Raw genomic sequence first — 56,558 nt, 5'->3', positions numbered from 1 at the left:
GCATCCCGATCCTCAAGCTGGGTGGCGCGCTGATCGTGACCATCCAGGTCGACATGCACGACCGTCTCGCGGTCGCTCTGGAGGAGGACCTCACGGCGATGATTTCGCGTACCGGCGCGCGGGGTGTGCTGATCGAAATATCGGCTCTGGAGATCGTCGATTCCTTCATCGGGCGCATGCTCGACAACATTGCATCGGTCTCGCGCGTCCTCGACGCGGAGACCGTTGTCGTCGGAATGCGCCCAGCCGTCGCCATCACGCTGGTCGAGCTGGGCCTGACGCTGTCCGGCATCAAGACGGCCCTGAACGTCGAGCGCGGCATGGCGATCATCCAGGCCCGGCTCGACGAGGAGGACGCCGATGGCCTGAGGAGCGCTCGTGGCCGTTACGAGGACTGAGCGTAAATCGATCCAGTCCGCGGACGATGTCGTGCGCGTTCGCCAGACCGTCCGCACCTTTGCGGTCGAGGCGGGGCTCGGCCTGGTCGATCAGACCAAGATCGTCACGGCGGCGAGCGAACTCGCCCGCAACACGTTGGACTACGGCGGCGGCGGCGAGGTTCGGATCGAGCTTCTGCAGGAGGGGCGCCGCCATGGCGTGCGCCTGACCTTCGAGGACGAGGGCCCCGGCATTCCCGACATCGGACTTGCCCTCACCGACCACTACACGACAGGGGGCGGCCTGGGCCTTGGCTTGAGCGGTGCCAAACGCCTCTCCAACGAGTTCCATCTCGAATCGACCGTCGGCATCGGAACACGCGTCGTCATCGCGCGCTGGAAGTGAACATGATCAGCGTCGCCGTCACCGAGGCAAGCCAGGTCGCCGAAGCGAGGCGCAGGGCAAGCGGCGTCGCGCTGTCGCTGGGGTTCGATGAAACGGCGGGCGGCCGCGTTGCCATCGTCGTCACCGAACTTGCGACCAACCTCGTCAAGTACGGGACCAACGGGGAGATCCTCATCGGGATCTTCGAGGACGAAACCGGCACGGGCGTTCAAATTCTGGCACTCGACCGTGGCACCGGGATTTCCGACGTCGCCGCAGTGCTGCGCGATGGCTTTTCCACCGGGGGCAGCCCCGGTACCGGCCTCGGTGCCGTCAGGCGCCAATCCCAGGCTTTCGATATCGCCGCGTGGCCGAGGCGTGGGCTGGCCGTGCTTGCGCGCATCGCCGGCACGGTGAGCAAGGGCTCATCCAATGCTCCCAATCCACTTCCCTTTTTCGGCGCCGTGGGCGTGCCCTTGCGCGGTGAGGCCGTGAATGGGGACGCCTACTGCATCCGTCCACACGGCAGGGGGTGGACCGTGCTGGTGGCCGATGGTCTCGGGCATGGACCTCAGGCCGCGCAGGCTTCGGACGCAGCCGTGCGCGTGTTTCGCGCGCACGATCACGAGCCGCCCGGGCGCATCCTCGAGGCGGTTCATGCTGGGCTCGGCCATACCCGCGGTGGAGCGGTGTCGGTGGCGCGCTACGACCCTGACCGCGAGACGCTGGTGTTCACCGGCATCGGCAACGTCGCGGGCGGCGTGATCACCGGTGGCGTGACCAAGCGCCTGGTTTCCCTGTCCGGAACCGCCGGTCTCGTCGCGCGCCGCATCCAGGAGTTCGAGTATCCCTTTACGCCGCAGAGCCTCTTCGTGATGTGCTCAGACGGCATCGGAACGAGTTGGTCCCTCGACAACTACCCCGGCCTGGCCGGCGCCCATCCGAGCCTCGTCGCGGGCGTGATCTACCGCGACTTCGCCCGAGGACGCGACGATGCCACCGTCGTGGTCGCCAAGGACCCGGAATCGTGAAGTGGCCTCTCGTGACGATGATGATCGCGCACGAGGATGACATCTTCACCGTGCGTCAGCGTGTCCGACGCGTGGCGGGCCAAGTCGGCTTCGGTGCGCCGGACCAGACCCGGATCGCCACCGCGGTTTCGGAGATCGCGCGCAACGCCCACGACTATGCCGGCGGTGGTCGGGTCGAGCTCGGGGTCGATGTCATCACCGGGCGTCAGGCGCTCGTCGTGCGCATCGTCGATCAGGGACCTGGCATCGCCGAACTCTCCGCGATCCTGGAGGGCAGGTATCGCTCGGCCACAGGCCTCGGCATCGGCATCACCGGCTCGCGCCGGCTCATGGACCGTTTTGACGTTCTCACCAAACCCGGTGCCGGTACGACGGTGACGTTGGGGAAGGTCATTCCCGCTGGGCGCTCTCCGCTGACCGGACCGGCGGTCGCCGCGTTGGCGGAGGCGATGCGGGGCTGGAGCGAAGGGCCACAAGCCGCGATGCGGGAGCAGAACCGCGAATTGCTCGCCAGCCTCGCGGACCTGTCCGAACGCGAGGAGGAAGCCCGGCGCCTGAACGCCGAGTTGGCGGAGACCAACCGGGGTGTGGTCGCGCTCTATGCCGAACTGGAGACCCAGGCTGGGCAGTTGCGCGAGGCCGGCGCGACCCTGGAAAGTCAGGTCTCGGAACGCACGATCGAACTCGCGCAGGCGAACGAACGGCTCAAGGCCGAAGCCGAGGAGCGCGAGCGCATGGGGGAGGACCTGCGCCAGTCCCAGAAGATGGAAGCCGTGGGGCAGCTCACCGGTGGCATCGCGCATGACTTCAACAATCTGCTCACCGGCATCGTTGGATCGCTCGACCTGATGCAGACCCGGATGCGGCAGGGCCGTACCGAGAACCTGCAGCGCTACATCGAGACGGCCATGGCCTCGGCCAATCGCGCCGCGGCTCTGACCCATCGGCTCCTCGCCTTCGCCCGTCGCCAGCCCCTCGACCCGAAGCCGACGGACGTGAACGCGCTGATCGGCGGCATGTCCGATCTCCTCCGTCGGACCACGAGCGAAGCCATCGAGTTGCGGGTCCTCTCGGAGCCTGCCCTCTGGCCGACCCTGTGCGACCCGCATCAGCTTGAGAACGCGATCCTGAACCTCGTCATCAACGCGCGCGATGCCATGCCCAACGGGGGCGTCCTGACCATCGCGACCACCAATGGGCGGCACGAGGCGAAGGACCCGGATCTGCGGAACTTGGGGCTGACATCGGAGTATGTCTGCATCAGCGTCTCCGACACGGGAACCGGCATGCCACCCGAGGTCGTGGCGCGGGCCTTCGACCCGTTCTTCACCACGAAGCCGCTTGGCCAGGGGACGGGCCTGGGCCTGTCGATGATCTACGGCTTTGCCCGTCAGTCCGAAGGGCAGGCGCACATCGAGAGTGTCGTGGGTCGCGGGACCACGGTCACCATTCGCCTTCCTCGTAACGCCGCGAGCCATGTCGAGGTGGCGCCTGCGACGGAGATCGGCGAGCTCCCGCGTGGAGCGGGCGAGACCGTACTGGTGGTCGAGGACGAGCAGACCGTGCGGGACCTCATCGTCGAGGTCCTCCATGACCTCGGCTACAAGACCCTTCAGGCCGGCGACGGACCCTCCGGACTACGGGTCATCCAGTCATCGGTGCAGATCGACCTTCTGGTCTCGGACGTGGGCTTGCCGGGCCTGAATGGACGGCAACTCGCGGATCAGGCGCGCGAAACCCGTCCCGACCTCAAGGTGCTGTTCATCACCGGCTATGCGGAAAGCGCGGCGACGCCTTCGGGTTTTCTCGACCCCGGCATGGCGATGATCACGAAGCCCTTCGCGGTGGATACACTCATGTCCCGCATCAGAGACATGATCGAAGGCAACGGCTCGTAACCGAGGCCGCCGGAATGCCGGCTGCACGATGTTTCCGTGAGATCGCGTCTCCCAGGAGCTGTCGCGGACCCGCCGCCCGTTTCGCGGCCTGGTCGAGCCCGGGGCGGACAATGGCGAGGATGTGGAGATCTGCGACGGGGATCGGTTAGCGCTCGGAGACCCGCGACAAGGCCCGTAGCCGCCGCTCCTCAGCGGAAGGGGACAGCTGAGTATCGGTTGAGGTGGGGGCGGCCCCGTCGTTCATGGCACGGCCCTCAGGCGGCCTGCGCGGCCGGCTCGAAGGCGAGCAGGGCATCGACGTGGAGGACGACGAGCAGTTTCGTGTCGAGGCGATGCACACCGAGCGCGAGACGGCGCCAGCGTGCGTCCAGGTTGGGCGGAACGGGCTCGAAGCTGTCGCGTGTGAGGCGCAGCACCTCGCCGACGCCGTCGACGATGAGGCCGAAGGTCTCGCCGCCCTGTTCCAGGCCCACCGCCATGCCGCTTTCCCCGGAGGTCGACGGCGCAAGGCCGAGCCGGCGGCGCAGGCAGAGCGCGGTGACCACCCGGCCCCGCAGGTTCAGCAGGCCCACCACTTCGGGCGGAGCGAGCGGGACCGGCGTGACCGAGGCCGGCTTGAAGACGTCGTGCACCCGGGCGATGGGCAGGCCGAACAGGGCCTCCCCCACCGTCACGGTCACGTAGTCATGCGTCGCGCCGGACATCGCCGGGGGCTGGTCTGGGTGCGTCATGGCCGGATTCCGTCGTTCAGGCCGCGAGGGCGATGGGGTCGGGCCTCGGCCCGGAGGTGGCGGGGAGCGGGCTCGTGCCGTCCGACAGCGACAGGACGTGCCCGACATCGACGAGGTCCGTGGCCCGCCCGCGCAGCACCAGCGTTCCCAGGATGCCGGGGCGGCGGGACGTGACCTCGACCTCGGACTCCTCGGAGACGATGTCGACGATGCCGTCGACCAGCAGGCCGGTCGGGCGCTCGCCGGCCGAGAACACCAGGAGGTCCTGACTTCCCGCCCGGCGGACCGCCATGCCGGCCTCCGCCGGGACGAGCCGCATGAGGCGGCCCCGGTACTGGAGCACCGGATTCTCGCCGAGCCACTCGATCCGCTCCGCCGCAACTGTCTCCAGCCGCGTGACCAGCGAGAGCGGTACCGCCCTGAGGTCGTTCCCGCTGCGGAAGACGAGGTAGCGCGCGGCCGTCCCGTCCGCCGCGGACCCGTCCGGCGTGGCGTCCACGTCCGCCTGGCGGGTCTCGGCCGATACCGTGGCGGCGACGCCGTTCGGGTCGACGATGAGCACCACGGTGCCGTCGCCCAGGATGGTGTTGCCGGCGAAGAGCGGGATGCTCCGGAGCTTGGCGGACATCGGCTTCACGACGATCTCCTCCGTGTGGAAGACCTCGTCCACGAGGATACCGAAGCGCTGGCGCCCGACCTCAGCCACCACCACGAAGGCATCGTCCGGCACCGGCGCGTCGAGCCCCAGCGCGCCGGCGAGCGGCACCACCGGCAGCAACCGGTCGCGCAGGCGCAGCACAGGGGCCCCGTTGATGCGCTCCACGGTCTGTGCGGACCGCGCCCCGACCCGCACCAGTTCGAGCACGGCCACCTGGGGCAGGGCGAAGCGGTCCGCTCCGGCCCTGACGATCAGGGCGGCCACGATGGCCAGGGTGAGCGGGATCTTGATGGTGAAGGTGGTGCCGCGCCCGGCCTCGGTGGCGATGTCGATGACGCCACCGATGGTCTCGATGTTGGATTTCACCACGTCCATGCCGACGCCACGTCCCGAGACCGCCGTGACGGCGGCGGCCGTGGAGAAGCCCGCATCGAAGATGAACTTCGCCACCTGGGCATCCGGCATGCGCTCGACCGCGTCTTGTGAGGCGAGGCCCCGCTCGACAGCCTTGCGACGGATGGCCATGAGATCGAGGCCCTTGCCGTCGTCGGCGATCTCGATCGTGATCGTACCGCCCTCGTGGTAGGCGGAGAGCCGGATGGTGCCGCGCGCCGGCTTGCCGGCGGCGATGCGCGCTTGCGTACCCTCGAGTCCGTGGTCGGCCGAGTTGCGCACCATGTGGGTGAGCGGGTCCTTGATGACCTCGAGGACCTGGCGGTCGAGCTCGGTCTCTGCGCCGCTCATCACGAGCTCGATCTGCTTGCCGAGTTCCGAGGACAGGTCGCGGACCACGCGGGGCAGTTTCTGCCAGGCGTTTCCGATGGGCTGCATGCGCGTCCGCATCACGCCGTCCTGCAGCTCGGCGGTGACCTGGCTCAGGCGCTGGAGCGGTACCTTGTAGGCGTCGTCCTCCGAGGTCCGGGCGATCTCGAGGAGCTGGTTGCGGGTCAGAACCAACTCGGACACCATCGTCATGAGGTGTTCGAGGGTATCGACGTTGACCCGGAGGGTCTGGGCCTTGGTCGCCCCCGGCTCGGTCTCCGGCGTCGCGGCGACGGGACCCGGTACCGGCGACGGAAGCGTGACGGCGTCAGGGCCCGATGCCGCCCAGAAGGCTGCCGCCAGTTCGTCGAGTGCCGCCGCCGGTTCGACCGAAGAGGACACAGGGACACGCTCGGCCGACGCGGACCAGCCCGCCGCGACCGCTTCCGCCCCGGTCATGGTGACCTGCCCCGTCGCCATCGATTCGAGGGCGTCGATCAGGTCGGCGTCCTCCCCGGGCGGCTCGGTACCCGCGACCGCGAGCGCATTCAGGATCTGCTTGAGCCGGTCGAGGGTGGCGAGCACCAGCGTCACCGCCTCCGACGTCGCCGGCAGCCCATCCCGGAACCTGTCCATCAGGGTCTCGGCGGCGTGTGCCAGGGCCTCCAGGCGGGGCAGACCGAGGAATCCGCAGGTGCCCTTGATGGTGTGCACCAGACGGAAGACGTTGCGCAGCACCGCCGCTTCGGTGGGATCGCGCTCGAACCGCACGAGCTCGGCGTCGACGGTGTCGAGGTGCTCGGCAGTCTCGGTCAGGAATTCGCGCAGAAGGTCGTCCATCGGTTCTCTCCTGGTCTCGGTGGCGGTCCGACTCAGGCCGCCATGCTGCGCGAGGCCTCGCGGACCTGACGGGTGGAGGCATCGACCTCGCGGGCGGAGGCGGCGATCAAGCCCACGTTCTGGCTGATCTCGGTGACGGCGCTCGTCATCGCCTGCATGTTGGCCGACATCTCCTGGGCCACCGCGGCCTGCTGCTCCACGGCGGTCGAGATGGAGGCCGAGATGTCGTTCACCTGCCCGATGGTCTCGCCGATGCCCGCGATGGCGGTGGCGGCCTCCTTGGCGGCCGACTGGGTGCCGGCGATCTGACTCCCGATGCTCTCGGTCGCCCTCGCCGTCTGGGCCGCCAGGCTCTTCACCTCGGCCGCGACGACCGCGAAGCCTCGGCCGGCTTCGCCGGCCCGCGCCGCCTCGATGGTGGCGTTCAGCGCCAGGAGGTTGGTCTGGCGAGCGATGTCGTCGATGAGTTCGATCACCTCGCCGATGGACTGGGCCGCCGTGGCGAGGCCGGCGACCACGGTCGAGGTGGCGTTCGCCTGCTCGACCGCGCGCCCGGTGATCTGCAGGGCGCGGCTGACCTGCTTGCTGATCTCGCCGACCGAGGCCGCAAGCTCCTCGGCCCCTGCGGCGACGTTCTGGGTGTTGCCGGAGGCCTGCTCGGCCGCGCTCGCGGCGCTCACCGCCTGTTCCGAGGCGCGTGAGACGGACGCTGCGACGCCGTCGAGGTCACTGTCGATGCCGCGCTGCAGCTCTGCCCGGCGCTGCCGCTCGACCACGGACGCGGTGATGTCGGTGGCGAACTTCACGACCTTCACCAGGCGGCCGGAGGCGTCCCGGACCGGGTTGTAGGTCGCCTGGATCCAGGCTTCACGGCCGCCCTTGGCGATGCGCTTGAACTCGGCCTGCTGAAAATCGCCGCGCCGCAGGGCCTCCCAGAAGGCGCGGTAGGCCGGCCGGTCTCGCTCGCCCGCGTCCACGAACAGTGCGTGGTGCTTGCCGCGCACCTCGTCGAGGCCGTAGCCGACGACCGCCAGAAAGTTGGCGTTGGCGGTGATGACCGTGCCGTCGAGGTTGAATTCGATGATGCCCTGTGAGCGGTCGAGGGCGTTCAGCTTGCCCTCGAAATCGGCGTTGCGCAGCTTCTGAGCGGTGATGTCGGTGGCGCACTTGAACACGCCATAGGGTTTGCCGTCGCGGCCGAAGAGCGGGTTGTAGCTCGCCTGAATCCAGACCTCACGCCCCCCCTTGCCGATCCGCTTGTACTCGGCGGCCTGGAACTCGCCCCGGCGCAGGGCCTCCCAGAACTGGCGGTAGGTGGCTCCGTCCCGCTCGGAGGGGTCCACGAACATGGCGTGGTTCTGGCCGCGGATCTCGTCGAGGCCGTACCCCAACGCATCGAGGAAGTTCTTGTTGGCGTTAACGACCTTGCCGCCGAGGTCGAACTCGATCAGCGCCTGGGACGTGTCGAGCGCGTTGAGCTTTGCCTTGAGTTCATAGCCCTTCCAGAACATCGCCATCCCCCATGCGACCGGCTCTCGGCCGTCGATGGGCAGACTAGGCGGCGCATCATAATGCTTGCGAAGCGGGATCCTCCAGACTCAGGGGTATTACAGGGAATTTGCGTCTAATTTTCTGTCATTTCGCCGTCACAAGAAATTTGGCTCTAATTTATGACGCAAAATCTTTCATTTGGCTATCGGATGACCATCCTTGCGGTCCTGAAAAGTTTGATGAGCCTGGTCCACAGTTTGGTTTTCTGAAGGTCCGGCGGACGACCGTCGCCAAACCGCCGCGCGGATCGACCTTGATCATCCAGAATTAGCGTGATTTGGCATCGGAATTATTGCCAACGAGCCCCTGCTTCATCGACACCTCGGGCCAGGATTGGCCGTGAAGACGGATGCGTCGGCGACATCCCGAACCGCCGGCCAATGATTCATCAGCGAATGCACCGATGTCATTCGGGGCCGCGGCGGGTGCCTCCGTGGAACGATCGCGCAAATTTGAAGCGATTGGTGCCATTTGGATAGTGCTCAGCCTTTTGATGGCAGATAAAAGCTCAAAATAAGAGCCGGCGGTCCCCTTAGAGAGTCGGATGCCCACACGAGCCCTGATGCGTCCGCAGAAGCCACCGGAAGGCGACGGAGTTCTCCGCGCGTTCTCGTCCCGCCACTTCCTCAAGCTCGTCGAGGATACGGGCAAGGTCGGGTTCTGGTCGGCGGACCTGCGCACCGAGCGTCTGGACGCATCGCCGGGCCTCTACCGCATCCTGGGGTTGGACCCGGCCTCCGGCGTGACCTTCGGATTCGGCCTGGACATGATCCACCCCGAGGACAAGCCGGCCCATGCGGACCAGATCGCGGTGTTGCGGAGCGGTCAGCCCATCAATCGCGAGTTTCGCATCATCCGCCCGGACCGGACCCAGCGTTGGATCCTGCACCACGCCGAGGTGATCATCGGGCAGGACGGTCAACCGAACCAGGGCATGGGGGTGGTGTTCGACGTGACGGCCCACCACGAGGCCACGAACGCCATGATGCAGCGGCACGACCGCCTCAATGCGCTGATCACGGCGACGGCCGCGGTGCTCTGGATCACCCAGGCCAACGGCGAGCCGTCCGACATGACCCAGTGGATGACCCTGACCGGACAGAGCTTCGACGAGATGCAGGGCCTCGGCTGGATGGACGCGATCCACCCCGAGGACCGCCCGCGGACGCACGCGGCCTGGATCACGGCCGTGGAGCATATGGCGACCTACAACACCGACTATCGCATCCTGTGCGCGGACGGGATCTACCGCTGGTTCAATTCGCGCGGGGCGCCGGTGCTGAACAAGGACGGCTCGGTGCGCGAGTGGATTGGCGTTTGCCTCAACGTTCCGGGTCGGACCCGCTTCGGCAGCTCCGGCATCGGGGCGTCGCCGGAATCACCCGTGCAGGCGAAGGACGCTACGGACCCGGTGGAGTCCGGTCTGACCCCGGGGCAGGTGCGGGCCGCACGCGGCCTGCTCGGCCTGTCGAAGGACGAGCTGGCCAAGCTCGCCAACGTCTCCGTCTCGACCCTGAACCGGCTGGAAGATCCGTCCTCGGCCATCCAGCCCCGGCACGACACCGTCATGGCCGTGCGTCGCGCCTTTGAACTGGCCGGTGTCGAGTTCACCTTCGAGGCAGGCAAAAAGCCGGGCGTCCGCGAGGCGTGAGGGTAAGGGGTCCCGACGCGATCGACAGGGGGCCCCGTCGCTCGTTCGGGTATCTACGAGGCGATGTGTGGGGGGGGCATGCGGCTCTCGTGCCGCCTTCGCCATCAAAGGCCTCCACTGCTCGCCGCGATCGTATCCTTTGGCGAACCACGCATGAAACCCGCGCGGCACCGAGGCGCCACGGCATCACGGCGCGAGCCGGTCTCCATTCTCGCAGGTCGCACACCCGTTCCCGTCCCCGCGGCGCCGGACCCCGCCCGGGTCGGCATCCGCGCGGACCTGGGTCGGCGTCACGCCGTAATGCTGTCGGAACATCCGGCTGAGCTGGCCCGCGCTGCGAAACCCGAAGGCGTCCGCGAGGACCGCGATCGGATGCGCCTGTGCTGGTTCGCCGAGGGCGGCCCGGACCCGCTGCAGGCGGGCGGCGCGGATGTGGCGCTCGACCCCGCCGACGCCCTGGAACGCCGCGAAGAGGCGGGTCCGCGACGTGCCGATGGCGCGGGCGATCTCGGCGGCGCCGAGATCCGGGTTGCCGAGGGCGGTGTCGATGTAGAGGCAGGCTTTCCGGAACAGCAGCGCCGGGTCGGAGCGCGAGGTGCCGTGGCCCGAAGCCTGGGTGATGGCCCGGGCCAACAGCGTCGCCGTGGTGGTGAGGGTCGCGACGTCGAGGGTGCCTTGGTGGGGCAGGCGCTCGCGCAGCCGCAGGAGGTGGTCCGTGCAGGCGCCGGCGATCTCTGGCGGGACGACGAAGCCGTGCAGCCGATCGAGGGGGCCGAGCCAGCGCTCGGCGAAGGCCCGCGGCAGGCCGACGAAGTTGCGCTTCTGGAGCGGCAGGGCGGTGGTGTCCCAGACGATTACCGGACGGGAGAAGTCGATGATGTAGAGCGATCCCGCATCCGCCCGCACCTCGCGGCCGTCGAATTGGCCGATAATCGCTCCCGTCTCCACATGCTGCACCACGATGGCGTCGAGGCCGTCGTAGCCGATCTTTTGCGCCGGACGGTGGAAGACGAACGGCACGCCTTCCATGAAGTGGAAACGCATGTGCTCCGACCAGAGGCTCGTGATTTCCACGTGGAAGGGCGTGTGCAGCGGCGTGACGAGCGCCGAGCTCGCGAACAGAAGCTGATAGACGCTGGCTGCGTCCTCCGACGGGTAGTCCCGGCTGGAAAACGTCACGCGTCGCAGGGGAAAGGCGCCGCCCTGGTGATCCTCTGAGGTCGCGGGCAAGGGTTGGACCCCATCGATCTGAGCCGGTTCGGCTCATCTAATATCAGGGCGCCGCATTCGTTCCAGAAGGATGTTCGCGCAGGGAAGGTTCGTCGCCCGAGGAGGACGAGCCATGTCCATCCGGCATGGTGCGGACGCATCACGCAAAATGCTGATTCAATAATCGGTTTGCTTAATCAGGGGAAAGCGCGTACACCTCCGCCATCAATCCAGCGAAAGTTCTTTTTCAGCGCGATTTCGATCAGAAATTGGGCAGGAAATGTTTTTCCTCGGATCGATGACGGAGACGGCCGCGCACGATCGCGTGGACCTCCGGGAAATAAGCCCGCAAGGGCGAAGGAATATGATGGCTGTCGGTACTGTTAAGTGGTTCAACGAGACAAAGGGTTTCGGTTTCATCCAGCCGGATAACGGCGGCAACGACGTGTTCGTGCACATCTCGGCTGTCGAGCGCGCCGGTCTGCGTGGCCTCGCCGAAGGGCAGAAGGTCTCCTACGAGATGGAAACCGACAAGCGCAGCGGCAAGCAGTCCGCCGGCAGCCTCCAGACCGTTTGATCCGGCAGGTCTCCGCGCTTACGCGGAGTCCGGCTTTTACAAGAGCCGCTTCCCGGAAGGGAGGCGGCTCACTTGTGTTCTCAGCCTCAATCTCCAGGGGAGCGCGCCCGCCACGCGGCCTCCCGCATCACAGGATCCTGTGTGAGCCAATTCAACCCGAACTCGATGACCGACCGCCTCAAGGCTGCCACGGAGGCTCGCGCCGCCGCGCTGGCGCGCTTCCGCGACCGCCCGCCGGCTGATGATCCGGTCGTGGTCGCCCGCAAGGCGGAGCGTGCCCAGATCGCGCGGGAGCGGGAGATCCGCGTCGCCGCCCGCGAACAGGCCCGGATCGAAGCGGAAGCCCAGCGGGCAGCCGAGGCCGAGGCCGAGCGCGAGCGTTTCGCCGCCGAGGAGGCCCGCGCCGCCGAGGAGAAGATCGCTCAGGCTGCCGCCGCGCGCCTGGAGCAGAAGGCCCAGCGCGATGCGCGCTATGCCGCCCGCAAGGCCAAGGCTCGCCGCTGATCAGGCCAGGGGCTCGGCCGCTCCGGCGGCCTCGTCTTCCTGCCTGTCCGCATTCGCCTCCGATGCGGGGCGGACGTTCTCACAGGGCCGGATCGATCCGGCCTCCCGCCGTGGCGTGACCTGCGCCCGGCCTCCGATCACGGAGCCACGCACCATGTCCCACAAGTTCAAGCTCGGCCAGCGCGTGCGCCGTGCCCAAATCGGCTACGCCGCCAGCAAGGCCGACGTCTCCGACGTCTTCGAGATCGTCCGCCTCGTGCCCGAGGACCAGACCGGTGAGCCGTTCTACCGGATCAAGTCCGGCTCCAGTGAGCGGGCCGTGCGCGAGGGCGAGATCACCGAAGTCTGAGGCACGCGACGAACGAAGGGGGCCCGACGGTCCTCGGCGCAGCTTTTCGCCGGCAGCGATCCCGATCGCTGCCGGCGATTTGCGTTTTGTCAGGTCAGCACGACCACGCGGCTGCCGATCTCGACGCGACCATAGAGGTCGATGACGTCCTGGTTGATCATCCGGATGCAGCCCGACGACACGCTCTTGCCGATCGAATCCGGCTCCAGGGTGCCGTGGATGCGGTAGAGCGTGTCCTTGTTGCCCTGCCAGAGGTAGTGGGCCCGGGCGCCCAGCGGGTTGCGCGAGCCGCCGGGAACGCCGAGGCCGCTCTGCAGCTGCGAGACCGACTTCGCCAGCTTCGGCGTGCGGGCGATCATCTCCTTCGGCGGGTACCAGTCGGGCCACATCTGCTTCGAGTTGACCGTCGAGGCGCCCGACCAAGAGAAGCCCTGCTTGCCGACGCCGACGCCGTAGCGCCGCGCCCGGCCGTTCGGCTGAACCAGGATGAGATGGTGCGCCCGCGGGTCGACCACGATCGTGCCCGGGGGCTCCGAGCCCGTATAGGCGATCTCCTGGCGCAGGAACGACGGGTTCGCCTTCCGCCAGTTGAAGGCATAGACCGGGAAGGGCTCGTCGGTGATCGCCGCGTAGGCGCGGTTGTAATCGATGGGACCGTTGTCGACCGGCTTGGCCGGGGCCGCCTGCTGGGGCGAGGCCGGCGGGACCTGCCGGGGCGCGTAGAGGTCGGCATCCGGATCGTCCGCGACCGGCGCCCGGCCGCGCTGGCTCATGCGGTCCGGATCGCGGTCGGCCCCACGCTCGGAATAGGGCACGTACTGGCCGCCCCGCCGGCGATAGAGCCGGCCCGCCTCGTCGCGGTAGAGGCGCTCGTCGTCGTAGGGCAGGTCGCCATCGATGCCGTCGTTGAAGAGCCCGCGGCCCTGGCCGAAGGCGGACCCGATCGGCGTGAGGAGCGCGAGGCTCGTCGTCGCCCCGGTGAGAAGCGTGCGGCGGGTCGTTTGAGGCATGAGGGGTCGCTCGAGCAGTCGTCGTGAATGTGGGTACCGTGGCTCCGGGCCTAGCAAGCCAATCCCCGCGCGTCACGTCGGTTGACGACTGGGCAGCATTGCATGGGCACCAAAGATCCCGTGCGATGCATGAGGGGCACAACCTTGCCGGAGACTTCCAGGACCGGAGACTTTCCGAGATCCTGTCCGGCTTCGGCAGCCCGGTTTTCACCATGACGCCGAAAACGTGCGGGACGGCACGCCGATCCGCTCAGCAAGCGATTGTAAAAACGCCGGCCTTACCAACATAGGAGCCGTGCCCGAACAGGGGCACCCACCCCCAGAAATGGAACGCGACCCGTGCCGGTCCCTCCGCGTCCCCACTCCCGCTCGCGTCGTCCCCTGCTGGCGGCGCTGCTTCTGCTAGCGCTTGCGCCGGGCGAGGCTCTGGCGGGCCGCAGTCCCAGCGCGCGTCCCCCCGAGCCCGTCGCGCCCGAAACGACTTGGACCTCCAGCGAGCCGGAGCCGGCGGCTTGCCAGCGCAGCCGCCGCAAGCTGTGGCAGCCGGGTGAGGGCTGGGTCGTGCGAAACGTCACGATCTGCCGATGAAGGGCGCCGATCTGAGCGCAGCCCCCGCAGGGTCGACGCCGTAGAGGCGGGTCCGCGTGCCGCCTGGCGTTAGGACAATTGCGGTCGACCGCGTACAGGGAGCGAGGCTCTGCCTTTGGCCGCGAGGCCGACGCGCGTGCGCCCGGAGGGGTGATTGAGTACGATCGGCGACGAGATCGATCCGCGGCGCGCGGTGTTGGCGCGCTACGGCATTCTCGATACCGCTCCCGAGGCCGCGTTCGACGACGTCGTCCGACTCGCCGCGATGCTCCTCGAGATGCCGGTGTCGCTCGTCTCACTCGTGGATGTGGATCGCCAATGGTTCAAGGCGCGCATCGGATTCGGGCGCTCCGAGACGACCTTGAGCGAGTCGATCTGCGCGCACGCGATCCAGGGGGACGACCTCTTCGTCATCCGCGACACCACGCAGGATGCGCGTACGGCGGACAATCCCCTCGTGACAGGGGAGCCGCACGTCCGCTTCTACGCCGGCATGCCCCTGCGAACGCCAGAGGGCGAAGCGATCGGAACGCTCTGCGTCCTCGATACCCGCCCGCGCGATCTCACCCCGGTGCAGGCCTTCACGCTTCGGACCCTGGCGCGGCAGGTGATGACGGAGCTCGACCTGCGTCGCGCCCTCAAGGAACGGCAGGAATCCGACCGGCGCAACGCGGCGATCATCGAGAGTGCGATCGATTACGGCATCATCGCCATGGATCTCGCGGGCCTGATCACGAGCTGGAACGTCGGCGCCGAGCGCCTCCTGGGCTGGGCCGAGGCCGAGATTGTCGGCCGTTCCGCCGACCTGTTCTTCATCGAGGCCGACCGGGCGAGCGGTATCCTCGAGCGCGAGATGAGCACGGCCCGCGCCATGGGCCGGGCCAACGACGAACGCTGGCACCAGCGCAAGGATGGAACCCGTTTCTGGGCCCAGGGCGAGATGATGCCCCTCAGGGACGGGAGCGAGGCCCATATCGGCTACCTCAAGATCCTGCGGGACCGTACGGTTCAGCACCGGGCCGAGGAGGCTCTCGAGAAACAGACGGCCCTGCTCCAGACCGTCACGGATCACCTCAGCGAATCGGTCTTCCGCCTCACCCGGGACGACATCATCACCTTCTCCAACCCGGCGGCGGAAGCCATGCTGGGCTGGGGGGAGGGGGAGCTGATCGGGCAGAACCTGCACGACGTCGCGCACCATCACCACGCCGACGGACGCCCCTTCCCGAGTTCGGACTGCGAAGTCGTCCGGTCCTTGCGGACGGGCGAACCCCTACGCGAGCGGGCGACCACGTTCTTTCGGCGGGACGGCACGCCCATCGACGTGATCACCACCAACGCCCCGATCATCGAGGCGGGCATCGTCCAGGGCGCGGTCCTGACGGTGGCGGACGTCACCGAGAGCAAAGCGGCCAGCGCGCGCCTGCGCCGGAGCGAGGAGCGCCTCGGCCTCGCCCTCGGCGCTTCCGGCATGATCGGGACCTGGGACTGGGATTTGCGCGAGAACGTCGTCTACGCGGACGCCAACTTCGCCCGGATCTACACCGTCGATCCTGAGCGGGCGGCCCTCGGCGCGCCGCTGGCGGACTATACCCGCAACTTCCACCCGGACGATGTGGCGATGTTCCAGGCGGAACTCGACCGTCTCTTCGCCGGAGCCGAGGAGTTCGCCTGCGAGTACCGGATCGTGCAGCCGGACGGCTCGCACCGCTGGGTGATCGCCCGCGGGCGCCTCGTGCGTGCGCCCGACGGCACGCCGCTGCGGTTTCCGGGCGCCTCGGTGGACATCACCGAGCGCAAGCGCTCGGAGGAGCGCCAGGCCGCCTTGGTGGAGCTCGGCGAGCGCCTGGGCGCGTTGCACGATCCCACCGAGATGGCCTACGCGGGCGCCGAGATCGCGGGCCGCACCCTGGGGTTGACCCGAGCCGCTTACGGAACCCTCGACAAGACGGGCCGCTACCTCGACATCGCCCGCGACTGGACGCTGCCGGGCGTGACCAGCATCGCCGGCCGGCATCGCTACGCGGATTACGGCAGCTACCTGCCGGAGCTTCGGCAGGGGCGGGCGGTCATCGTCGACGATGTCGAGGCCGATCCGCGCACCGCCCCGCAGGCCCGGGGCTTTCGTGCCCTCGATGTGCGCACCGTGATCAACCTCCCGCTGATGGAGCGCGGGCATCTCGTGGCGGTCCTCTGCCTGCACGATGCGAAGCGGCGCAACTGGACCCCCGACATCCTCGACTTCGTGCGCAACGTGGTCGACCGCACCCGCGCCGCCGTGGCGCGCCTGCGGGCGGAGGAGCAGCAGGAACTCCTCAACCGCGAACTCAGCCACCGGATGAAGAACTTGTTGGCGATGGTGCAGTCGATCGCCACCCAGACCATGCGCTCGGCCGTCGACGTCGACACCGCCAAGGAGGTACTGGCCGGCCGCCTCATTGCGCTGGGCCAGGCCCACGACCTCCTGATGGGGGGGGCGTTGGGCAGCACCTTGATCGGCCCCGTGGTGCGCGGCGCCCTGAAGCTGCACGAGGATCGCAGCGGACGCTTCCACCTCGACGGTCCCGACCTCGAGATCGGCGCGAAGCCCGCTCTCTCCCTGGCGCTGATGCTGCACGAACTCGCTACCAACGCCGCCAAGTACGGGGCGCTCTCGCGCGAGGACGGCCACGTCGTCATCCGCTGGTCGGTCCGCCCGGACGCCGACGAGGCGCACCTCGTGTTCTCCTGGAGGGAGGTCGGCGGACCGCCGGTGATCAAGCCGGCGCGCAAGGGCTTCGGCTCCCGCTTCATCGAGCGCGGTCTCGCGGGTCAGGTCGGCGGAACCATCGCCCTGGCCTTCCCGCCGGACGGCGTCACCTGCACCATCGCCGCGCCGCTCGCCGCCTTCCAGTCCGACACCTGAAAGCCGCAAGGGTCAGTTCAGGCCCGATCCGAGCGATCGGGCCGCAGGCCTAACGAATGGGCAATGCCGCGTCGCGCGGCACGGACCAGCATCCCGGATGGGCAGCACGGGCATCGATGGCCCAAAGAGCGGAGGGCGCCGCAACTGGCACGTTCGATGCTGATGGTCCTGCGTCGCCCCGTGGCGGCGGGCGGAGCAACGGCGCTCCGCAGGCGGACGGCGTGAGTCCGGATCCCTTGGCAAGAGCGGCCGCCACGCGGCCGCGAACCTCGAGACGCACTCCATGGCCAGTTTCAAGACCGTGATGAAATCCGGTCACCCCCCGACCTTGTTCGCCGCGTTCCTCTACTTCGATTTCTGCTTCGCGATCTGGGTGCTCAACGGCGCGATGGGCCCGTTCATCACCGAGACTTACAAGCTGACCCCGGCCCAGACCGGGTTCATGATCTCGCTGCCGATCCTGGCGGGCGCGATCATGCGCTTCCCGCTCGGTGTGCTCGCCCAGTATATCGGGCGCAAGAACGCCGCCATCACCGAGATGACCATCATCATGCTCGCGATGGCCTACGGTTTCTTCTACGTGAACACCTACGACGAGGTGCTCGCCATGGGCGTGCTGCTCGGGATCGCGGGTGCCTCCTTCGGCGTCGCCCTGTCGCTCGGCTCGGGCTGGTTTCCCAAGGAGCACAAGGGGCTGGCGATGGGCATCGCCGGCGCCGGAAATTCCGGCACGGTGCTGGCCGTGCTCTTCGCCCCGCCCCTGGCTCAGGTCTACGGCTGGCAATCCGTCTACGGCTTTGCCGGCTGCGTCATGGCGATCCCCCTCATCGTCATGATCGTCTTTGCCAAGGAGCCGCCGGACGCGGAGCACCAGTCCTTCAAGGAGCATGTCTCCTGCCTGTTCCAGAAGGACGGCTGGGCGTTCAACCTCATCTACATCATCACCTTCGGGGGCTTCATCGGCCTGTCCAACTTCCTGCCGACCTTCTTCTACGAGCAGTTCAGCGTGACGAAGGTGGAGGCCGGGCGCCTCACCATGCTGGCCGCCCTGATGGGCTCCGGCATCCGCGTCGTCGGCGGCTACTTCGCCGACCGCATGGGTGGCATCCTGGTGCTGTCGGTGGTGCTGCTGGCCGCCGTGGGCTCGTTCCTGCTCCTGACCGCGACGCCCTCCCTCGCGCTGACCACGGCCCTGTTCATGCTCTGCTTCGCGGCGCTGGGTGCCGGTAACGGCGCCCTGTTCCAGCTCGTGCCCCTGCGCTGGCCGGCCAACACCGCGGTCGCCGGCTCGATGATCGGAGAGGTCGGCGCCCTCGGCGGCGCCATCCTGCCGAACGTCATGGGCCTGTCGAAGCAGTATACCGGCTCGTTCGCCTACGGCTTCGTCGGCTACGCGGTCTTCGCGGCGGTGGTGCTGGGCTGCCTGCTGGTCTGGCAGCGCAAGTGGGTGGGCACCTGGGTCGGTCCGCGCGGCAAGGTGCTGACGCCGGCAGCATCCGAACCGGGTCATGCGGCCCCCCTCGGCCCCGTGACAGCCTGAGGACGGGCGGGATCTTCGAAAGCAGACGGTACGGACGGGGACCTTCGGGTCCCCGTTTCCGTTCGGGCGTCCCTCAGCCGACCTCCCCCGAGACCAGAGCGAAGGCGAGGACGTCGACGGACGCTGCGCCGGCGCGCAGGAGGACCCGCGACGCGGCGTTCGCGGTCGCCCCCGTGGTCATGACGTCGTCGACGAGCAGGATGCGGCGCCCCTGCAGCGCGGCCCGCGCGGCCTCCGGGACCCGGAACGCGCCCTGGAGGTTCGTGGCGCGGGCGACGCGGCTCAAGCCGACCTGCGAGCGCGTCGCCTTCACGCGCGCGAGGTATCCGGGTTCGCTCGGCCGCTGCGCGAGACGCCCGACGCGCTCGGCGAGGAGCGCCGCCTGGTTGAAGCGCCGCCGCCACAGGCGGAAGCGGTGAAGGGGGACGGGCACGAGGCAATCGGCCTCGCGCAGGAGCTCCGATCCGGCGCCCGCCATCATCCGCGCCAGCACGGGGGCGAGATCGAGGCGATCCTCGTATTTCAGGCGGTGGACGAGGTCGCGGGCGCCGCCCTCGTAGAGGGTGACCGCCCGGGCCCGATCGAAGACCGGTGGATCGGCGATAGCGCGCGGCGAGAGGAGCGGCCCGGTGCCGTGATCGACGGCGAAGGGGAGCCCGAGCCGCTGGCAATAGGGCCGCTCGATCAGCCGCAGGCCCGACCAGCAGGCGGCGCACAGGCCGTGGGGAACGGCGATGGCCCCGCCGCAGCCGGCGCAGGTGGGTGGATAGACCAGGGACAGTGCGCCGCCCCAGAGACGGCGAAGTCCGGCGAAGGCGGTGCGGGAGGCAGGGGCCATGTCGGCAACCCTACTCTCCGCACCGCGTGGAGACGACCGGATCTGTGCCTCAGCGCGCCGGCTGCGCCTGATTCTCCTGGCGATCGCGCTTGTTGGCCTGGTGGCGTCCGACGGCGCAGCCCGCCGCCGCGCCGAGCACGCCGTGCCCTGCGACGTGACCCGCGAGGCCGCCCACGACCGCGCCCTTGATGCAGCCCTTTGCTTCCGCGCCGGTTGCAGCGAGGGAAAGGCCCGCGACGGTGAGGGCCGTGCCGAACAGAATGGCTTTCATGGCTTTGATCTCCGGATTCGCTGTCGAATCGTAGGCCCTCAACAATCGGAGCCGGTTTCGCGTTCCGGGTGCTGGCGCCACACGTCCGGGCGCGCCATGTCATCCCGCATGTCTTCCCATCATCTCGCATGTCTTCCCAGATGACGCCGCCGCCGCTGTTCGATACGGGCCTCGCCCGTAGACGCCTCGCCCGCGCCCGCCGGGCCGGGTACGCGGATTTTCTGCTTCGGCGGGTGGTGGAGGATCTCGACGACCGACTCGGCGCCGTACTGCGGACCTTTCCGACCGCCCTCGATCTCGCCACGCCGATGCCCCTGGCCGCCGATCACCTTCGTGCGAGCGGGCGCGCGGATCAGGTTCTGCGCCTCTCCTCGGTTCTTGAGCGCGGCACCGTCCTGGCCGATCCCGAAGCGTTGCCGCTGCGGGCCCAGAGCCTCGACCTGGCGGTCTCGCTCCTGGCCCTCCAGCACGTCAACGACCTGCCGGGGACCCTGGCGCAACTGCGCCGCGCGCTGCGCCCGGACGGGTTGTTCATCGGGTGCCTGCTGGGTGGACGCACCCTCACGGAACTGCGGCAGGTCCTCGGGCAGGCCGAGAGCGAGTGCGAGGGCGGGATCAGCCCGCGCGTCGCACCCTTCGCCGAGGTGCGCGAAATGGGAAGCCTGCTCCAGCGCGCGGGCTTCGCCCTGCCGGTGACCGACGTGGAGACGGTGACCGTGCGCTACCCCGATCCGTTCGCCCTGATGCGCGACCTGCGCGCAATGGGCCTCACCAACGTCCTCACCGAGCGGCGGCGTACTCCCTTGCGCCGGGCGACCCTGATGCGTGCCGCCACCCTCTACGCCGAGCGCTTCTCCGATCCGGACGGGCGCCTGCGCGCCAGTTTCGAGATCCTGTGGCTCTCGGGTTGGGCCCCGCACGAGAGCCAGCAGAAGCCCCTGAAGCCCGGCACCGCGCAGGCGCGCCTCGCCGACGCGCTGGGCACCACCGAGCGGAAACCCGAAGGACCGAACTCATGAGACAGCCTGGACCGGATCACCCCATCGACATCGCGCCGTATCCCGGGCGCGTCCGCGTCACCCTCGCGGGCACGCTCCTGGCCGAGACCGACGCCGCCCTGGTCCTCCGCGAAGCGAATTATCCGCCGGTGTTCTACATTCCCCGGGCGGATGCGCGCTGGGCGCACTTTGCCCCGAGCACCCGGCGCAGCCACTGCCCCTACAAGGGCGACGCCGCCTACTTCAGCCTGACGACGCCGGACGCCAACGCCACCGACGCGGTCTGGAGCTACGAGGCCCCTTATCCGGCCGTCGAAGCCATCGCGGGACACCTCGCCTTCTACCCGGACAAGATCGACCCGATCGTGGCGACCTGAGGCATCAGGAGGAATCCGGCGGGCCGGGCGCGATCAGGCCCGGACCTGAGACCAGAAGGCGGCCTTGCGGCCGTGCCGGCGGCGCAGGTCGTCGCGGTAGTGGTTCGGGTCGGGGCTGATGGCGCCCGGCGCGATGGCGTCCGCGAGGTCGTCCAGGGTGACGAGGTAGCGGGCGGCGTGGCCGTAGGCCCCCGAGTAGGCGTGCTCCAGGATGTTGTCGATGAGGATGCGATACAGTTCGGTGGCGGCCAACGGCTCGCGATCTTCCAGGGCCTCGGCGGCGGGGGCCAGGACTTCGTAGCGCCAGCCGTCCCAGGTGCCACGATACCGCGCCACGATCCGTGCCGCCCGGACGGGGTCCGGCCAGTGCGTGAAGAAGGCGAGGGCGCCGTACGGGTCGGGATGCGCTTCGGCGACGGCGAAGGCGCGCGGCAGGGCCTCGTCGTCCTCGAAGTCGGGCAGCTTGGCGAGATAGGCGCGCAGCATCTCCCGGTCGAGACTGTTCTCGAAGGTCCGCCAGCGCAGGTCCTGCGCGGCCTCGGTATCACCGAGGGCGTCGTGGATGCGGACCTCCAGGGCGATCTTCACCCGCTCCGGGACGGAGGTGTCGAACCGCCCCGTGAGCAATTGCTCCCGCGTGACGATGGTGGTGCCGCGCTTCTGCGGACGGCGGACCCATTTGAGCGCCTCCCGAGCCCGGCCGGCGGCGAGCAGGCGCTCCGCGATCTGGACGTGATCGGGCGGCTCCGGCGCGCGGCCGGTCTCAAGGGCGATGAAAGCATCGACGTCGCCGGTGCGGTCCGCGATGGACTGGCGCAGCCGCATGAGGCGGCTGCGCTCCGCCTCCGTCAGCCAGTCCCGCTCCTTCGTGCCGCTGGCGGGGGCCGGCGGCGTCGCCTGGGCGAGCGCGTCGTCGAGGGGGACGAGGGCGGCCTCGGGCAGGCGCGGGATGAGGCCGTGCATCAGACCCTCGATCAGCCCGTACCCGTCGGTCTCGAGCCGGGTCACGAGGCGCACGGCCATCGCGGTGGCCTTCGCGTCGTCCAGATCGACGATGAGCGCGGCGGCGGCATCGGCCGCTCGCTCATACACGCCGTGGATGCGGCCGCTCGAATCCTCGGCCCGTCCCAGCACGTCTCCGGCCCCGCCGAGGAAGCGGATCAGCCTGTCCAGGGCGGCGTCGGGGGCGAGGGCGGCGAGTTCGCCCACCACCGTGGTGAGCATCGCGTCGAGGTCGAGAGCGAAGGCGCGCTGCTTCATCCAGTCGATGTAGCCGCTGGCGCGCTCGAGGGCGGTGAGGCGCCGGTCGATCAGGGCCGCGACCGCGTCCGGCCCCTGGAGGGCCGCCACCGCCGCCGTCACCACCTTCTTGAAGTTGGGGTTGTGCGATGCCTCGGTGAGCACGAGGGTGATCAGGCGCTCGATCCCGAGCTTGGTCAGCGTCTCATGGCTCGGCGTGGTCTTTCGGGATGCGCGCTTCGGCTTGGCCGGCTTGGCTGCCGCGTCCGCCACGGCCGGCTCGTCGGTGGACGGTCCGTCGACGTCCGCGTCATCGCGTTCCTCGGCGGTGATTTCTGAGGTCACCGCGGCCTTGCGCCCCATGTTCCGCTCTCCCCCGACACGGCCCACCGGCCAGCGATGCACAAACGCCGCGCGAATCCAAGGGGATCGCGGGTGTGGGCGGATACGATTGCAACCGGATCAGGGGCCGAGGAGGTCGAGCAGGAACGGGATCAGTGGTGCATCAGCCGGCGGCATCGGCTGGTCCTTGAGGTCGCGCGGGCGCACCCATTTCAGCGCCTGGCCTTCCATGGAGCGCGGCAGGCCCTCCCAGCGCCGGCAGACGTAGAGTGGCATCAGCAGGTGGAAGTCCGGATAGGCGTGGCTCGCGAAGGTGAGCGGCGCGAGGCAATCCTGCTTCACGGCGATGCCGAGTTCCTCGGAGAGCTCCCGGATCAGGGTCTCCTCCGGCCGCTCGCCGGGATCGACCTTGCCGCCGGGGAACTCCCACAATCCGGCGAGCTGCTTGCCCGGCGGGCGCTGGGCCAGGAGGACGCGCCCGTCGGTATCCACCAGCGCGACCGCGACGACCAGGAGGATGCGCAGGGGGGCGCTCACGGGGCGATCGCGAAGGTCGCCGCGACGTCGGCGCCGGTCTCGATGGTGCCGGCCGCCAAGGGCACCGGCGCGCCACCGCGCTTGGCACGCATCGGCGCGGGCGCCGCGAGGGCCATCGGCGGGGCGCTGGCCGAGGCCGGCGACTGGATCGACACCACCCGCCCGAGGGTGACGCCCGCCGCCTCGGCCAAGCGCTCGGCCTGTGCGCGCGCGTCCTTCATCGCCGCGCTGCGCATGGCGGCCTCGGCTGCCTCGGGATCGCGCAGGCCGAAGCCGACGCCGTCGATGCGATTCGCGCCGCCGTCGAGGGCCCGGCGCATCAGTTCGCCGAGGCGTGCCATGTCGGCGAGGCGCAGCCGCACCGTGTTGCTGGCCCGGTAGCCGTCCGGCTTCTCGGCGAAGGATCCGTCCGCCTGACGGGTCGAACGGGTGACCGGCTGGAGCGTGACGGCGGAGGTGCGGAGATCCGCCTCCGGCACCTTGAACTCCCCGGCCAGGGCCAGGATCGCCTTGGCGGCGGCGCTGGCGCCGTCGAGGGCCGCGGCCGGGCTCGCACCCCTGGCCTCGACGCCGATCTCGACCGAGGCGAAGTCCGGCACCACCTCGGCGCGGGCGCGGCCGACGACAAGGATCCGCCCCTCGTCCGCTCCCGGCTTCTCCTCGGCGCGAGCCGCACCGACGGAGCCGAGCAGCGCCAGGGCGATGAGAGGGGCTAACCTTACGCGCCTCACGAGCGGTAATCCCCGTTGATCTCGATGTAGAGTTTGGTCAGGTCGCAGGTCCAGACGCGTGCGGCGCCGTCGCCGAGGCCGAGATCGACCCGCACGGTCACGTCCGATTCCCGCATCACTGCGCTCGCCGCCGCCTCGCTGTAATCGGGATCGCGGGCGCCCTCGCGGGCCACGCGCACGTCGCCGAACCAGATCGCCAGGCGGTCGCGGTCGGCAGGCTCGCCGGCCTTGCCCACCGCCATCACCACCCGGCCCCAATTCGCGTCCTCGCCCGCGATGGCGGTCTTCACCAGGGGCGAGTTGGCGATGGACATGGCGATGCGATGGGCCGAGGCGTCGCTGGTCGCGCCCGTGACCCGCACGGTGACGAACTTGCGCGCGCCCTCGCCATCCTTGGCGACGAGCTGCGCCAGCTCGACGAGGAGCTCGTCCAGCGCGGCGCGGAAATCCGACAGGCGTGGGTCGTCGGCGGCCGAGACCGCGGCGTTGCCGGCCGCGCCCGTGGCGAACAGCATCAGCGTGTCGGAGGTGGAGGTGTCGCCGTCCACCGTCACGCAGTTGAAGCTCGTGGCCGTGCCGGCGGCGAGCAGCGCCTGCAGCACGTCCTGGGGCAGGGCGGCGTCGGTGAAGACGAAGCTCAGCATGGTCGCCATGTCGGGGGCGATCATGCCCGCGCCCTTGGCGATGCCGTTCAGCGTCACGGTCGTCCCGTCGATGGCGGTCCGGCGCGTCGCGAGCTTGGGGAAGGTGTCGGTGGTCATGATCGCCTGGGCGGCCGCGGCCCAAGCCGAGGCGCCGTCCTCGGTCCGCCCGGCGCAATCGGCCAGCACGCCCCGGAATTTGCTGGCGTCGAGGGGTTCGCCGATCACGCCCGTCGAGGCGATGAAGATGTCCTGCGGGCGGCACGCCGCGGCCTCGGCGGCGATCTCGGCCGTCAGCGCCACGGCCTCGCGCCCGCGCAGGCCCGTGAAGGCGTTGGCGTTGCCCGAATTGACCACGAGGGCGCGGGCACCCGCGCTGCCGAGGGCTTCGCGGCACCAGTCCACCGGGGCGGAGGGGCATTTCGAGCGGGTGAACACGCCCGCCGCCTGCGTGCCCTCGGCCAGCGCCACGTAGAGCACGTCGGTGCGGCCGGAATAGCGGATGCCGGCCTGCGCGGTGGCGAGGCCGACGCCGCGAATCGGGGGCAGGTCGGGCTGGCTTTGCGGGGCGAGCGGCGAGACCGGCGGGCTCTTGGCGGATGACATGGGCTTCACGACTCCGGCTGTCCGCCGCTGCTTGGCATGCGCGGCGAGGGCGGTGTTGCCCCGCGCGGCGCCCTTGCGTCAACCGGGGCGCCCGTCATGTGGCTGTCACATCACGGCAATGTCCCCGCGACCGCCTCCGGTGCCGGGATCGCGCGGCTGGATCGCGGGCCGCCCTGGCACCATCGCCGCCCGAGGCCCGTGCACGCGCTTGCATGCGGGGGCTTGTCTGTGTCGGCGGACGTGACATAGCATGCTGCGACGCACAGTCGACGAAAGGTCTTCGGCACGGATGTTCGGGCGCGAGAGGGATGTCTCGACGATGGAACTACCGACCTCGCCCTGTGGCGCTTACGGCGTCCAGGTTCTCATCGCCGGGCGCCAGAAGCATTGGCGCGATGAAGTCTCGTCCCAGATCCGCCGGGCCGGCTTTGCCGCCACCACGGTCGATTGCGGCGTCGATGCCATGACCGTGCTGGCCCTCGGCCTGCCGGTGGACGTCCTCGTCACGGATGTGAGCCTTCAGGGCAAGCTGTGCTGCCTGAAGCTGGCTCAGGAAGCCCGCGCCCTGCGGCCGGACCTGCGCATCGTCTTCGCGAGCGACCTCGGTCTCCAGCCGGACGAGGACGCGTCCGACCCGATCGACACGCTGTTCGACGGCGACCTGCCCCGGCACGCGCGCGCCGGCCTCCTCGCCGTGCGGCGCATCGATCATGTCGCTTCAACGGTTTGGGACGCTCTGCGCAGCGCGAGCTGATCGCTCCACCCGGACACGTCACCGTTCCGCGACCCCGGCGGGGCCGATCTCCGCCGCCCCGGGCGGCGCTTCGCACAACCGTATCCGACACCCGGGGGACCGGCTTGCCGGCCGCCCGCGTGCCCCGCCGTCGTGAAGCGCCCGTTTCCCGGGCGAAGCCGCTACTGCGCCTTGGTTGCGTCCGCCGGCTTCGGGTCCGCCGGTTTGGCGTCCGCGTTCGGCTTCGCCTTGCCGAGATAGACGTATTCCGGCGCGGCGCGGAGCTGGTCCTTGTTGGTATCGATCGTCGCCTTGAGGGTGGTGTCGTCGACGCGCGCCAGCCGGAGGGCGCTCGGGTCGATGGCAACGTACTTGGTGCCGATGCCGAGGAAGCCGCCGACGCCGACCACCCAGGACTTCACCGTCATCTTCTCGTCCAGCACCACGTCGGCGATCTCGCCGATGGTCTCGCTGGCGCCGTTCTGGATGGTCAGGCCCACCAGCTTCGAGGTGACCATGTCGCTCTTGTTCTGCGCCACGAAAGTAGGACGCAGGTCGTTGGCGAGGGTGGCCGGCGCGGCCGGGACCGGGGTGGAGGCGTTGGAGCCCGGGGCCGGCGTCTCCGGTGCCTGGGCAAGGGCGAGGGTGGCGCTCGCGACGAGAAGGGTCGTTCCGAGCAACAGGCTGCGCATGGGCGAAGTCTTTCCGAAGGTCGGACCCGAATAAGTGCCGGGTCCAAGATGGCACACGCTCAAGCTCAGGCCTTCCCGAAAGGTTCCCGCCAAATCGCCGGCCCCGATGGACGAACGACGCGGGGACGTTAAGTTCCCCCGGACAGGACGGTGGAGCGTTTCCCCGCGCCTGACGGGAGCCGCGCCATGTCGAAGATCCTGATCTCGGAGGTCACGCCGTCCGCCAGCCTGTCCGGGCGACCGGCGCATCCCATCGGGCGGCGCCACGCCCTCGCGCTGCTCGGCGGGGCCGTCGCCTGGGGCATTCCCGGGGCGCGCGCGGGCGAGATGCGCGCGGGGGCCTTCGCCTTCGAGCGACCCGAGGGCGGCACCCTGCCGCTGGACGCCTATGCGGGCCGGCCCATTCTCATCGTGAACACCGCCACGGCCTGCGGCTATGCCGGGCAGTTCTCCGGACTCCAGGGCCTCTGGACCCGCTTCGGCGACCGGGGCCTCACCGTCATCGCGGTCCCGTCGCCCGATTTCGGTAACCAGGAGCCCCTCGACGGGGTCGCCATCGCGGAGGCCGCGCGCAAGAATCACGGCGTCACCTTCCCGGTCACGGCCAAGACCCACGTGCGCGGGCCGGCGGCCCATCCGTTCTACCGCTGGGCCGCCGCCGAGAAGCCCGGCAGCACGCCGAACTGGAACTTCCACAAGTACCTCGTGGACCGGGACGGCAGCCTGCTCGGGGCCTATCCCTCCTCCGTCGAGCCCAACGACCCGCGCATCGTCACCGCCATCGCCAACGCGCTTCCCGCCGGCTGAGACCTCAGCGGGAAATGTCGCGCGGCGGCCTCGGCGCCTCGGCCGGCGCGTTCCGCCGGACGCGGCGGGGACGCTCGGCCGAACCGCGCACCGGCGGCGAGGCGTAGTTCGACGCGAACGGATTGGCGGGCGTGCGCTCGGCGCTGCCGAAAAGGCTGAACTCCGCGCGGGCCGGACCGACTGCCAATAGACTCGAGGCGAAGAGGCCGAAGGCGAAGGGGCCGAGGACGAAGGCGCTCGGAATGGGACGGGTGGGGCGGTTCGGTGGCATGCGGTTCCTGCGCGGGGATCGACGGGACGGGGCTTTCGCTCCGATACCCCAACGCCCCACATCCGGCGAGGCGCCGCAGCGAGCGCCCGGGAGACGGATCATGGAACCTCATCGTTTCGAGCAAGCGGGCGCCGCTTATGAGGTCGCCTTCGAGCGCGCGCCTGAGGGCTGGCTCGCCCGGATTCGCCAGGAGGGCAGCCCGACGGTGCACGTGGTCGGCTTCCCCGACGGGCCGGGCTACGATCCCGGGGACGTGCGCGGATCGCTGGTCGCGGGTTGCGAGGCGGCCGTCGCCAACCTCGCCTGGGCCCCGCCGACGCGGCATTGAGCGGGAACCTCCCGAACCGCGCCGGGTTCGCCCTCCCACAGGTTCAAGCTCTGAGTGAAGGACGGCACCATGACCGAGGTCACCTATCGCATCGTCGAGCACGACGGCGGCTACGCCTACAAGGTCGACGACGTCTTCTCCGAGACGTTCCCGAGCCACGACGAGGCCCTCCAGGCCGCGCAGGCGGCGGCGGCCGAGCAGCAGGTTCCGGGCTCCACCGAGCCGATCCGCTACCAGGACGGCAAGGGCGCATGGCACGACGAGACGGCCCAGGGCAACGATCGCCCGACCGCCAAGGTCGTCGATTGAGCGGCCGCCGGGCGGTTCGCCGTCCGGATCGCCGTCCATCGGGCTGAATGGCCTGGGTCGAATGGCCGATTGCCTCGCCGGCACAACCTCGTGCATGGCTGGGCGATCGCGCGGCATACCCCGAGAGGGGTACGGCCTTCGCTGGCGGATGACGGGCCGGGGAAACGGTGCCGTGTCCCGCGAACCTCGCCCAGGAGCTTCTACTTGACCACCCAGAATCCGCGCCGGCCCGACCACGCCATCGACCCGCTCTTCATCGAGCGCTGGTCCCCCCGCGCCTTCACCGGCGAGGCAGTTCCGGAATCGGAACTGCTGCGTATGTTCGAGGCCGCGCGCTGGGCGCCGTCTTCATACAATTCCCAGCCCTGGCGCTTCGTCTACGCCGTGCGCGACACGCCCGACTGGCTGCCGTTCCTCGATCTGCTGGTGCCGGGGAACCGCAAATGGGCGGAGGGCGCCGGTGCCCTGGTCATCCTCGTCTCCAGCAAGCTGATGAAGACCGGCGACGGCCTGAAGCCCTCGGCGAGCCACTCCCTGGATACCGGCGCCGCGTCCGCCAATTTCCAGCTCCAGGCGATCCGCCAGGGCTGGCACGTGCACGGCATGGGCGGCTTCGACAAGGAGCGCGCCGTCTCGCTGCTCAACGTGCCGGCGGACCACCAGGTCGAGGCCGCCTACGCGGTCGGGCGCGCGGCGGACCCCGCCGACCTCACCGAGGAGCAGCGCGCCAAGGAAGTGCCGAACGGGCGCCGGCCGATCACGGACTTCGCGTTCGCGGGCGCCTTCAAGGCCCGAGAGGCCTGAGTCCGCCGCCGTGCTGAAGCCTGCCGCCGACTATGCCGGGCTCGTCTCCGGTTTCACCTGGGACATCCCCGAGCGCTACAACATCGGCGTCGATGTCTGCGACCGCTGGGCCGCGCGCGCGCCCGACCGCGTCGCGATCCAGGAGGTGGTGGGCGCGACGGTCACGGAGACGACATTCGGACAGTTGCGCGCGCGCTCCGACCGCTTCGCGGCGGGCCTGCGGGCGCGCGGCATCGGCCCCGGCGACCGGATCGGTGTGCTGCTCCCGCAATCGGCCGCCGTGGTGGTCGCCCATTGCGCCGCCTACAAGCTCGGGGCGATCGCCCTACCGCTCGCCGGCCTGTTCGGGCCCGATGCCCTGCGCTACCGGCTGAAGGATGCCGGCGCGCGGGTGCTCGTCACCGACGCGGCGGGGTTCGAGAAGCTCGAAGCCATCCGGGCCGACCTGCCCGACCTCGCCCTCGTCATCCGCACGGACGGCGCCTGCGACGGGGCGGTCGATGCCGAGGCCCTGATGGCCGATGCCCCGGAGGGCTTCAGCGCCGTCGACACCCGGGCCGACGATCCGGCCTTGATGATCTACACCTCCGGCACCACCGGGCCGGCCAAGGGCGCGCTGCACGCGCACCGGGTGCTGCTCGGGCACTTGCCCGGCTTCCTCATGATGCACGACTTCCCGCCTCGGCCCGGCGACCGGATGTGGACGCCCTCGGACTGGGCCTGGGCCGGCGGCCTCCTCAACGCGACCTTGCCGAGCCTGCATCTCGGCGTGCCGGTGGTGGCCTGCCCTGGTTTCCGGTTCGAGCCCGAGGCGGCGTTCCGGCTCATCGCGGAGCGGGCGATCACCACCGCGTTCCTGCCACCCACGGCCCTCCGGATGCTGCGCGGCGTCTCCGACCCGCGCGGACGCTTCGATCTGGCGGGCCTGCGCAACATCGCCTCCGCCGGCGAGGCGCTGGGCCCCGAGACCTTCGACTGGGCGCGCCGCGTACTCGGGCTGACCATCGGCGAGGCCTACGGCCAGACCGAGTGCAACCTCGTGCTGGCCGCCTGCACGGCGGCCGGGGTGGCGCGGGCCGGCTCCACGGGGCGCCCGGTGCCCGGGCATCGCGTCGCGATCCTGCGCGCCGACGGCACCGAGGCCGGCATCGACGAGCCCGGCGAGATCGCCGTCGCGCGACCCGACCCGGTGATGTTCCTGCGCTACTGGAATCAGCCCGAGGCGACGGAGAAGAAGTTCTCCGGCGACTGGATGCTCACCGGCGACACCGCCCGGCGCGACGCGGACGGCTACATCCACTTCGTCGGGCGCGAGGACGACCTCATCACCTCGGCGGCCTACCGGATCGGCCCCACCGAGATCGAGGATTGCCTCGGTTCGCATCCGGCGGTGGCGCTGGCCGCCGCCGTGGGAAAGCCGGATCCCTTGCGCACCGAGATCGTCAAGGCCTTTCTAGTCCTGCGCGAAGGCTACGTCGCCTCCGACGCACTCGCCGCCGAGATCCAGGCCTTCGTGCGCACGCGCCTCTCCGCGCACGAGTACCCGCGCGAGATCGCCTTCCGGGACAGCCTGCCGATGACGACAACGGGCAAGATCATCCGACGGCAATTGCGCGACGAAACGTGAGGCCGATCTCCGGGACTGGCGCCGCATGCCCTGGGGAGCGGTGCCGGTCCGGCTCGACCGACGCAGGCTGGAATCCTTCGCATAAAGACATCTTTATATCTTGATTGCTTCCCGGGGGCGGCCCTGCTATAGCCCTCGCCGACACGCAACGAGATACGGAGCGAACACGCAATGGCCCAGGATTACATCGTCAAGGACATCGGCCTGGCCGATTACGGCCGCAAGGAGATCTCGATCGCCGAGACCGAGATGCCGGGCCTGATGGCCACCCGCGAGGAGTTCGGTCCGTCGCAGCCCCTGAAGGGCGCGAAGATCGCCGGCTCGCTGCACATGACGATCCAGACGGCCGTTCTGATCGAGACCCTCAAGCATCTCGGCGCCGACATCCGCTGGGTCTCCTGCAACATCTACTCGACGCAGGACCACGCCGCCGCCGCCATCGCGGCCGCCGGCATCCCGGTCTTCGCCATCAAGGGCGAGACCCTCGAAGAGTACTGGGACTACACCTCGAAGCTGTTCGACTGGCATGACGGCGGCATGCCGAACATGATCCTCGACGATGGCGGCGATGCCACCATGTTCGTGCACCTGGGTCTCCGCGCCGAGAACGGCGACACCGCCTTCCTCGACAAGCCGGAATCCGAGGAGGAGGAGATCTTCTTCGCCCTCCTCAAGAAGAAGCTCGCCGAGAAGCCGAAGGGCTGGTTCGCGGGTCTGGCCGATTCGATCAAGGGCGTCTCGGAAGAGACCACCACGGGCGTGCACCGCCTCTACAACCTCGCCAAGGAGGGCAAGCTGCTCTTCCCGGCCATCAACGTGAACGACGCCGTCACCAAGTCGAAGTTCGACAACCTCTACGGCTGCCGCGAGTCGCTGGTCGACGGCATCCGCCGCGGCACCGACGTGATGATGGCCGGCAAGGTCGCCATGGTCGCGGGCTTCGGCGACGTCGGCAAGGGCTCCGCCTCTTCGCTGCGCCACGCCGGCTGCCGCGTGCTGGTGTCGGAGGTCGATCCGATCTGCGCGCTCCAGGCCGCGATGGAAGGCTATGAGGTCGTGACGATGGAAGACGCCGCACCGCGCGCCGACATCTTCGTCACCGCCACGGGCAACAAGGACATCATCACCATCGAGCACATGCGGGCGATGAAGGACCGCGCCATCGTGTGCAACATCGGCCACTTCGACAACGAGATTCAGGTCGCCGGCCTGAAGAACCTCACCTGGTCGAACATCAAGCCGCAGGTGGACGAGATCACCTTCCCCGACGGCCACCGCATCATCCTCCTGTCGGAGGGGCGCCTGGTGAACCTCGGCAACGCCACCGGCCACCCGTCCTTCGTGATGTCGGCCTCGTTCACCAACCAGACCCTGGCCCAGATCGAGCTCTGGACCAACCCGGGCAAGTACGAGAAGCAGGTCTACACCCTGCCGAAGGCCCTCGACGAGAAGGTGGCGCTCCTCCACCTCGAGAAGATCGGCGTCAAGCTCTCGAAGCTCCGTCCCGACCAGGCCGCCTATATCGGCGTCTCCGAGAACGGCCCGTTCAAGCCCGACCACTACCGCTACTGAGGCCGGCCGACGCCCCTCCCGGGGCGTCGCACGACCGCCATCGACGATCGAAGCCCGGCCTCCGTGCCGGGCTTTTTCGTGTCCGGACTCCGTTCCGGGATCTTCCGGATCCGGGCCTGTCTGGATCCCGACTCCCGCGCCAGGACCCTCGCGAGCCGTTGGCCAGTGTGGCTTTTCTGCGCCCCCTCGCGGCCGATCGCGTCCGGAGGGTTTAAAGTTAAGCTTAACCCTCTTCCGCCACGATTCCCCGTCGCGCTAGTGTGGGCGGATTCCTCAGATGGAGTGGCTCGCACCCGGCCTTCGGGCGGATGCGGGAAGGGCGCGTTTTGGCGCCTCATCGAAGATTCGTGGAGGCGGGACGGATCATGAGGGTCGATCGAACGGCGCGCGCGCTCGTGTGCGTCGGCTCTCTCGTCGTCGCTGTAAACGCGCACCCGGCGCACGCGATCGCGGCGGGCCTGGACGCCAGCGCCGTCGCGGCGGGCTTCGGGCAGCACACCCACAACGCCGCGGGTCTCGCGATCCTGATCGGGCTGACGGTCTTCGCGACCATCGTGGCCCTGCTGCACATGCGCGAGCGCAGCCGCTGGACACGGCGCGAGCGCGACCTCCTGAGCGAGCTTGCGATGCTGCGCGGCGCCCACGACCGGGCCGAGATGCTGCTCAACGCCGAGCGCCAGATCCTCGTGACCTGGTCCGGACGCGGCGCCCCGACCGTCGAGGGCGATACCGGCCTGGTCGACGGCAAGCGGATGCCGGGCGATGTCCATTCGGCCTTCCTGGCCTTCGAGACCTGGCTGCACGCGGTCGATGCCGACGCCCTGAACAGCGCCGTCGAGACCCTCCGGGCGCGCGGGACCGGGTTCCGCCTCAGCCTGCGCGCACAGAACGGGCGCTTCATCGACGCCCACGGGCAGGCCCTGTCCGGCCGCGCCGTGCTGCGCCTGCGCGAGACCACCGACGAGAAGCGCGAACTCATCGACCTGCGGCTGACCCTTTACGAGGCCAAGCGTGGCTTGTCGGCCCTGAGCTGCCTGCTCGACGCGATTCCCCAGCCGGTCTGGCGCCGCAACCGCGACGGCGTCCTCGCCTGGGTGAATCTCGCCTACGTGGCGGCGGTGGAGGCCGGCACGCGCGAGCATGCCCTCGAGGGCGGCGTCGAACTCCTCGACCGGCAGGCGCGCGACCTCATCGCCCGGGACGAGGGCGCGCGTCTCGCCACCGGCGGACGGGCCGCCCACAGGCTTTCCGCCGTGGTGGCCGGCGGGCGGCGGACCCTCGACGTCAGCGAGACCGCCATCGAGACGGGCCGCGTCGGCATCGCGGTCGACGTCTCGGAGCTGGAGAGCGTGCGCGCCGATCTCCAGCGCCAGATGGACGCCAACGTCCGCACCCTCGACCAGCTCCCCACCGCCGTGGCGATGTTCGATGCTCGCCAGCGTCTGATCTTTCACAACGCCGCCTACCGCCAGCTCTGGGGCCTCGATCAGGCCTTCCTCGACGGCCGCCCCCTCGACGGCGAGATTCTCGATCGGCTCCGCGCTGCCCGGAAGCTGCCCGAGCAGGCCGACTTCAAGTCCTGGAAGGCCGACGTGCTCGCCGCCTACCGCGCCGTGGAGGCCAACGAGGCCTGGTGGTACCTGCCCGACGGGCGGTCGCTCCGCGTCGTCGCCGATCCCAACCCGCAGGGTGGCCTGACCTACCTGTTCGACGACGTGTCGGAGAACATGAAGCTCGAGTCCCGCTACAACGCGTTGATGCGGGTTCAGGCCGAGACCCTCGACACCCTCAAGGAGCCCGTGGCGGTGTTCGGCGCCGATGGCCGGCTCACCTTCGCCAACCGCGCCTTCGCCACCCTGTGGCGCCTCGACCCCGAGACCCTGGGCGAGCGCCCGCGCGTCGATGCGGTCATCGCCGCCTGCCAGACCCTCTCGCCCGACGAGGATCCGTGGATCGACATCCGCGGCGCCATCACGGGCCTGGAGAGCCGGGCCGGCCTGACCTGCCGCCTGGAGATCGTCGACGGCACCGTGCTCGACTGCGCCGCCCAGCCCCTGCCCGAGGGCGCGACCCTGCTCACCCTGATCGACGTCACCGCCAGCGTGAACGTGGAGCGGGCGCTGACCGACAAGAACGATGCCCTGGAGCGCACCTCGCAGCTGCGCGACACCTTCGTGAACCATGTCTCCTACGAGCTGCGCTCGCCGCTCACCAACATCATCGGCTTCACCCAGCTTCTCGGCGACGAGACGGTGGGCGCCCTCAACGAGCGCCAGCGCGAGTATTCCGGGCACATCATGCGCTCGTCGGGCGCGCTGCTCGTGATGATCAACGACATCCTGGACCTCGCTTCCATCGACGCGGGCTCCCTCGAACTGACTCGCGAGGTCGTCGACGTCCGCGCCACCGTTGACGCGGCGGTGCGCGGGCTGGAGGACCGGCTCGCCGATTCCGCCATCACCCTCGACCTCGACGTGCCCGACGACGTCGGCACTTTCGTCGCCGACGGCAAGCGCGTGCGACAGATCCTGTTCAACCTCCTGTCGAACGCCGTCGGCTTCTCGTCGCCCGGCCAGCAGGTCCGGGTCGAAGTCCGGCGCGACGCCTCCGAACTCACCCTCACGGTGGTGGACCAGGGCCAGGGCATGCCGCCCGAGGTCGCCGCGCGGGTGTTCGATCGGTTCGAGAGCCACACGCTGGGCACCCGCCATCGCGGCGTCGGCCTCGGGCTCTCCATCGTGCGCTCCTTCGTGGAACTGCATGGCGGCCGGGTCAGCCTCGATTCCGAGCCCGGCGTTGGCACCCGCGTCACCTGCTCCTTCCCCATCTCCGAGAAGGCCGCCCATCAGGATGCCGCCGAGTAGGTGGATACCGCGGCCGGTCCCCCCTGCGTCGCTTTGGGAGCCTTCGGCAGGGTCCGCGATTTGGTTAAGGATGCTCCGCTATGAACGCGAGGATCCGTGCGATCCCGCCGATCGCGGCCGAGGAGGAGTTGGGCGTTGAACGAGGATGGTGCCGACACGCCCCGGCGTGAGGTGAAATCGGCCTGGGAGATCATGCTCCCCGACGAGAGCGCCACCGAGGATCTCGGCCGCTTCCTCGCCGAGTTCCTGGTGGCCGGCGATATCGTCGCCCTGTCGGGCGGTCTCGGCGGTGGCAAGACAACGCTGGCGCGCGCGCTCATCCGCGAACTCGCGGCGGACCCGACCCTCGACGTGCCGAGCCCGACCTTCACGCTGATCCAGCCCTACGAGGCGGCCGACGGCCGCGCCATCGTGCATGCCGACCTCTACCGGCTGCGCAGCCCCGACGAGCTCGTCGAACTCGGCTTCGACGAGATGGCCGAGACCGCCATCACCCTGGTCGAATGGCCCGAGCGCCTCGGCCCCCGCGATGCGCCGATCCTGTCCATCGACCTCTCCCTGCGGGCCGAGTTCGGCGACGGCGCCCGCTTCGCCCGCATCGACGGCAGCGGCGGCATGGCCGGGCGCCTACGCCGGGCGCGGGCCCTGCGCGTGCTCCTCGTCCGCAGCGGCTGGGACGAGGCGACGCGCATCGCCATGCAGGGCGATGCCTCGTCGCGGGCCTACGAGCGCCTGGTGAAGCCCGACGGCAAGAGCGCCGTCCTGATGATCTCGCCGCCCCGGGCCGACGGGCCGCCGGTGCGCAACGGCCGCCCCTATAGCGCCATCGTCAAGCTCGCCGAGAGCGTGCACGCCTTCGTGGGCGTCGACCGTGGCCTGCGGGCGCTCGGCTTCTCCGCCCCCCGCATCTACGGCGAGGACCTCGCCGAGGGCCTGCTCATCATCGAGGATCTCGGGTCCGAACCCGTGGTCGATGCGGCCGGCCCCCGGCCGGAGCGCTACGCCGAGGCGGTGCGCCTGCTGGCCAAGCTCCACGCCACCGAGCTGCCGGGCGTTCTGCCCGTGGCCGACGGCATCGACCACGTGCTGCCGCCCTACGACCTCGAGGCCCTGGTCTTCGAGACCGAGCTGCTGCCCGACTGGTACTGCCCGGCGATCCGGGGCGCCGAACTTCCGGGTTCGGCCCGGTCCGAGTTCGTCTCCCTCTGGGCCGAGGTCCTCGACAGCATCACCCCGGCTCGCCCGACCTGGACCCTGCGTGACTACCATTCACCCAACCTGATCTGGCTGCCCGAGCGGGAGGGGCTGGAGCGCATCGGCGTCATCGACTTCCAGGACGCGGTGCTCGGCCACCCGGCCTACGACGTCGCCTCGCTGCTGCAGGACGCGCGGGTGGATGCCTCCGCTGAATTCGAGCTGCGCCTGCTCGGCCTCTACGTGCGCGAGCGCCGGGCCCGCGAGCCCGACTTCGACATGCACGCCTTCGCCCGGGCCTACGCGGTGCTGGCGGCCCAGCGCGCCACCAAGATCCTCGGCATCTTCGCCCGTCTCGACCGCCGCGACGGCAAGCCCGGCTACCTCGCCCACCTGCCGCGCATCGAGGGTTACCTCGCGCGCAACCTCAACCATCCGGCCCTGACGCATCTGCGCCTCTGGCACGAGGCCAACCTGCCGCATCTCGTGCCGAAGCCGGCCGCGGCCGAGCCGGGTGAGGGAGCCTGAAGGACCCGCGAGACCCCGGCGCGGGCCGCCGCATGGCAGCCCGCGCCCGCCCGAGACCTTCCCGACGAGACGAAGCCGATATGTCCGACACCCTCCCCATCACCCGCGCCTTCGTCCTCGCGGCGGGCCTCGGCAAGCGCATGCGCCCCATCACCGCGACGGTGCCCAAGCCCCTCGTGGAGGTGGCCGGGCGCGCCCTCCTCGACCACGCCCTCGACCGGGCCGCCGAGGGCGGCATCACGCAGGCGGTGGTCAACGTGCACTACCTCGCCGACCTCATCGAGGGGCACGTGGCCAAGCGCCGGAGCGCCCCGGACATCGTGATCTCCGACGAGCGCGCCGCCCTGCTGGAGACCGGCGGCGGCGTGAAGAAAGCGCTCCCCCTCCTCGGCGACGGGCCGTTCGTGGTCTTCAACGCCGATTCCTTCTGGCTCGAAGGGCCGGATTCCAATCTCGCCCGCCTCGTCGCCGCCTGGGACCCGGAGGCGATGGACATCCTCCTCCTCGTCGCCCCCACGGCGACCAGCCTCGGCTACGAGGGCGGCGGCGACTTCGTCATGGATTCCGGAGGGGCGCTGGAGCGGCGCGGCGAGCGCGAGGTGGCGCCCTTCATCTATGCGGGCGTCGCCATCCTGAAGCCCGGCCTGTTCGCCGACACCCCCGAGGGCGCGTTCTCCCTCAACCTCCTGTTCGACCGCGCCATCGCGGCCCGCCGCCTGCACGGCCTGCGCCTCGACGGACAATGGCTCCACGTCGGCACGCCGGAGGCGATCACGGCCGCCGAGGCCCGCGTGAAGGCGAGCGCACAGCACGCGCTCTGAGGCGCGGGCGCCCGGCCCGTCGGGCCGCCCATTCCAGAACGGCGGGATTGGTGGCATGGAACATCGATGCCGATTTCCGATGCCGCCGGATCCCACGTCTTCACCATCCCCCCCGGGGCGCCCTTCCTGGAGACCCTCGCCGAGGCGCTGATCGCGGGCCGGCTCGTGGGCGACATCGGCGCCGATCCGTTCGCGCTCGCCTCCGTCACCCTCTACCTGCCGACGCAGCGCGCCGTCCGAGCCCTCTCGGCGATCCTGGCCGCCCGCCTCGGCCACGCGGCGCTGCTGCCGCGCATGGTGCCCCTCGGCGAGGCGGACGAGGCGGAGCTCGATCTCGCCGCCAACCCCCTCATCGAGAACGGCCCCGACGTGCTCGCCCCGGCGATGCCGCCCCTGGAGCGCCGGCTGATCCTGGCGCGCCTCGTCCAGAGCTGGGCGGAGGCGGTGGACCGCACGCTGCTGCCCATCGACGACGACGTGCCCTTCCTCGTCCCCTCCTCGCCCGCCGACGCGATCGGCCTCGCCGCCGACCTCGAACGGCTGATGGATGCGCTCACCGTCGAGGGCCTGCCCTGGGCCGAGATCGGCAGCGCTGTCGAGGCCGAGTACTCACGCTATTTCGGCCTGACCCTGGATTTCGTGAAGATCGCTGCCGAAGCCTGGCCCGGCATCCTCGCTGAGCGCGGCATGAGCGACCCGGTCTCGCGGTCGCGAAAGCTGGTGCTCGCCGAGGCCGAGCGCCTGGCTCGGGATCGTCCGGCCGAGCCCATGATCGTCGCGGGCTCCACCGGCTCGGTTCCGGCCACCGCCCGGCTGATCGCCGCCGTGGCGGGCCTCCCGCGCGGCGCCGTGGTGCTGCCGGGTCTCGACGGCGAACTCGACGCCGCCGGCTGGGACGCCATCGAGACCGGCGAGGGCTTTTCGCGCGAGACCGCGCACGGCCATCCGCAGGCGATCCTGCACCGCCTGCTCGGGCCGGGATCCCTCGCCCGCGACCGGGCCGACATCGTCGGCCTGGGCGCGCCGTCCGCCGACGCCCGGGCCCGCTTCGCCCTGCTTTCGCAGGCCCTGCGCCCGGCCGAGACCACCGAGGCCTGGGCCGAACTCGATGCGCGCGCGCGCGCCGACCTCGCTGAGGCGGGGATGCGGGGCCTCGCCCTGGTCGAGGCCGCCGACGAGCGCGAGGAGGCACTGGTCATCGCCATCGCCCTGCGCGAGACCCTGGAGACTCCCGGCGCCACGGCGGCGCTGATCACCCCCGACCGGGGGCTGGCGGTGCGGGTCGCCGCCGAACTCGCCCGCTGGGGTATCGTCGCGGAGGATTCCGGCGGCGAGGCCCTGTCGCGCAGCCGCGCGGGGCGCCTCGCGCGCCTCGCCGCCGAAGTCGCGGCCGACCTTCAGCCGGCCCGGCTGATCACGCTCCTGTCCCATCCCTATGTGCGCCTCGGCATGCCGCGGAGCGACGTGGTCCGGGCCGCCGCCGCCCTGGAGATCGGCGCCCTGCGCGGGCCCGCGCCGGCGCCGGGCTTTGCCGGATTGCAGCAGGCCCTGGCTGACCAGCGCGCCGGCACCGGGCGACGGCCCCGCGCCAAGCGCCGCCTTACCGAACACGACTGGGACCTCGCCGCCGACCTCCTCGACCGGCTGCAGGTGGCCTTCCACGGCTTCCTCGACGTGGATCATCGCGGCGTCGGCAACCTCGTCGCCTACGCCGCCTGCCACCGCGCCACCTTCGACCGGCTGATCGACGCGGCCGAGGGCGAGCCCGTCGACGATGCCTCCCTCGGCGTGATCGACAGTCTGTTCGACGATCTCGAACTGGCCGAGCCCGGCCTGCTGCCCGGGCGCTTTTCCGATTACCCGGCCTTCTTCAGCGCGCTGGCGCGGGAGCGGCTCGTGGCCTGCAGCGACGGGCGCCCGCACCCCCGCCTGCGCATCCTCGGCCTCCTGGAGGCGCGCCTGATGCACGTCGACCGCGTGGTGCTCGGCGGCCTCGACGAGGGCGTCTGGCCGATGAAGACGACAACGGACGCCTTCCTCAACCGGCCCATGCGCGAGCGCATCGGCCTCAACCCGCCCGAGCGCCGCATCGGCCAGAGCGCGCACGATTTCGTCCAGGCGCTCGGTCATCACGACGCGATCCTGACCCGCGCCGCCAAGCGCGAAGGCGCCCCCACCGTGCCGTCGCGCTTCCTCCAGCGCCTGCGCGCCTTCGCGGGCGAGGCCCGCTGGACCGAGGTGACCGAGGCCGGACGCCGGTACCTGAGCTATGCCGCCGCCCTGGACCAGGGCACCGGCCCCGCGCAGCCGCGTCTCAAGCAGCCGAAGCCCCGGCCCGACCCGGCCCTGTTCCCGCGTTCCCTGAGCGTCACCGAGGTCGAGACCCTGGTGCGCGACCCCTACGTCATCTTCGCCCGGCACGTGCTCGGCCTCGATCCCCTCGATCCCGTGGCGGCCGAGCCGGGCGCCGCCGATCGCGGCACCCTGATCCACGAGATCCTGGGGCAATTCGCCGAACGCTACCCGGAGACCCTGCCGGACGGCACGTTGGCGGGCGAGCACCTCGCCAGTCTGGCCGCGAACGCCTTCGCGTCGATCAACGACACCTATCCCTCCCTCTACGCCGAGTGGTGGCCCCGCTTCGTGCGCCTGTCGGAAAAGTTTCTGGACTGGGAGGCCGAGCGGCGCGGGCAGGTGGCGAAGGTCCATCCGGAGATCTCCGGCAAGTGGGTGATTCCGATGGGCACTGAGAATTTCACCCTGCGGGCGCGCGCCGACCGGATCGAGCGCAACCGCGACGGGGGCGCCTGCATCGTCGATTTCAAGACCGGCCTGCCGCCGAGCAACAAGGAGGTCTTCGCCGGCTTCTCGCCCCAGCTCACGCTGGAGGCGGCGATGCTCATGGCCGGCGCCTTCGACGGCTTTCCCGCCAGCACGCTGACGCCGGACCTCCTCTATGTGCACGCCTCGGGCGGCCGCAAACCCTTCGAGCCGCTGGCCGTGAAGCCCCCGCGCGGCGAGGAGCGCGAGGTCGCCGCCATCGTCGACGAGCACGTCGCCCGTTTCCGGGGCCTCGTGGCCCGCTTCCTGGCCGGCGAGGCCGCCTACACCTCGCGGCCATATCCGAAATACGCCAAATCCTACGGCGACTACGACCACCTCGCCCGGGTGCTCGAATGGTCGCTCGGCGGCGAGGGGGAGGGCTGATGTCCGTGCGCGAAGCGTTCGTCGTCGACGATCTCACCAAGGACCGTCAGCGCAAGGCCGCCGATCCGCGCGCCTCGGCCTGGGTCTCGGCCAATGCGGGGCCGGCAAGACCAAGGTGCTCACCGACCGGGTGGTGCGCCTGCTCCTCGACGGGGCGCCGCCCGCCCGCATCCTCTGTCTCACCTTCACCAAGGCCGCGGCGGCCAACATGTCGATCCGCGTCTTCCGCGTGCTCGGGCGCTGGGTGACCCTGGACGACGCCACGCTCACGGCCGAACTCACCGAACTCACAGGGGAGCGCCCATCGCGAACGACCCTGCGGGTGGCCCGGCGGCTGTTCGCCCGCGCGGTGGAGACCCCCGGGGGCCTGAAGATCGAGACCCTGCACGCCCTCTGCGAGCGGCTCCTGCACATGTTCCCGTTCGAGGCGAACGTGCCGGCCCGCTTCGTGGTGCTCGACGAGACGCAGGCCGCCGACGCCTTCCGCATCGAGACCGGCAACGTGCTTGCCGACGCCATCGGCGGTCGCCATCCGCATCTCGGCGAGGCGCTGGCCGTCGTCGGCCCCGAGGCGACGGGGGATGCCCTGCGCAAGGCGATCCGCAACGCCATGCGGGCCCGTGACGTGCTCGACGGCCGCGCCGGCCTCGACGGTCCGTTCGCGGGGCTCGCCGAGGCCCTCGGCGTCCGCCCGGGCGAGACCGCCGACGCGATCGAGGCGCGGATGCTCGACGGCGTCCTGGGGGATCTCGGCGCGCTGGCCGCGCGCCTGCGCACCGGCAAGGCCACGGATGACGGCATCGCCGACCGGCTGCTGGCGGTCGAGGCCGCCGGGACGCGCTCGGACGCCCTCGAGACCTATCTGGGCATCTTCTTCACCAAGGAGGGCTCGCCGAAGGCCGACAAGAGCCTCGGCACCAAGGCCGTGCCGGAGGACGTGAAGAGCGCACTCTGCGAAGAGCGGGACCGCCTGGAACCCCTGCGGGATACCCTGCGGGGCGTGCGCGCCCTGGAGCGCACCCGCGCCCTGTTCACCCTGGCGGGCGAGATCCACCGCCGGGTCGAGGCCCAGAAGGCCCGCCTCGGCGCCCTCGACTTCGACGACCTCATCCACAAGACCCTGGACCTCCTCGGCCGGGTCGATTCCACCTGGGTTCTGTACAAGCTCGACCGCGGCGTCGACCATGTGCTCATCGACGAGGCGCAGGACACGAACCCGCACCAATGGGAGATCCTGCGCCGGATCACCGCCGAGTTCGCCTCCGGCGAGGGCGCCCGCGAGGTCGCCCGGACCCGCTTCGCCGTCGGCGACCCCAAGCAGTCGATCTACAGCTTCCAGGGTGCCGAGCCCCGCGAGTTCGAGACCACTCGCCGGGCCTGGCAGCGGGCGACCGAAGGCGCGGGCCTCGCCTTCGCGGACGTGAACCTCACGCTGTCGTTCCGCTCGGCCGGGGGCGTCCTGCGCGCGGTGGACGCGACCTTCGCGATCCCCGAGCACTACGAGGGCCTCTCCTTCGACGACACGGCCGTCGGCACCGACCACAGCACGGCGCGGACGTCCGCCCCCGGCACGGTGGAGCTCTGGCCGATCGAGGAGCCGGCGGACGAGCCCGAGCCCGATGCCTGGGCCGCCCCCGTCGACGCGCCGGAGACCAACGCGCCCGCGATCCTCACGGCCCGGCGCGTGGCGCGGGCGGCGCTCGCCTGGATCACCACGGGCGACGAGACCGGCCGGGTCTGGCGCCCGGGCGACATCCTCATCCTGGTGCGCAAGCGCTCGGCGGCCTTCGAGGAGGTGATTCGCGCCATGAAGGCCCTGGGCGTGCCCGTCGCCGGCCAGGACCGCCTCGACATCGCCGCCCATATCGCCGTCAACGACCTCGTGGCGGTGGGCCGCGCCGGACTCCTGCCCGCCGACGACCTGACCCTGGCCGGCGCCCTGAAGACGCCGCTCGTCGGCCTCGACGACGACGACCTCGTGCGCATCGCGGCGCGCCGCGAACTGCACGAGACCCTGGAGGACGCGCTCGCGCGACACGCCGCCGGCGGCGACCCGGCCGCGATTCGCGGTCACGCGGCCCTGCGATCCTGGATCGATCTCGCGGCCTGCGAGGGACCGTTCGGGTTCTACGCCACGCTGCTGGGCGCGCGGGGTGGCCGGCGTGCCCTGGTCTCGCGCCTCGGCGGCGAGGCGGGCGATGCCATCGACGTGTTCCTGATGACCGCGGCCCAGGCCGAGCAGGGCACGGACGCACCGTCCCTTGGCGGCTTTCTCGCCCGCTACGACACCGTGCCGGGGCGCGGGGAGGGCGGCCACACGGTCAAACGCGACCTCGAATCGGGCCGGGACGAGGTCCGGGTGATGACCGTCCACGGCGCCAAGGGGTTGGAGGCGCCTGTAGTGATCGTCATCGACGGCTGCGAGACCCTCGGGCGCAACGATCCGCCGCTCCTCGCGATGGCACCAGGAACCCTGTCGGAGCCCCGATTCGGGCATGGCGCCAGCCCCCTCCCGCCGATCTGGGCCGGTGCCAAGGCTGGCGATTGCGCGGCCGTGACAGAGGCCCGCGCCGCCCTGCAGGCCCGCGCCCGCGAAGAGCACAACCGCCTCCTCTATGTCGCCATGACCCGGGCGGCCGATCGCCTCGTGGTGGCACCTTATCGCGGCCACGAGGCGCCGACGGAGGCGGCCTGGTGCGAGATGATCCGCAGTGGGATGGAGCGCGCCTTCGGCGCGGGCGAGGTCATCGAGGCTCGGTATGGCCCGGCCACCCTGTGGCGCGAGGGCGGCGCCGTGATCCCGGCCGAGCGCACCGCTCCGGCGCCCCCGCCGCGGCCCGCGCTTCCGGCCTGGCTCGAAGCGCCCGTGCCCTCGGAAACAGATGCGGCGCCTCCGGTGACGCCCTCGCGCGCCCTCGGCGCGGCCGATACCCGCCGCGAGCCGGGCCGGCGCCAGGCCGACAGCGAGGCGCGCCGGCGCGGCACCCTGATCCATTCCCTCGTCGAGCACCTGCCCCGGATCGAGCCCGGCCAACGCGAGGCGGCGGCCACCAGCTTCGTGCGCGCCCGCGCCCCGGCGCTGGAGCGGCCCAAGCAGGCGGCCATCGTCAGCGCGACCCTGCGCCTGCTGGAAGAGCCCGATCTCGCGCCGCTCTTCGCTCGCGATGCCCGGGCCGAGGTGACCCTCTCGGGACGGGTGACGGCAGGGGGCGTCGCCCGCCCGGTCTTCGGCCGGGTCGATCGCCTGGCGATCTCGGGCGACACGGTCTGGGTGGCGGATTTCAAGACGGGACGGCCGCCGGCGCCGGGAGCCCCTCTGCCCCGCGCGGAGGCCGGGCAGATCGCCCTCTACGCGGCGCTGCTCGCCGAGATCTACCCGTCGCATCGGGTCGTCCCGATGCTGGTCTGGACCTCGGGGCCGACGATCCGTCGGCTTTCGGCCGACGAGATCGCGGACGCCCTCGAAGCCCTGGCGCAGCGCGCCGCGTGAGGCGCGTCGAGGCGGACTTGCCTTGGCACGCCAACGCAAGTCCGCCTCGAGTTTGAGTGTATCGCAGATTTTTGTCGCGAAACCGGCGACCAGTATTGCGAAAGCTGCTTAGCGGCGTCCGCCTGCTGCCCTGCGGCGCGGCGGGGCGCCGCCGGCATCCTCCTCGAACAGTTCGGCGAGCTTTTCCGTCATCGCGCCGCCGAGTTCCTCGGCATCGATGATGGTCACGGCGCGGCGGTAGTAGCGCGTCACGTCGTGGCCGATGCCGATGGCCAGCAGTTCCACCGGCGAGCGCGTTTCGATGTCCTCGATCATCCAGCGCAGGTGACGCTCGAGATAGTTGCCGGGATTCACCGAGAGGGTGGAATCGTCGACCGGCGCGCCGTCCGAGATCACCATCAGGATCTTGCGCTGCTCGGGGCGCGCCAGCAGACGCTTGTGCGCCCAGTCCAGCGCCTCGCCGTCGATGTTCTCCTTGAGCAGGCCCTCGCGCATCATCAGCCCGAGGTTCTTGCGCGCGCGCCGCCAGGGAGCGTCCGCCGACTTGTAGACGATGTGGCGCAGGTCGTTGAGGCGGCCCGGCGTGTTCGGCTTGCCGCCGGCCAGCCACGCTTCCCGCGACTGTCCGCCCTTCCAGGCCCGTGTGGTGAAGCCGAGGATCTCGACCTTGACACCGCAGCGCTCCAGCGTGCGCGCCAGGATATCCGCGCAGGTCGCCGCCACGGTGATCGGTCGCCCGCGCATGGAGCCGGAATTGTCTAGCAACAGCGTGACCACCGTATCGCGAAAATTCGTGTCCTTCTCGCGCTTGAAGGAGAGCGGCTGGAACGGGTCGGTGACCACGCGCACGAGGCGGGCGGGATCGAGCTGGCCCTCTTCGAGGTCGAAGTCCCAGGCGCGGTTCTGTTGCGCCAGGAGCCGGCGCTGCAGCCGGTTGGCAAGGCGCCCCACCACGCCCTGGAGATGGGCGAGCTGCTTGTCGAGGTAGGTGCGCAGGCGCGCGAGCTCCTCCGCGTCGCAGAGGTCTTCGGCGTGGATGATCTCGTCGAAGCGCGGGTTGAAGACCCTGTACTCGGGTCCGCGCGGCTCGTTGGTCTTCTGCGACGGCGGCCGCCACGCTTCCGAAGCCTCCTCCGAATCGGCGTTCTCGGCCTCATCGGGCAACTCGCCGGAGGGCGCGTCGGCGGCCTCGGTGGCGCCTTCCTGCAACTCGTCGGTCGCCTCTTGCGAGGTCTCCATCTCGGAGCGGTCGCCCTGCGACTGCTCCTCGGCTTCGCCCTCGCTCGGGGTCTGCTCGTCGTCCTGGGCCTCGTTCTCGTCCTCGTTCTCGTCGTCCTCGGGGTCGAACGGCGTCTCGTCCGCCATGTCCAGGGAGGTGAGGAGGTCGCGCACCGAGCGGGCGAAGGCGCGCTGGTTCTCGATGGCACCGATGAGGCCGTCGAGACTCGGGCCGGCCTTGTCCTCGATGTGCGAGCGCCAGAGATCGACGATCTTCTTGGCGGCCGCCGGGGGCGCCGCCCCGGTCAGGCGCTCACGCACCATCAGGGCGACGGCATCCTCCATCGGAGCGTCGGCCCGGTCCGTGATGTCCTCGTACTTGCCGCCGCGATGGTAGCGGTCCTCCAGCATCGCCGAGAGGTTCGCGGCGACGCCGGCCATGCGCCGCGAGCCGATCGCCTCGACGCGGGCCTGCTCGACGGCGTCGAACACCGCGCGGGCCCCGGCATTCTCCGGCGCGAGGCGGCGGTGCACGGCGACGTCGTGGCAGCCGAGGCGCAGGGCCATCGAGTCGGCGTTGCCGCGCAGGATCGCCACGTCCTCGGGCGTCAGCTTGCGCGGAGGCTCTGGCAGGCGCGCCTTGTCGCCGGTCAGGGCCGGCCGGTCGCTGGCATAGACCACCTCGATCTCGGAACGCTTGGCGATGGCGCGCAGGCACCCGGCCACCGAGCGCTTGAGCGGTTCGGCGACGGGCTCGCGCCGGTCGCCGGGCTTGCGGTTGGAGATCGACATGCGGGTCGACGGCTTCCTCGAAACGGGTGGGGCGGGGTCAGCTCAAGGCGACGTTGACGGCGCTCTCCGGCAGATCCTTGCCGAAGGCGCGCTGGTAGAATTCGGCCACCAGGGTCCGCTCCAGCTCGTCGCACTTGTTGAGGAAGGTGACCCGGAAGGCGAAGCCGATATCCTTGAAGATGTCGGCGTTCTCGGCCCAGGTGATGACCGTGCGCGGGCTCATGACCGTGGAGAGGTCGCCGTTCATGAAGGCGTTGCGGGTCAGGTCCGCCACGCGCACCATGCGGTTGACGATGTCCCGGCCGTTGTCGCGCCGGTAATGCACGGCCTTCGAGAGCACGATGTCCACTTCGCGGTCGTGGGGAAGGTAGTTCAGGGTGGTGACGATGGACCAGCGGTCCATCTGCCCCTGGTTGATCTGCTGCGTGCCGTGATAGAGGCCGGACGTGTCGCCCAGACCCACCGTGTTGGCCGTGGCGAACAGGCGGAAGGCCGGGTGGGGGCTGATGACCCGCTTCTGGTCGAGGAGCGTCAGGCGGCCCGAGAGCTCGAGCACGCGCTGGATCACGAACATCACGTCGGGCCGGCCGGCATCGTACTCGTCGAAGACGAGCGCGACGTTGTTCTGAAGCGCCCAGGGCAGGATGCCGTCCTGGAAGGCCGTGACCTGCTTGCCGTCCTTCACCACGATCGCGTCCTTGCCGACGAGGTCGATGCGCGAGACGTGGCTGTCGAGGTTGATCCGGATGCAGGGCCAGTTCAGGCGCGCGGCCACCTGCTCGATATGAGTCGACTTGCCGGTGCCGTGATAGCCGGTGACCATCACGCGGCGGTTGCGGGCAAAGCCTGCCAGGATCGCCAGGGTGGTCTCGCGGTCGAAGATGTAGTCTGGATCGAGGGCGGGCACGTGCTCCTCGCTTTGCGAGAAGGCCGGCACCTGGAGATCGAGGTCGATGCCGAAGGCCTCGCGCACGGAGACGGTCCGGTCGGGCAGCGAGGCGGGCGTGACGTCAGAAAGCATAAGGACCTCGTCGGAGCGCGGGTGCCGGGTCTTCAGGCACGAACCACGCAGGCTGTGTCGGGTTCTGGTGTCCGCCGACTCGATTCTCGAGCCGCGCGCGACCGCCATCTAAGGGTCGGCGCCGGGAAGCGCCAAGGGACTTGGCCACGATATAGGGCTTCGCGCGGCAATTGCCCCCCATCGAGACCGATCGGTGCGGTGAAAACCTGCATCGATCGTGCCGCGGTGACGCGGATGGTCAGCAAAGACCGGCGGTGCGCAGGGCGTCGTGCGCCCGGATGATGTCCCGCAACCGCTCCTCGAAGGAGCGGTCGCCGCCGTTCGCGTCGGGATGGAAACGCTTCACCAGGACCTTGTACTGCGCCTTAATCGCGGCGGAATCGGCGTTCTCGTCGAGGCCGAGCACGTCGAGGGCCTTGAGCGTGGCGGCCGAGTGCCGGGGGCGGCGCGGCTCGGGCGCCTTGCGGCGCGCGGTCTCACCGACACCCTCGGCGCGCAGGATGTCCAGCGGGTCGACATAAGCCCAGTCGCGCTTGGGCGCGCCCTTGCCCTTGGCGCGTCCCTCGGCTGTGGCGGGGTTCACCCCCATCGCCCAGGTCGGGCGGTGCCCGATGATCGCGTCCTTCTGGTAGGCCTGCACGGCGGCATCGTTCATGCCGTCGAAGTAGTTGTAGGTGGCGTTGTAGGCGCGCACGTGGTCCATGCAGAAGCGCCAGTACTGCCCTTCCGCCTTGCGGCCCTTGGGCGCGCGGTAGAGCCCGGCATTCTTGCACCCCGGGGTCTCGCAGGTCTGGGCCGCGGCCGTCTTCGGCTCGTCGCAGGACGGCTTGATGCGGATGCTGTCGAACAGGGGCGAGTTGAGATCCATGATGGGGCGATTATGAGGGGGCGGTCCGCAGACACAAGAGCGGCGGGCCTGATGCCGCATGCGGCCGCCGGGGGTTGACGCGTGAGACCGCACGAAGGCTCCCGCGCCGGGACAATGGAGACGCCGATATGAGCGAGACCGGAACCCTGAAGGCGTGGATCGCCGAGACGCTGCAGGCCGAACTGGCGCCGCAGGTTCTCGAGGTGATCGACGAATCCCACCTGCACGCGGGCCATTCGGGCGCGCGGCCGGAGGGCGAGACGCATTTCCGATTGAATGTGGTGGCCGCCGCCTTCGAGGGGAAGAGCCGGGTGGAGCGCCACAGGCTCGTCAACGCCGTCCTCGACCCGGCCTTCAAGCGGGGCCTGCACGCGCTGGCGCTGCGCGTCCGCACGCCCGCCGAGGCCATCTGAGGATCCGCCGCCGTGGCCCTGCAATGCACGCCCCACATCGCCATCGACGAGGCGGAGCTGGAGGAGACCTTCGTGCGCGCCTCGGGCCCCGGCGGGCAGAACGTCAACAAGCTCTCCACGGCCGTGCAGCTGCGCTTCGACGCCCGGCGCTCGGCCTCCCTGCCGGATGCCGTGGCGGTGCGGCTGATGCGGCTGGCGGGCCGGCGCCTCACCGTGGACGGCGTCATCGTCATCAGCGCCCAGCGATTCCGGACGCAGGACCGCAACCGGGCCGATGCCCGCGAGCGGCTGGCCGAGCTGGTGGCGGAGGCGGCAGTGCCGCCGACGCCCCGGCGCGCCACGCGCCCGACGCTCGCCTCGAAGAAGCGCCGCCTCGACGACAAGTCGAAGCGGAGCGCCACCAAGCGCCTGCGCGGAAGCGGCGTCGACTGAGCCCGAGGGCTCAGATCTTGCGGGTTCAGATCTTGGCCGCCGCCGTGCCGTCCGGCGGGTGCGTCTCGACCTCGCCGCTGACGTAGCGGCTGCCCGGCTTCACGATCGTCAGCACCAGCGCGATGAGGGCCAGGAGCGCCGAGACGGCGGCCGGGAACAGGAAGGCGTCCTCGCCGTACCGCAGCTGCAGGAAGCCGCCGATCACCGCGCCGGTGCTGAGCGCCGCCCAGAGGGGGGCCTGGATCCAGAACGAGGGCGCGACGGTGCCGAGCATCAGGTTGGCGAGGCCGGTGCCGAACCGCACCACCGCGCCGGTGACGTAGGTCAGCGCGAGGCTGCGGCCGCCCTCGTCCTGCAGGGTCGCGTTCTGGAGGCCGAGCGCGATCACGATGGGATAGGCGTGGAGCGGGAACGCGAAGGTCCCGTGCGGCACGATGAGGCCGATGGTGAGGAGCACCGATTGCAGGAGCAGCAGCACCGAGAGGCGCCAGCGCCCGACCCAGGCGGCGATGAGCGTCCCCGCGAAGGCCCCGAAGCAGAACAGCACGATGACGGAGGCGACGCGCGAGGTGCTCTCCCAGTCGAACCGGCTCACCGAGACGCCGAACCGCGTCGTATTTCCGCTCATGAAGGACATGAAAAGCTGCGAGAATTCGAGGAAGCCGATCGAGTCGGCGCAGCCCGCCACCGCCGAGAGCGCCAGCGCGAAGGGGATGCGTGTCGCGGCGCTCGCGGGGAACGACTTGTTCTGCGTCTCAGCCATAGGTCTGCTAATCCTCCGTCCCGTGTGGCGGTTGAACTACGGTGGCGTAAGGCCGCGCCCGGTGCGGAGCCGGACCGCGCGGCGAGGCCGCGGGCGGGGTGCACCGATGCATCCGGGGCAACAGTCACGCTCCGGTTTGGTTCAACCGCTTCGTGCGCCAGCGCTCAAGGGCGACAACGCAAACGTGAACGGTCCGGACGCCGGGCCACGATGACCCGGCCGGGCACGTCGACGCCGTTCTCGCGCCGCGCGACGGCCGGCTCGAAGCGCTCGAGATCGAGGCCCGCCGCCGCCAGGGTCTCCCGCACCAGCGCGTCGCCGTGGGCGTAGCGCGCGTCCGGTCCCAGGTTCAGCCCGTCGCCGGAATGCGACTGCACCGTGAAGGCGAGGCGTCCGCCGGCACGCAGGACGCGGGCGCTGCCGGAGACCATGCCGGAGAAGTCGCTGACGTAGATCACGACGTCGGCGGCGAAGATGCATTCGGCCGAGCCGGTCTCCTCGGCACCGAGTACCGCCACCAGCTCTCCCTCCACCAGTCGCTGATAGAGGCCACGCCGCCCGGCCTCGGCCAGCATGCCGGGCGAGAGGTCGATCCCGGTCAGGTGCTCCGGCCGGCCGGCGAGGGCGGCCCCGACGAGCCCGGTGCCGCAGCCGAGGTCGATCACCCGCCCGAGGGGCGTCCCCGGGCCCGCTACGGCGTCGAGGGCGTCCACCACGAGGCCGTGGCCGCGATAGGACAGGCCCTCGACGAGGTGGCGGTCGAAACGCGGCGCGTAGGCGTCGAACAGCGCCCGGACGTAGCCCGGCGAGATCGCGGTGGCGGCCTCGCCGGCGCCGATCCGCACCAGGGCGAGGCGGGCGCCCTGTGCATCCTCGGGGTCGATGTCGAGGGCGGCGGCGTAGGCGCGCAGGGCCGCGTGGTGGTCGCCCGCCTGTCCGCCCCGCAGGTAGCGGGTCTCGCGAGCCAGACCGAGGAGGAACCAGGCCGGGGCGAAACGCGGGGCGATCTCCAGGGTCTGCTCCGCCATCTCGGCGGCTGCGTCGGGGTCGCCGTCGTCGAGGCAGCCCTGGGCATAGTCGTAGCGCCGGTCGGCACGGAGGTCGCCGGAGGTGATCGTATGGGACATGAGGCTGCGCGGGTGCGTCGGGCGCCCTATATGGCGCGCCAATGAGTTTCAGCGCCAGCGATCTTCTCACCCTGACCCGCGAGGGCCTGTACTGCCCCCTCGGCGGCTTCCATGTCGACCCGACCTGGCCGGTACCGCGCGCCCTCATCACCCACGGGCATGCCGACCATGCCCGGGCCGGCCACGGCCGGGTGCTGGCCACGGCTGAGACCCTGCGGATCATGGCGGTGCGCTACGGGGCGGATTTCTGCGAAAGCCGGCAGGAGGCGCCCCTCGGCCAGGAGATCCGGATCGGCGACGTCACCGTGCGCTTCGCGCCGGCCGGGCACGTGCTCGGCTCGGCCCAGATCGCGATCCAAGCGCAGGGCGTCCGGGTCGTCGTCTCGGGCGACTACAAGCGGGCCTACGATCCGACCTGCCTGCCCTTCGAGGTGGTGCCCTGCGACGTGTTCATCACCGAGGCGACCTTCGGCCTGCCGGTGTTCCGGATGCCGGACACCCGCGACGAGGTAAAGAAGCTCCTCGATTCCGTGGCCCTGTTCCCCGAGCGCGCCCACATCGTCGGCGCCTACGCGTTGGGCAAGGCGCAGCGCGTGATGGCGCTCCTGCGGGAGGCCGGCTACGACCGGCCGATCTACCTGCACGGCGCGATGGAGAAGCTGACCGAACTCTACAAGCAGGAGGGCATTCCGCTCGGCGAGACCCCCAAGGTCGTCGCCGCCGAGCGCGCCAAGCTCCACGGGGCCATCGTGCTCTGCCCGCCCTCCTCGATCCAGGACGTCTGGTCGCGCAAGTTCCCCGATCCCGTCACCTCCTTCGCCTCGGGCTGGATGCGGGTGCGCGCCCGGGCCCGGCAGAAGGGCGTCGAGCTGCCGCTCTGCATCTCCGACCATTCCGACTGGCCGGACCTCTGCCGCACCATCCGGGAGACCGGGGCCGGCGAGGTCTGGGTCACGCACGGGCAGGAGGACGCCCTGGTGCACTGGTGCGGGACGCAAGGCATCGCGGCCAAGCCCCTGCATCTGCTCGGCTACGGCGACGACGGTGAATCCGAGCCCGCCGCCGCAGCGGAGGAGGCCGCGTGAACGACTTCGCCCACCTCCTCGACCGCCTCGCCTATGAGCCGCGCCGCAACGCCAAGCTGCGTCTGTTGCAGGACTATTTCACTCACGCCCCCGATCCGGAGCGCGGCTACGCGCTGGCCGCGATGACGGGCGGCCTCACCTTCCGCGAAGCCAAACCCGCGATGATCCGGGGTCTGGTCGAAGCGCGGATCGACCCGGTGCTGTTCGGGCTCTCGCACAACTACGTCGGGGATCTGGCCGAGACCACGGCCCTGATCTGGCCGGCGCCGAGTTTGAACCCTCCCCCCGCAGAGGGGGGAGGGGAATTGCGCGTCGGCCCCGGCCACAACAATCCGCCGCCGCACGTGCCTACCCTGGCCGAGGTGGTCGAGACGCTGGGCACCGTGAAGAAGGCCGACCTCCCCGCCCGCATCGCCGCGTGGCTCGATGCGCTCGACGAGACCGGACGCTGGGCGCTCCTCAAGCTCATCACCGGCGCGCTGCGCGTCGGCGTCTCGGCGCGGCTGGCCAAGACAGCCATCGGGGCGCTCGGCGGCCATGAAGCCGACGCCGTCGAGGAGGTCTGGCACGGGCTGGAGCCGCCCTACGCCACCCTGTTCGCCTGGGTCGAGGGCCGGGCCGAGCGGCCCACCACCCTGAACCCGGCGCCGTTCCGGCCGCCCATGCTCTCCCACCCCATCGACGAGGCGGGCGATTTCGAGAAGCTCGATCCGGTGGCCTTCTCCGGCGAATGGAAGTGGGACGGCATCCGCGTCCAGCTGGTCGGCGGGCGCGACGCGGACGGCGCGCAGGTCGCCCGCATCTACTCGCGCACCGGCGAGGACATCTCCGGCGCCTTCCCGGATCTGGCCGAGGCCATCACCTTCTCGGGCGCCATCGACGGCGAATTGCTGATCCTGCGCGAGCAACGCGTGCAGAGCTTCAACGTGCTCCAGCAGCGCCTCAACCGGAAGGCCGTGACGCCGAAGCTCCTGGAGGAGTTCCCCGCCCATGTCCGCGCCTACGACCTGATGCAGGCGGACGGCGAAGACCTGCGCCCGCTGCCCTTCATGGAGCGCCGGGCGCGCCTCGAAGCCTTCGTGGCCGCCCTCGACCATGCTCGGATCGACCTCTCGCCCCTGGTGCCGTTCGCGACCTGGGAGGATCTTGCCGCGGCCCGCGCCGACCCCGCCGCCGTGGGGGCGGGCGCGGATGCCGACGCCATCGAGGGCATCATGCTGAAGGCCCGCGACAGCGCCTACCTGCCCGGCCGCCCGAAGGGCCCGTGGTGGAAGTGGAAGCGCGAGCCGTTCCGGGTCGACACCGTGATGATGTACGCCCAGCGGGGCCATGGTAAGCGCTCGTCGTTCTACTCCGACTACACCTTCGGGGTCTGGCGGGCGCGCGAGGACGGCAGCCCGGAGCTGGTGCCCGTCGGCAAGGCCTATCACGGCTTCACCGACGCGGAATTGCAGAAGCTCGACCGCTACGTCCGCAACAACACCACCAAGCGCTTCGGCCCGGTGCGCGAGGTCGCCTATGGGCTCGACCACGGACTCGTGCTGGAGATCGCCTTCGAGGGCGTGCAGCGCTCGACCCGGCACAAATCCGGGGTCGCCATGCGATTCCCGAGGGTGGCGCGCATCCGCTGGGACAAGCCGGCGGCGGAGGCGGACCGGATCGAGGCACTCGAGACCATCCTGGCGCGCGGGATCAGCGAGATCGCGCCGGGCGAGACCCTGAAGGAGGCGGGCGCATGAGGCATTCGGGCCAGAATCCGGGCAAGATCGGCGCGCTGCAGGGCTTGTCCGCCGGCCCGGTCGCGCGGCAGGCCGGCGCCACGCTCACGGTGACGACGCCGGGGCAGGGGTTCACGGACATCACCCGGGCGGTCGCCGAGTTCCTGGGCCAGAGCGGCATCGCGACGGGCCTCGTCACCGTGTTCTGCCGGCACACCTCGGCCTCCCTGACGATCCAGGAGAATGCCGATCCGGACGTGCAGACCGACCTCCTCACCGCCCTCGATGGTCTGGCGCCGCGCCATGCCGGCTACGTGCACGGCGCGGAGGGGCCGGACGACATGCCCGCCCACATCCGCACGATGGTCACGGATGCGACCCTCGGGGTGCCCGTCGTCGGCGGACGCCTCGCCCTGGGAACCTGGCAGGGGATCTACCTCATCGAGCACCGCGACCGGCCGCATCGGCGCGAGATCGTCCTGCACGCGGTCGGGGCGTGAGGCGGTCGCGCTTCGGAAGCCCCCGGGACGTGCGTGCGAGGCCGGATTGACCTGCGGCCGACGGGCAGGCAGACGGGCACGGAGCCCTGGATGCGCCGGTGCGGCGTGAGGGCCGGTCGTCTCCATCGCAGAGGTGTCCCGTGGCGGATGAAACGGACGACCCGACGACGCCCGCGCGGGCTTTCCCGCCGCCCTGGACCGTGGCCGAGCGGACCGGCAGCTTCTGCGTCGAGGATGCGGACGGCCTCGCCGTCGCCTGGACCTACTTCTCCGACGATGCGGATCAGCGCGCCGCCTCGGGCTTGATGAGCCGCGCGGAGGCGCAGCGGATCGCCAAGGCGGTCGCGATGGTCCCCGAGATGCGCACGATCATCCGCTCGCTGCAGGATGGCCTGGCCGAGGCGGATGCCGAGGGACCGCGGGACTGACCCCATGCCGGCCGTGTCTAGCGGGAACGGCGGGCTTCTGCGAGGGCGGTCGGACACGATCGACCGGAGGCCGGGCACCGGGGAGCATGAACCGGAGCCCATGAGAACCGGAGGTCATGAGAACCGGAGGCCATGACATGAACGGGCTCAACCTCGATTGGGTCGAGGCCATCGGATATCTCGGCACCGCGCTCACCATCACCGCCTCGGCGATGACGACCATGATTCCGCTGCGGATCATCGCGCTGGTCGCCAGCGTGGCGGTCATCACCTATGGCGGGCTGATCGGAAGCTGGCCCGTCGTCCTCACGGAGGCGATCCAGATCCCGTTCAACGCCTTCCGCCTCTGGCAGATGGTCCGCCTTGTGCGCCAGGTCGAGACGGCGGCCGACGGCGACCTCTCCCTCGACTGGCTCAGGCCCTTCGGAAACACGATCCGCTTCAAGGCGGGACAGACCGTGTTCCGCAAGGGGGAGGACGCGAACGAGATGTACTACGTCGAGGGCGGCGTCTTCCGCATTCCGGAATACGGAATCGAGGTGCGGGCCGGCGGCGTGGTGGGCGAACTCGGGCTGCTCTCGCCGGGCAACACCCGCACCGCCTCCCTGGTCTGCGTCGAGGCGGGACAGGCGCTGCGGATCTCCTATTCGGAGGTCAAGCAGCTCTACTATCAAAACCCGGAATTCGGCTTCTACTTCCTCAAGCTCACCAGCGAGCGTCTGTTCCAGAGCGCCCAGGAGGGTGCGCAGCCCCTGCATCCGGCCGCGATCCCCACGGCCAGCGAGGCGCTCTGAGGCCGCCGAGCGGCGTCAGCCCCCGGCCATCACCAGCGCCCAGAACCGCTTGTAGCGGGTGCCCGGCGCATCGACCCGCGCGATGCCGACGCGCTTCAACTGGGGCATGAGCATGTTCTTGTTGTGCTCGGGCGAGGCTTTCCAGCGGGCCAGCACCTCATCGAAGGTCGCCGAGCCGGCGCTGAGGTTCTCGGACGCGTAGGTCCGGCCGAAGCCAGCCTCGGCCATGCGGGCATTGAAGGTGCCGCCGATCTCGTGGCTCAGCCGGCCGGCCTTCGCATTCGTGCCAGCCTGGTAGGAGGCGGCCCGGATCAGGCTCGAATCGATGACGACCGGGCCGAGCCCGTGCTGCGCGCGGTAGCGCGAGATCGCGGCGGCGGCCGCCTGCTCGTCGAGGATGACGAGGCTCGTCGGCTGGTCCGGGGCGAGGAGGCTCGGTGCGCCGCATCCCGCCAGCATGAGCAGGACGGACAGGCCCATGACGGAGCCGCCGAGGCGGGCGCCGCGCGAACAGGGACGACGGGGAAGGGGATGGAGAAGGGTAGAGAGGTTGCGCATCGATGCGGGCGGATCTCGGTGGGGCGGTTGGGCGTCCCTCGCCTTGCCCTCCGATACGGCGAAAACACGGCGTCATCGCCCCGCCCCCACACGGGCTCCTGCCCCTGTGTCCCGGGCACCACGGGAGAGCCGCGTCAGATCCGCGTCCCACGGTCGCGCAAGGGTGCGCCGCAGCGCCACCCGGTGATGCGGAACTCAGGGTGCGTGTCGATCCACCGTGCCAATTGCGGCTGGGCGACGTGCAGGCAGGCCGGAGCATCCTCCACGTCCAGGGCGAGCTTCCGTGATTCGCAGGTGTCCGGCGCGCGGGCGAGGCAGGCGGTGAAATACAGGAAGAACACGCCCGACATCCGTCGCCCTCCGGCAAGATCCAGAGGAAAAGAGTAGGGCCGCAGGCCTGAAAAGCGAGATGGGTTGGCCCGAAGGCAATGGCGCGGGCGACGGGACT

Annotated in this window: 50 protein-coding genes and 1 pseudogene (1 of these 51 running past the window's edge); 31 read left to right on the top strand and 20 right to left on the bottom strand. The window is 70.3% G+C overall.

The window, feature by feature from the left end; genetic code table 11:
- The 4 genes in view from MFF30_RS01240 to MFF30_RS26050 are tightly spaced (at most 31 nt apart) and all read left to right on the top strand, a layout consistent with a single transcriptional unit that may run on beyond the window.
- On the top strand, positions 1-398 hold the 3' portion of the coding sequence (locus MFF30_RS01240) for an STAS domain-containing protein (protein WP_238275526.1). Its footprint begins 7 nt before the window's first position; only the last 398 of its 405 coding nucleotides appear in the window; its start codon lies beyond the left edge, outside the window; the stop codon is at positions 396-398.
- Positions 399-429: 31 nt separating this feature from the next.
- Positions 430-783, top strand: a complete 354-nt coding sequence (locus MFF30_RS01235; protein WP_238275524.1) for an anti-sigma regulatory factor — start codon at positions 430-432, stop codon at positions 781-783.
- A 2-nt stretch (positions 784-785) separates the two neighbouring features.
- Complete coding sequence (locus tag MFF30_RS01230; RefSeq protein WP_238275522.1) at positions 786-1,793, top strand: ATP-binding SpoIIE family protein phosphatase; 1,008 nt, start codon at positions 786-788, stop codon at positions 1,791-1,793.
- The gene (locus tag MFF30_RS26050) at positions 1,790-3,691 is read left to right on the top strand and encodes an ATP-binding protein (protein WP_306424551.1); all 1,902 of its coding nucleotides are present in this window, start codon (positions 1,790-1,792) and stop codon (positions 3,689-3,691) included. Before MFF30_RS01230 ends, MFF30_RS26050 begins: the two co-directional genes overlap by 4 nt.
- A 254-nt stretch (positions 3,692-3,945) precedes the next feature.
- On the opposite strand, the gene MFF30_RS01215 is transcribed toward MFF30_RS26050, so the two are convergent.
- From MFF30_RS01215 to MFF30_RS01205, 3 genes are read right to left on the bottom strand one after another with little or no spacing between them, the layout of a single operon-like run.
- Positions 3,946-4,422: a chemotaxis protein CheW gene (locus MFF30_RS01215; RefSeq protein WP_238275520.1), complete on the bottom strand. Its 477-nt coding sequence runs from the start codon at positions 4,420-4,422 to the stop codon at positions 3,946-3,948.
- Positions 4,423-4,438: 16 nt separating this feature from the next.
- Positions 4,439-6,682, bottom strand: coding sequence for a chemotaxis protein CheA (locus MFF30_RS01210; RefSeq protein ID WP_238275518.1), 2,244 nt, complete (start codon positions 6,680-6,682; stop codon positions 4,439-4,441).
- A gap of 32 nt (positions 6,683-6,714) precedes the next feature.
- Positions 6,715-8,199 (bottom strand): methyl-accepting chemotaxis protein, encoded by a 1,485-nt coding sequence (locus MFF30_RS01205; protein WP_238275516.1) that lies wholly within the window; start codon positions 8,197-8,199, stop codon positions 6,715-6,717.
- A gap of 596 nt (positions 8,200-8,795) precedes the next feature.
- Between MFF30_RS01205 and MFF30_RS01200 the strand changes: the two genes are divergently transcribed.
- A complete protein-coding gene (locus MFF30_RS01200) occupies positions 8,796-9,884 on the top strand; it encodes a PAS domain-containing protein (RefSeq protein ID WP_238275514.1) in 1,089 nt (362 codons plus the stop codon).
- Positions 9,885-10,070: 186 nt separating this feature from the next.
- Here MFF30_RS01200 and MFF30_RS01195 read toward each other — a convergent pair whose 3' ends face one another.
- Positions 10,071-11,114: an AraC family transcriptional regulator gene (locus MFF30_RS01195; protein WP_238275505.1), complete on the bottom strand. Its 1,044-nt coding sequence runs from the start codon at positions 11,112-11,114 to the stop codon at positions 10,071-10,073.
- 346 nt (positions 11,115-11,460) lie between these two features.
- Here MFF30_RS01195 and MFF30_RS01190 point away from each other — a divergent pair, with 346 nt between their 5' ends.
- The 3 genes from MFF30_RS01190 to MFF30_RS01180 all read left to right on the top strand — a co-directional run bounded on the left by MFF30_RS01190 (position 11,461) and on the right by MFF30_RS01180 (position 12,523).
- Positions 11,461-11,670, top strand: coding sequence for a cold-shock protein (locus MFF30_RS01190; RefSeq protein WP_238275572.1), 210 nt, complete (start codon positions 11,461-11,463; stop codon positions 11,668-11,670).
- Positions 11,671-11,811: 141 nt separating this feature from the next.
- The gene (locus MFF30_RS01185; RefSeq protein WP_283205847.1) at positions 11,812-12,174 is read left to right on the top strand and encodes a DUF6481 family protein; all 363 of its coding nucleotides are present in this window, start codon (positions 11,812-11,814) and stop codon (positions 12,172-12,174) included.
- A gap of 154 nt (positions 12,175-12,328) precedes the next feature.
- Positions 12,329-12,523 (top strand): hypothetical protein, encoded by a 195-nt coding sequence (locus tag MFF30_RS01180; protein ID WP_238275503.1) that lies wholly within the window; start codon positions 12,329-12,331, stop codon positions 12,521-12,523.
- 89 nt (positions 12,524-12,612) lie between these two features.
- On the opposite strand, the gene MFF30_RS01175 is transcribed toward MFF30_RS01180, so the two are convergent.
- A complete protein-coding gene (locus MFF30_RS01175) occupies positions 12,613-13,533 on the bottom strand; it encodes a L,D-transpeptidase (RefSeq protein WP_238275501.1) in 921 nt (306 codons plus the stop codon).
- 742 nt (positions 13,534-14,275) lie between these two features.
- Here MFF30_RS01175 and MFF30_RS01170 point away from each other — a divergent pair.
- On the top strand, positions 14,276-17,026 hold the full coding sequence (locus MFF30_RS01170; protein ID WP_238275499.1) for a PAS domain S-box protein: 2,751 nt from the start codon (positions 14,276-14,278) through the stop codon (positions 17,024-17,026).
- 283 nt (positions 17,027-17,309) lie between these two features.
- The gene (locus MFF30_RS01165; RefSeq protein ID WP_238275498.1) at positions 17,310-18,566 is read left to right on the top strand and encodes an MFS transporter; all 1,257 of its coding nucleotides are present in this window, start codon (positions 17,310-17,312) and stop codon (positions 18,564-18,566) included.
- 73 nt (positions 18,567-18,639) lie between these two features.
- Here the strand turns inward: MFF30_RS01165 and MFF30_RS01160 are convergent, their stop codons facing one another.
- Positions 18,640-19,404 carry a ComF family protein gene (locus tag MFF30_RS01160; protein ID WP_238275496.1) on the bottom strand — a complete coding sequence of 255 codons (765 nt, stop codon included), beginning with the start codon at positions 19,402-19,404 and terminating at the stop codon, positions 18,640-18,642.
- 49 nt (positions 19,405-19,453) lie between these two features.
- Positions 19,454-19,675, bottom strand: coding sequence for a hypothetical protein (locus MFF30_RS01155; protein WP_238275494.1), 222 nt, complete (start codon positions 19,673-19,675; stop codon positions 19,454-19,456).
- Positions 19,676-19,815: 140 nt separating this feature from the next.
- Between MFF30_RS01155 and MFF30_RS01150 the strand changes: the two genes are divergently transcribed.
- Together MFF30_RS01150 and MFF30_RS01145 are read left to right on the top strand one after the other, a co-directional pair.
- On the top strand, positions 19,816-20,694 hold the full coding sequence (locus tag MFF30_RS01150) for a methyltransferase domain-containing protein (protein WP_238275492.1): 879 nt from the start codon (positions 19,816-19,818) through the stop codon (positions 20,692-20,694).
- Positions 20,691-21,050, top strand: coding sequence for a DUF427 domain-containing protein (locus tag MFF30_RS01145; RefSeq protein WP_238275490.1), 360 nt, complete (start codon positions 20,691-20,693; stop codon positions 21,048-21,050). Before MFF30_RS01150 ends, MFF30_RS01145 begins: the two co-directional genes overlap by 4 nt.
- A gap of 33 nt (positions 21,051-21,083) precedes the next feature.
- On the opposite strand, the gene MFF30_RS01140 is transcribed toward MFF30_RS01145, so the two are convergent.
- The 4 genes from MFF30_RS01140 to argJ all read right to left on the bottom strand — a co-directional run bounded on the left by MFF30_RS01140 (position 21,084) and on the right by argJ (position 25,146).
- On the bottom strand, positions 21,084-22,652 hold the full coding sequence (locus MFF30_RS01140; protein ID WP_238275488.1) for a DUF6880 family protein: 1,569 nt from the start codon (positions 22,650-22,652) through the stop codon (positions 21,084-21,086).
- Between the two features lie 99 nt (positions 22,653-22,751).
- Complete coding sequence (locus tag MFF30_RS01135) at positions 22,752-23,168, bottom strand: (deoxy)nucleoside triphosphate pyrophosphohydrolase (protein ID WP_238275486.1); 417 nt, start codon at positions 23,166-23,168, stop codon at positions 22,752-22,754.
- On the bottom strand, positions 23,165-23,899 hold the full coding sequence (locus tag MFF30_RS01130; protein ID WP_373320815.1) for an SIMPL domain-containing protein: 735 nt from the start codon (positions 23,897-23,899) through the stop codon (positions 23,165-23,167). Before MFF30_RS01130 ends, MFF30_RS01135 begins: the two co-directional genes overlap by 4 nt.
- Positions 23,896-25,146: a bifunctional glutamate N-acetyltransferase/amino-acid acetyltransferase ArgJ gene (gene argJ, locus MFF30_RS01125; protein WP_238275484.1), complete on the bottom strand. Its 1,251-nt coding sequence runs from the start codon at positions 25,144-25,146 to the stop codon at positions 23,896-23,898. Before argJ ends, MFF30_RS01130 begins: the two co-directional genes overlap by 4 nt.
- 319 nt (positions 25,147-25,465) lie before the next feature.
- Here argJ and MFF30_RS01120 point away from each other — a divergent pair, with 319 nt between their 5' ends.
- Complete coding sequence (locus MFF30_RS01120; RefSeq protein ID WP_238275482.1) at positions 25,466-25,900, top strand: response regulator; 435 nt, start codon at positions 25,466-25,468, stop codon at positions 25,898-25,900.
- Between the two features lie 161 nt (positions 25,901-26,061).
- Here MFF30_RS01120 and MFF30_RS01115 read toward each other — a convergent pair whose 3' ends face one another.
- Complete coding sequence (locus tag MFF30_RS01115; RefSeq protein WP_238275480.1) at positions 26,062-26,571, bottom strand: PRC-barrel domain-containing protein; 510 nt, start codon at positions 26,569-26,571, stop codon at positions 26,062-26,064.
- 186 nt (positions 26,572-26,757) lie between these two features.
- Between MFF30_RS01115 and MFF30_RS01110 the strand changes: the two genes are divergently transcribed.
- Positions 26,758-27,378, top strand: coding sequence for a glutathione peroxidase (locus MFF30_RS01110; RefSeq protein WP_238275477.1), 621 nt, complete (start codon positions 26,758-26,760; stop codon positions 27,376-27,378).
- Between the two features lie 4 nt (positions 27,379-27,382).
- On the opposite strand, the gene MFF30_RS01105 is transcribed toward MFF30_RS01110, so the two are convergent.
- Positions 27,383-27,649, bottom strand: coding sequence for a hypothetical protein (locus MFF30_RS01105; RefSeq protein ID WP_238275475.1), 267 nt, complete (start codon positions 27,647-27,649; stop codon positions 27,383-27,385).
- A gap of 100 nt (positions 27,650-27,749) precedes the next feature.
- On the opposite strand from MFF30_RS01105, the gene MFF30_RS01100 reads away from it, so the two are divergent.
- From MFF30_RS01100 to addA, 10 genes and pseudogenes are all read left to right on the top strand, one after another.
- Positions 27,750-27,977, top strand: a complete 228-nt coding sequence (locus MFF30_RS01100; protein ID WP_238275472.1) for a hypothetical protein — start codon at positions 27,750-27,752, stop codon at positions 27,975-27,977.
- A 69-nt stretch (positions 27,978-28,046) separates the two neighbouring features.
- On the top strand, positions 28,047-28,286 hold the full coding sequence (locus MFF30_RS01095; protein ID WP_238275470.1) for a hypothetical protein: 240 nt from the start codon (positions 28,047-28,049) through the stop codon (positions 28,284-28,286).
- Positions 28,287-28,490: 204 nt separating this feature from the next.
- Entirely contained in the window at positions 28,491-29,090 is a 600-nt protein-coding gene (locus MFF30_RS01090; RefSeq protein ID WP_238275461.1) for a nitroreductase family protein, read from the top strand.
- Between the two features lie 10 nt (positions 29,091-29,100).
- Positions 29,101-30,717, top strand: a complete 1,617-nt coding sequence (locus MFF30_RS01085) for an AMP-binding protein (protein WP_238275459.1) — start codon at positions 29,101-29,103, stop codon at positions 30,715-30,717.
- Between the two features lie 171 nt (positions 30,718-30,888).
- Positions 30,889-32,289 (top strand): adenosylhomocysteinase, encoded by a 1,401-nt coding sequence (ahcY, locus tag MFF30_RS01080; protein WP_238275457.1) that lies wholly within the window; start codon positions 30,889-30,891, stop codon positions 32,287-32,289.
- A gap of 365 nt (positions 32,290-32,654) precedes the next feature.
- A complete protein-coding gene (locus MFF30_RS01075; RefSeq protein WP_238275455.1) occupies positions 32,655-35,153 on the top strand; it encodes a sensor histidine kinase in 2,499 nt (832 codons plus the stop codon).
- A gap of 192 nt (positions 35,154-35,345) precedes the next feature.
- Positions 35,346-36,875 (top strand): tRNA (adenosine(37)-N6)-threonylcarbamoyltransferase complex ATPase subunit type 1 TsaE, encoded by a 1,530-nt coding sequence (gene tsaE / locus MFF30_RS01070; protein ID WP_238275559.1) that lies wholly within the window; start codon positions 35,346-35,348, stop codon positions 36,873-36,875.
- A gap of 80 nt (positions 36,876-36,955) precedes the next feature.
- Complete coding sequence (locus MFF30_RS01065; protein ID WP_238275453.1) at positions 36,956-37,696, top strand: nucleotidyltransferase family protein; 741 nt, start codon at positions 36,956-36,958, stop codon at positions 37,694-37,696.
- A 66-nt stretch (positions 37,697-37,762) separates the two neighbouring features.
- The gene (gene addB, locus MFF30_RS01060; protein ID WP_238275451.1) at positions 37,763-40,903 is read left to right on the top strand and encodes a double-strand break repair protein AddB; all 3,141 of its coding nucleotides are present in this window, start codon (positions 37,763-37,765) and stop codon (positions 40,901-40,903) included.
- Positions 40,903-44,393: pseudogene (gene addA / locus MFF30_RS01055) on the top strand (double-strand break repair helicase AddA). The gene addB and the pseudogene addA overlap by 1 nt, the downstream one beginning before the upstream one ends.
- 108 nt (positions 44,394-44,501) lie before the next feature.
- Here the strand turns inward: addA and cobT are convergent.
- From cobT to MFF30_RS01040, 3 genes are all read right to left on the bottom strand, one after another.
- On the bottom strand, positions 44,502-46,403 hold the full coding sequence (cobT, locus tag MFF30_RS01050) for a cobaltochelatase subunit CobT (RefSeq protein WP_238275449.1): 1,902 nt from the start codon (positions 46,401-46,403) through the stop codon (positions 44,502-44,504).
- A gap of 37 nt (positions 46,404-46,440) precedes the next feature.
- Positions 46,441-47,424, bottom strand: a complete 984-nt coding sequence (gene cobS, locus MFF30_RS01045) for a cobaltochelatase subunit CobS (RefSeq protein ID WP_238275446.1) — start codon at positions 47,422-47,424, stop codon at positions 46,441-46,443.
- A 238-nt stretch (positions 47,425-47,662) separates the two neighbouring features.
- Positions 47,663-48,292, bottom strand: coding sequence for a J domain-containing protein (locus MFF30_RS01040; protein WP_238275444.1), 630 nt, complete (start codon positions 48,290-48,292; stop codon positions 47,663-47,665).
- A 128-nt stretch (positions 48,293-48,420) separates the two neighbouring features.
- Between MFF30_RS01040 and MFF30_RS01035 the strand changes: the two genes are divergently transcribed.
- Together MFF30_RS01035 and arfB are read left to right on the top strand one after the other, a co-directional pair.
- A complete protein-coding gene (locus MFF30_RS01035; RefSeq protein WP_238275442.1) occupies positions 48,421-48,705 on the top strand; it encodes a BolA family protein in 285 nt (94 codons plus the stop codon).
- A gap of 12 nt (positions 48,706-48,717) precedes the next feature.
- On the top strand, positions 48,718-49,137 hold the full coding sequence (gene arfB / locus MFF30_RS01030; RefSeq protein ID WP_238275440.1) for an alternative ribosome rescue aminoacyl-tRNA hydrolase ArfB: 420 nt from the start codon (positions 48,718-48,720) through the stop codon (positions 49,135-49,137).
- A 25-nt stretch (positions 49,138-49,162) separates the two neighbouring features.
- Here arfB and MFF30_RS01025 read toward each other — a convergent pair whose 3' ends face one another.
- Together MFF30_RS01025 and MFF30_RS01020 are read right to left on the bottom strand one after the other, a co-directional pair.
- Entirely contained in the window at positions 49,163-49,900 is a 738-nt protein-coding gene (locus tag MFF30_RS01025; protein ID WP_238275438.1) for a YoaK family protein, read from the bottom strand.
- A gap of 164 nt (positions 49,901-50,064) precedes the next feature.
- On the bottom strand, positions 50,065-51,027 hold the full coding sequence (locus MFF30_RS01020) for a methyltransferase domain-containing protein (protein WP_238275436.1): 963 nt from the start codon (positions 51,025-51,027) through the stop codon (positions 50,065-50,067).
- A gap of 41 nt (positions 51,028-51,068) precedes the next feature.
- On the opposite strand from MFF30_RS01020, the gene MFF30_RS01015 reads away from it, so the two are divergent.
- From MFF30_RS01015 to MFF30_RS00995, 5 genes are all read left to right on the top strand, one after another.
- The gene (locus MFF30_RS01015) at positions 51,069-52,112 is read left to right on the top strand and encodes a ligase-associated DNA damage response exonuclease (RefSeq protein ID WP_238275434.1); all 1,044 of its coding nucleotides are present in this window, start codon (positions 51,069-51,071) and stop codon (positions 52,110-52,112) included.
- Positions 52,109-53,851 (top strand): cisplatin damage response ATP-dependent DNA ligase, encoded by a 1,743-nt coding sequence (locus MFF30_RS01010; RefSeq protein ID WP_238275432.1) that lies wholly within the window; start codon positions 52,109-52,111, stop codon positions 53,849-53,851. Before MFF30_RS01015 ends, MFF30_RS01010 begins: the two co-directional genes overlap by 4 nt.
- A complete protein-coding gene (locus MFF30_RS01005) occupies positions 53,848-54,330 on the top strand; it encodes a secondary thiamine-phosphate synthase enzyme YjbQ (protein ID WP_238275431.1) in 483 nt (160 codons plus the stop codon). Before MFF30_RS01010 ends, MFF30_RS01005 begins: the two co-directional genes overlap by 4 nt.
- A gap of 140 nt (positions 54,331-54,470) precedes the next feature.
- Positions 54,471-54,758 (top strand): hypothetical protein, encoded by a 288-nt coding sequence (locus MFF30_RS01000; RefSeq protein ID WP_238275428.1) that lies wholly within the window; start codon positions 54,471-54,473, stop codon positions 54,756-54,758.
- Between the two features lie 137 nt (positions 54,759-54,895).
- Positions 54,896-55,552, top strand: a complete 657-nt coding sequence (locus MFF30_RS00995; RefSeq protein WP_238275426.1) for a cyclic nucleotide-binding domain-containing protein — start codon at positions 54,896-54,898, stop codon at positions 55,550-55,552.
- A gap of 15 nt (positions 55,553-55,567) precedes the next feature.
- Here MFF30_RS00995 and MFF30_RS00990 read toward each other — a convergent pair whose 3' ends face one another.
- Positions 55,568-56,032, bottom strand: a complete 465-nt coding sequence (locus MFF30_RS00990) for a CAP domain-containing protein (protein WP_373320817.1) — start codon at positions 56,030-56,032, stop codon at positions 55,568-55,570.
- Between the two features lie 212 nt (positions 56,033-56,244).
- Complete coding sequence (locus MFF30_RS00985; RefSeq protein WP_238275424.1) at positions 56,245-56,460, bottom strand: hypothetical protein; 216 nt, start codon at positions 56,458-56,460, stop codon at positions 56,245-56,247.
- Between the last annotated feature and the right edge of the window lie 98 nt (positions 56,461-56,558).

This window comes from Methylobacterium goesingense (assembly GCF_022179225.1).
GTDB lineage: Bacteria > Pseudomonadota > Alphaproteobacteria > Rhizobiales > Beijerinckiaceae > Methylobacterium > Methylobacterium goesingense.
Note: the sequence above shows the minus strand (reverse complement) of the source record. Positions and strands in the feature narration are given on the sequence as shown.

Excerpts from the sequence above, each read along its gene's own strand:
- MFF30_RS01230 (WP_238275522.1), top strand. The coding sequence starts at position 786 with ATGATCAGCGTCGCCGTCACCGAGGCAAGCCAGGTCGCCGAAGCGAGG.
- MFF30_RS01215 (WP_238275520.1), bottom strand. The coding sequence starts at position 4,422 with ATGACGCACCCAGACCAGCCCCCGGCGATGTCCGGCGCGACGCATGAC.
- MFF30_RS01210 (WP_238275518.1), bottom strand. The coding sequence starts at position 6,682 with ATGGACGACCTTCTGCGCGAATTCCTGACCGAGACTGCCGAGCACCTC.
- MFF30_RS01205 (WP_238275516.1), bottom strand. The coding sequence starts at position 8,199 with ATGGCGATGTTCTGGAAGGGCTATGAACTCAAGGCAAAGCTCAACGCG.
- MFF30_RS01200 (WP_238275514.1), top strand. The coding sequence starts at position 8,796 with ATGCGTCCGCAGAAGCCACCGGAAGGCGACGGAGTTCTCCGCGCGTTC.
- MFF30_RS01190 (WP_238275572.1), top strand. The coding sequence starts at position 11,461 with ATGGCTGTCGGTACTGTTAAGTGGTTCAACGAGACAAAGGGTTTCGGT.
- MFF30_RS01180 (WP_238275503.1), top strand. The coding sequence starts at position 12,329 with ATGTCCCACAAGTTCAAGCTCGGCCAGCGCGTGCGCCGTGCCCAAATC.
- MFF30_RS01175 (WP_238275501.1), bottom strand. The coding sequence starts at position 13,533 with ATGCCTCAAACGACCCGCCGCACGCTTCTCACCGGGGCGACGACGAGC.
- MFF30_RS01165 (WP_238275498.1), top strand. The coding sequence starts at position 17,310 with ATGGCCAGTTTCAAGACCGTGATGAAATCCGGTCACCCCCCGACCTTG.
- MFF30_RS01160 (WP_238275496.1), bottom strand. The coding sequence starts at position 19,404 with ATGGCCCCTGCCTCCCGCACCGCCTTCGCCGGACTTCGCCGTCTCTGG.
- MFF30_RS01155 (WP_238275494.1), bottom strand. The coding sequence starts at position 19,675 with ATGAAAGCCATTCTGTTCGGCACGGCCCTCACCGTCGCGGGCCTTTCC.
- MFF30_RS01150 (WP_238275492.1), top strand. The coding sequence starts at position 19,816 with ATGACGCCGCCGCCGCTGTTCGATACGGGCCTCGCCCGTAGACGCCTC.
- MFF30_RS01145 (WP_238275490.1), top strand. The coding sequence starts at position 20,691 with ATGAGACAGCCTGGACCGGATCACCCCATCGACATCGCGCCGTATCCC.
- MFF30_RS01140 (WP_238275488.1), bottom strand. The coding sequence starts at position 22,652 with ATGGGGCGCAAGGCCGCGGTGACCTCAGAAATCACCGCCGAGGAACGC.
- argJ (WP_238275484.1), bottom strand. The coding sequence starts at position 25,146 with ATGTCATCCGCCAAGAGCCCGCCGGTCTCGCCGCTCGCCCCGCAAAGC.
- MFF30_RS01120 (WP_238275482.1), top strand. The coding sequence starts at position 25,466 with ATGGAACTACCGACCTCGCCCTGTGGCGCTTACGGCGTCCAGGTTCTC.
- MFF30_RS01115 (WP_238275480.1), bottom strand. The coding sequence starts at position 26,571 with ATGCGCAGCCTGTTGCTCGGAACGACCCTTCTCGTCGCGAGCGCCACC.
- MFF30_RS01110 (WP_238275477.1), top strand. The coding sequence starts at position 26,758 with ATGTCGAAGATCCTGATCTCGGAGGTCACGCCGTCCGCCAGCCTGTCC.
- MFF30_RS01105 (WP_238275475.1), bottom strand. The coding sequence starts at position 27,649 with ATGCCACCGAACCGCCCCACCCGTCCCATTCCGAGCGCCTTCGTCCTC.
- MFF30_RS01100 (WP_238275472.1), top strand. The coding sequence starts at position 27,750 with ATGGAACCTCATCGTTTCGAGCAAGCGGGCGCCGCTTATGAGGTCGCC.
- MFF30_RS01095 (WP_238275470.1), top strand. The coding sequence starts at position 28,047 with ATGACCGAGGTCACCTATCGCATCGTCGAGCACGACGGCGGCTACGCC.
- ahcY (WP_238275457.1), top strand. The coding sequence starts at position 30,889 with ATGGCCCAGGATTACATCGTCAAGGACATCGGCCTGGCCGATTACGGC.
- MFF30_RS01075 (WP_238275455.1), top strand. The coding sequence starts at position 32,655 with ATGAGGGTCGATCGAACGGCGCGCGCGCTCGTGTGCGTCGGCTCTCTC.
- tsaE (WP_238275559.1), top strand. The coding sequence starts at position 35,346 with ATGCTCCCCGACGAGAGCGCCACCGAGGATCTCGGCCGCTTCCTCGCC.
- MFF30_RS01065 (WP_238275453.1), top strand. The coding sequence starts at position 36,956 with ATGTCCGACACCCTCCCCATCACCCGCGCCTTCGTCCTCGCGGCGGGC.
- addB (WP_238275451.1), top strand. The coding sequence starts at position 37,763 with ATGCCGATTTCCGATGCCGCCGGATCCCACGTCTTCACCATCCCCCCC.
- cobT (WP_238275449.1), bottom strand. The coding sequence starts at position 46,403 with ATGTCGATCTCCAACCGCAAGCCCGGCGACCGGCGCGAGCCCGTCGCC.
- cobS (WP_238275446.1), bottom strand. The coding sequence starts at position 47,424 with ATGCTTTCTGACGTCACGCCCGCCTCGCTGCCCGACCGGACCGTCTCC.
- MFF30_RS01040 (WP_238275444.1), bottom strand. The coding sequence starts at position 48,292 with ATGGATCTCAACTCGCCCCTGTTCGACAGCATCCGCATCAAGCCGTCC.
- MFF30_RS01035 (WP_238275442.1), top strand. The coding sequence starts at position 48,421 with ATGAGCGAGACCGGAACCCTGAAGGCGTGGATCGCCGAGACGCTGCAG.
- MFF30_RS01025 (WP_238275438.1), bottom strand. The coding sequence starts at position 49,900 with ATGGCTGAGACGCAGAACAAGTCGTTCCCCGCGAGCGCCGCGACACGC.
- MFF30_RS01020 (WP_238275436.1), bottom strand. The coding sequence starts at position 51,027 with ATGTCCCATACGATCACCTCCGGCGACCTCCGTGCCGACCGGCGCTAC.
- MFF30_RS01015 (WP_238275434.1), top strand. The coding sequence starts at position 51,069 with ATGAGTTTCAGCGCCAGCGATCTTCTCACCCTGACCCGCGAGGGCCTG.
- MFF30_RS01005 (WP_238275431.1), top strand. The coding sequence starts at position 53,848 with ATGAGGCATTCGGGCCAGAATCCGGGCAAGATCGGCGCGCTGCAGGGC.
- MFF30_RS00995 (WP_238275426.1), top strand. The coding sequence starts at position 54,896 with ATGAACGGGCTCAACCTCGATTGGGTCGAGGCCATCGGATATCTCGGC.
- MFF30_RS00990 (WP_373320817.1), bottom strand. The coding sequence starts at position 56,032 with ATGGGCCTGTCCGTCCTGCTCATGCTGGCGGGATGCGGCGCACCGAGC.
- MFF30_RS00985 (WP_238275424.1), bottom strand. The coding sequence starts at position 56,460 with ATGTCGGGCGTGTTCTTCCTGTATTTCACCGCCTGCCTCGCCCGCGCG.